Origin of the sequence: Thermogemmatispora aurantia (assembly GCF_008974285.1) — a bacterium.
In the GTDB taxonomy this organism is placed as follows: domain Bacteria; phylum Chloroflexota; class Ktedonobacteria; order Ktedonobacterales; family Ktedonobacteraceae; genus Thermogemmatispora; species Thermogemmatispora aurantia.
In genome coordinates, this window is sequence record NZ_BKZV01000004.1 from 108,752 (window position 1) to 166,422 (window position 57,671).

Genomic DNA, 57,671 nt, shown 5'->3' on the forward strand with positions numbered 1-57,671 from the left:
AGAGGAGGTGTACGGCAAGACAGTCTCTAGGGAGCTGGCATATGGGAGTGCGAGGTGGCCGGAGCGGTACCTGGTGATCGGGGAGACGTTGGGAGATGGGGATCTGATCGTGCTGGAGATGGAGGAGGGAGAGGAGTGGGGGGTGATCGACGGGGACAGTGGCTATGGGCCGGAGGAGTGGAAGCGGATCGCGGAGAGTGTGGGCGAGTGGCTGGCGGGGCTGATCGAGCACGAGGGGAGGAAATACTGGAGGGAAGAGGAGCAGCGCAGGGAGTATCGACGCGGAGCGCGAGGAGAGGCAGGGAGCCCATAGCGGCTGCAGCGTACAGCGGAGCGGCCAGGCGCAGCTGGAAGAGGGAAGCGTGTTCGTGCGCTGCAGGCAGCGGGAGGCGGGTCCACGTCCGGAGGCCGGGCCCCTGCCGGGGGCAGGCTGGGCGGGGAGGTGGCGGTGTGCTCGGTGTGCTGAACAAGAAAAGTGCCAGGAAGCGGTGAGAGGTGCAGAGATGAGCGCGATACAAGAGCGCTTCGATCGCTACGACCTGCTGGTGCATCGGAGTCGAGTGGTGGGGTGGGAGCGGCTGGTGGGGCGGGTGAGGAGGCTGAGGGAGTGTCTGCTGGCGCAGGAGGAGGAGCTGCTGCCGGTGCTGCTGGAGACGCTGGCCGAGCCCCCACGGCGGGGCTCAGCGACGACGGCCCTGGAGCTGCTGCAGGAGATGGCCTTGCCGGCGCAGGTGGCAGCGTTGCCAGCGGTGCTCAACCACGTGGGCGATCGCAATAATTGGGCCTGGCTTGATGCGGCGACCTTTCTGCAGCGCGTGCCGGTGGAGGAGCTGGTGCCGCATGTGATCGCAGCTCTGTTGTGGCCGTGGGAGCCGTATCACGAGCGATATACGACGGGGAAGACGACCTGGGAGGAGGATGTCTATGGGATACAGGATCTGCTGCTGCTGCCCGGGATGGATCGGGGGGTGGTCCGGGGGTGTGTGGAGGTGATCTACTGCCAGCTGCTATGCGATGATCTATGGACGTGCCGGTCGCGGAGCTGGAGGGAGGGGGAGCGGCTGTATTGGCTGGAGATGGAGCTGGAGCAAGTACAGAGGCTGCTGAGGGAGCTGCCGGAGGAGGGAGGAGCGGGCAGGCAGGAAGAGCGGTTGATGAGGCTGCTGGAGCCGAGGTGGGTGGAGCGGGGGGCAGAGGTGGGTGGGCAGGAGGGGGAGCTGGGAGAGATGGTGAGAGAGCTGGGGTCTGTAGGGAAGGAGAGGGGGACGGGACTGGCGTATGTCAGAGTGGTGTGGGAGCTGGAGGAAGAGAGGATGAGAGAGGGAGAGCCGGCAGCGGGGTGGGTGAGGCCAGGGGGTCGGGAGCTGGGGGTGTGGTTGAGGGTGCTGGAGCGAGTGGGAGTGGAGCCGTGGATGGCGCCGGCGCTGGTGGAGGTGGTGAGGAGGTATCCGCAGGCGGAGGAGGGGGAAGTAGCGAGGCGGCTGCTGGGAAGACTGCCGAAGGAGGAGCTGCGGGCGTATCGACTGATCCTGGAGCAGAGTGGGCTGGGGGAGCTGGGGAGCTAAGAGGAGCCAGGGAGAGCAGGGCCGCTGATGGGGTGGGGAGTAGTGAAGAAGCCTCTCCGCTTTTAGGAGAGCGGGCAAGAAGGAATTTCGAGAGAGCCGGGGGAGGCCTGGGCAGCCAGTGGATAGGAGAGCGAGCCGGAAGCGCATCAACAGGAGGAGAGCGATGGAACCAAGTAAGCGGATCGAAGAACATCGCCGAGGGTATGATCCGAGGCAGGTGATACGTGCGCTGCGGGAGAGCCTGGACGGGCGAGGGCGCCTGCGACTCCTGGAAGGGGGTTATCGCTGGGAAGCAGGCTTTCGCTTTGGAGAGCCGGCCAGGGAGGAGGAGCTGGAGGAGCTGGAGGCGAGGCTGCGGCTGGCGTTGCCGGGGGTGAAGGTGCCGCTGCCGTGGAGCTATCGGGAGTGGCTGAAGGAGAGCAATGGGGCGGTGCTGTACCGAGATGAGGAGTATGGGCAGTGGGGGTACCGGCTCTTCAGCACGGGGGAGCTGATCAGCAAGCAGGTGAAGTGGCAGGCGACGCTCTATGATGAGCACTGGCTGCCGAGTGGGCTGGTGGTCGGGGAGCTGATCGGGGGCCGGGATACGATCGTGCTGGAGACAGGGGAGGTGAGTGAGCAGAGTGGGGAGGGGATCGTGCTGTATGGGGATTGCGAAGAGAAGCCTGAGGAGTGGCGAGCGATCGCGCACAGCTTTGGGCAATGGCTCAGCTGGCTGGTGACGGCGCAAGGAGCTGGCTACTGGCAGTGGTTTGCGCCACAGCGGAGGGGTGGGCAGAGCGAAGGAGAAGAGAAAGGAAGGAAGCGGGCGAGATGGAAGCGATGGCCGGTGGTGGTGGACCCGCGTACGGGGGAGCGGGTGGAGGCGCCGGAGCTTGGGGAGAGGAGGAGGCTGGCGGCCTGGGAGCGAGAGCCGTGGGGGTATGCGGAGAGGAGGAGGTATGTGAGGAGGTGGAGGGAGCAGGGGAGGGAGGAGTTGCCAGGGGGCTGGAAGCGCTATGATCTGGTGCAGGTGGTGCCGAGGGAGTATGGAGGGAGCAATGAGGAGGAGAACCTGGTGCCGGTGGATCGGGAGGTGCATGGGTGGTTGATGGTGCCCTGGTGGCGGGAGTGGGAGTGGGAGCGAGGGAGAGAGAGGAGAGGAGGGAGCAGGAAGGAGAGGGAGGAGCGGAGCGAGCGAGGGAGGGAGGCAGCGGAGTGGACGCGGGAGGGACTCAAGAGGCTGAAGGAGCTGAAGGCGCGGGTTGGGCCGAGGGGGAAGGTGCAGGTAAGGGATGAGGAGGGGCAGGAGTGGGAGGCGTGGATGCAGTTTGGGGAGCCAGCGAAGGAGGCAGAGCTGCACTGGTTAGAGACGGAGCTGCAGCAGAGGTGGCCAGAGCTGGGGGGGAGGCTGGCAAGGGGATATCGAGAGCTGTTGCAGGTGAGCAATGGGATGGAGCTGTATGTGGATGGGGAGGCGGGCCAGTGGGGCTATCGGCTCTATCGGGCGGAGGAGGTGTACGGCAAGACAGTCTCTAGGGAGCTGGCATATGGGAGTGCGAGGTGGCCGGAGCGGTACCTGGTGATCGGGGAGACGTTGGGAGATGGGGATCTGATCGTGCTGGAGATGGAGGAGGGAGAGGAGTGGGGGGTGATCGACGGGGACAGTGGCTATGGGCCGGAGGAGTGGAAGCGGATCGCGGAGAGTGTGGGCGAGTGGCTGGCGGGGCTGATCGAGCACGAGGGGAGGAAATACTGGAGGGAAGAGGAGCAGCGCAGGGAGAGAGGGCTAGCGAGTGAGAGGGGGATATAGGGCATGGCTGGCAGGGAACCGTATCGACTGGTCCTGGAGCAGAGTGGACTGGGGGAATTGGGGAGCTAAGAGGAGCAGGGAAGGCAGGGCCGCTGGCGAACGAGCAGGAGAAGGGCGGTTGTCGCTGGAGGAGGGTGCTTCTGGGAGAGCGAAAAACCGGGACCGGCCCACTGCTGACGCTTCAGGGCCGGTTTCATATTTGGAGAGCTGAATGACACCTATCGGACAGTACAGACTGGCAGGAAAACCGCTCTGCAAGCCTTCCGCGAGGTCGTAAAGGGAGGGGAAAAATATATCTATGGCCTGAAGCCAGGAGACAAGCTAAAGTGAAGAGCCGGCGAACCTGGGCAGGGAGGGGCGTCCCTCTGCTGGGAGCTCTTCCCTGCCTGCTGGGCCGAGGCCGGCGAGCGAGGAGGGAAGGATGGAGCACGAGAACGGCTATTGGCTGCTGGAGGCGGTGGCGGAGACAAACATTCCGAAAGACGCCAGGAAGATCGCAGGCTGGTGACCCCCTGCGTACATGTGCCAGTGCATGCCAAAGACGATCTGAGGGATCTGATTCAGGAGACACTCACCAAGAATGCACAAGGCTTTCCTGCCCTCCTTTGAAGCACCACCTTAAACGGGCCGCAGGCCCATGCTCGCTACTCCCTATTCTCCCGTGGCTGGCCCTTGACATCTCCGCTATCCCGGGATATACTCCTTATCAGTTGATAAATAAGCAGACCAATCGGGAAAGAAAGGCGGCCTGGCTCACCAGCATGAAAAAGCCAGCGCGGCGCGGCCCCCGCGAGAGTCAGACGCGCATCGTCAAAGAAGAAGAGAGCGAAGAGACACGGCGCCTCATTCTGCAGGTCGCCCAACAGCTCTTTATGGAATACGGCTATCGAGCCGTCACCACGCGGCAGATTGCTGATGCCTGCGGCCTGACGCAGCCGGCGCTCTATCACTATTTTGCCGACAAAGAAGCCCTCTATCTGGCGATGGCCCGCGAAGAGCTGGCCCGCCTCAAAGCGGTCCTGGAGCGCATCGCGCGCCGCAGCGAGCCCCTAGCCGAACGCCTGCGCCGCCTCGCCAGCTACCTGCTCACGACGACCCGCCATGACCTGGCGCTGATGCTGCACGACATCCGCTACGAGCTATCAGCCGAGGTGCGCGCGCAGCTCCACACGCTTTTCGAAGAGAGCCTGATTGCGCCCATCGCCGCAGTCTTCAGCGACGGTTTAGAGCAGGGCCTGCTGCGCTCGCCCAGCGAAGGCGGCGTCGACGCCAGGATGGCCGCCTATCTCTTTATGAGCCTGATGTCCCGCTTCGTCGTCTGGGGACGCGAAACCCTGCCCGCCGTGGCCGAGAGCCGTCGCGAGACCCTCGCCAGCGAGCAGGCTGCCCTGCTCGTGCACGTCCTCCTCTACGGCCTGGCACGCTGAGCATCCTCTTTTTTTGTCGCAGAAATTTATCACTTGATAAGTAAAAGGAGGTCTCCACAATGGAGTCCGATATGACCCTGGGGGGTCAGCCACAGCCTGAAGAGCGGCAGCAGGTATCGACAGCGCCCGCCGCGCCCGCTGAAGCGGCTCCGGCTGACCCAAACTATCGCTGGAAAGTCCTTTTCTCGGTCGTCTTCGGCACCTTCATGGTGATCCTGGATGCCACCGCCGTCAATGTAGCTCTGCCCACTCTCCAGCATGTCTTCAAGGCGCCCGTTGACCAGGTCGACGGCGTCCTTACGGCCTACGTGCTGGCCCTGGGCATCATCACGCCCCTGGCCGGCTACCTGGCCGAGCGCTTTGGCATCAAGCGCATGTACCTGATCTCGCTCTTTCTCTTCGTGCTGGGTTCGGTGCTCTGCGCCTTTGCTCCCTCGCTCCCCTGGCTGGTAGTCTTTCGGGCCCTGCAGGGATTGGGGGGCGGCATGCTTGGTCCTCTGGGCATCTCGCTACTCTTTGGGGCCTTTCCTGAAAAGCAGCGCGGTCTGGCCTTTGGCCTCTACGGCATCCCGCTGGTCGTCGCCCCGGCCAGCGGCCCCGTGCTCGGTGGCTACTTTGTAGAGTACCTCGACTGGCGCTACATCTTCTTCATCAATATCCCGGTCGGCCTGGCCGGCCTGCTGCTCGGCTTCTTCTGGCTGCGTGAGAGCCGGCGTGGCACCGCTGCCCGTCTCGACCTGCCTGGCATTCTGCTCTCGGTGATCAGCTTTGGCACTCTGCTCTACGCGATCCAGCGCGGCTCAAGCGAAGGCTGGACCTCGGCCCGTATCCTGACCTTGCTCTCCATTGGCCTGCTGACCTTCGCCGTCTTTGTGGTCGTTGAGCTATTCCGGCGTGATCCCCTGCTCGATCTGCGCCTCTTCACGCGCCGCACCTTTACGGTGGCCAGTGTCATCGGCTGGGTGAGCACGATCGCCCTCTTCGGCGCCGAGTTCCTGCTGCCAATCTACCTGCAGAGCCTGCGCGAGCGCACTCCCCTGCAGGCCGGCTTGCTGGTCCTGCCGCTGGCCATCAGCTCGGGGATCGTCACCCCCCTGGCCGGCGCTCTCTATAACCGCATCGGCCCGCGCTGGCTGATCTTTGTCGGCAGCCTGCTGCTGGCTGTCAATACCTGGGGCTTCGCCCATCTGACACTGGATGCCTCCTACACGGAGATCATGGCCCTGGCAGCGATTCGGGGCGTGGCCCTGGGGCTGACACTGCAGACCACGCTGACCGTGGCCCTGACCGGCCTGAAGCCGGCCCAGCTCCCACGCGCCAGCTCGCTGCTCAACGCCACACGCAACGTCTTCCAATCCTTCGGCATCGCCATGCTGGGTACCATCGTGACCCATCAGCTCACGGCTTACCAGGATGCCGCCCGCAACGACCTGCACAATGCTGCCACCGCCCTTGGTCAGCGCTTCCTGCAGCTCGTGCAGGTACTGCAGATGCGTGGCCTGCCAGCCGCTGCCGCCCAGAAGGCCGCCGCGGGGCAACTACTCGGCTCGCTGGTACCGCAGCAGTTCATGCAAAGCATCAATGATGCCTATATCGTGACCTTCTGGCTGGCTCTGGCGGTTGCTGCCCTGGCCTTGACCCTGCCCGGACGGGCGCGCCTGGCGGCGGCGCGCGCCACCGCTGAGGAAGGTGCCGGTCCCGCCTCGGCCCCTGCCGCAGCGCCGGCCAGCGGTGCCCAAGGAAGCTAGCTTCCCTGGAGCACGCTGTAGACAACCAGACGTTCCGTCGTCTGATGCTCGCTGGGAATCCAGGTCCCGGCGCAGGTAATGAGATTCAGATAGTGCCCCGAGCGATCGGCAAAAATGTGAAAGAGCGGCGCCCGCTCGGGTGGGTAGGAGGCGACAGTCGTGACACGGAAATGCCAGCGCTGCCCCCGCTCGTCCACAACGGTGAGCGCCATACCGGGTCGCAGCAGGTGCAGGTTCCAGAAGACCGCCGGGTAGCCTCCGGGCCGGTCGAGATGTCCCGCTATCACTGCGCTTCCTGGCTGCCCTGGCAAAGGCCCAAAGCGATACCAGCCCACATCATCCCAGGGATGCCGTTGGGGCGTGGCCAGCGTCCCATCGACACCCAGGCCGACACGCTCGACGGGAGCCGCTACACCAATGGCTGGAATGAGGAGCTGGGTCGGCGGCGCCGGATTGGGCACTGCTGCAGGTGCTGTCGCCGTCACCGGAGCCGGGGGCTGGCGCTCCACGCCTGCGCCCCCATCCATTACTGGCGGACTGACCGCGCCGCAGCCTGCCACCAGCAGCCCACTGCTGACCAGCAGGATTGGCAGCAGCAAGAGCAGCCAGCGGCGCACGCCGCCACTACCAAAACCTGGCTGGCCGCGGTCGTGACATGTAGGCTTTGCCATTCCTTCCACAGACCAGGCTCCTTCGTAGAGAAGAGGCGGGTGCAGCTCAGGAGGAATGCTCGCTGAGCCGCACCCGCTGTCGGAGGAGGGGAGAGAGTGCCGAAGCATCTTGAGCTTGAACGCGGGAGCTCGTCTTCCCATCCCGCGGCGAGCGCCCGGACGAACCTGCGCTACGCCGAGCGACGCCGCCGGGCCATGATCCCCCATGCGCCGGCCCCCAGCGCGCCCAGGGCCCCCAGCGCGATCAGACCAGACACCCAGGGAAGGACCGTGGTCGTGCTCGCCGATTGTGGCAGGGCATTGGGATCGCTACCCGTATTGGGCATGCCAGGCACACCGCTCACCGCGGCCACCACAAACTTCAATGCCGGGGTGCCCTTGTAAAGGCCCACGGCGAAAACGCTATAGACCATGCCGCTCTGCAAGGTCGCCGAGACCGGCACGGTGGCATTGGCCTGAGTGGCTGTCACATTGAAGGTATAGGAGCCGGGCGGCACACTCAAATAGTCGCTGGCGTTCTTATAGGTCAGCCCACTAATGACCGTCTTGCCGCCAGTAGCGATATCGACCGGGCCGGCATTGGGCGAGAGATGGTAGACCCGTACCTTGGCCATGCCACTGCTGAGCTGGTTGTTATCGACAAAAGCCTGCAGGCCCAGATTCGAAGCACTGTCGCCAATGGCGGCCACCGTGTAGGCCATATCGGCATCAACTGAGACGGTCTCGTTGATCACCGCCGCATCGATGCCTTTGCCTGCCGGAGCCACCTGGATGCGGTGCGGCCCCGCTGCCACGGAGACATAATCGGTGACCGTACCAAAGGCGAAGTTGCTCAAGAGCTTGCCGCCATCGACAAAGACATCGACGTTGCCGGCTGCCGGCGAGGCATGAACGACCCGCACCAGGGCGTTGCCCTGAGCGGCGGCCTGCCTCCCAGGTAGTAGCCAGAGCACAAGCGCCAGCGCCAGCAAAAAGGCGGGGACCGCTTTCATACATGCCGATAGAGCATTGCGACGCATCAAGTATCCTCCTTGTTGAAGATAGGCTGATGGCGACTGGCACGCGCCCGACACAGGTGGCCTGGCGCGCACCAGTCGCGAGAGCCACCGCTCCTGTGTTCACATCATCCCAGTGAGGAGGAAGGATGACGAGACAACAGGACAAAACTGCGATCGTCCCTGATCCAGGAAGGCCGTGAACAGAGAGGTACCCGGAATTCGAAGCTTCAATCCAGGAGACGTCAGGTCTCTCGCAAAATGGTACCAGTATCTAACATCGCCGCCTGATTACCTATTCGCCATCTTCTGCACGTCCTGAGAATGGAACACCTGGATCAGAGAAGCCACCGAAGAGGAAGACAAACATGGGGCCGGGGGGCCGCCATGTGAGGAACGAGAGGTACACATTGTGTCACAGGAACCATCTGGAGTGGAGAGAGACAGCCGGTTGGGGTCGCCTGCTGGAGAGACGGGGGCGGAAGGAATAGAATCGCTGTCGCCAGCGGAGCGTCCGGGTCAAGCGGGTCAGGCGGAAGATGTCCCTGGCTCCTCGTGGGAGAGGGAGCTAGTGGCGCGCTGCCTCGCCGGCGATGAAGAGGCCTTTGCGCGCATCGTTGATACCTATGGGGGGCTGCTCTTGCGCACAGCGTATTTGTTAGTCAAGGATGAGGAAGGAGCAAAGGATCTGGTCCAGGAGACCTTCTTTCTCGCCTGGAAGAACATGGCGACCTTGCGCGACCCGGCGCTTTTGCGCTCCTGGCTGCTCAAGATCCTGGTGAACCAGGCGATTAGCCTCAAGCGCCAGCTTGCGCGTCAAGCGGCGCTGTTGCGTGAGCGTCTCACGGGCGAAGAGCAGGAGCAGCTGCTACAGAAGGCGACACAGCGCGAGGGACGGATCGAGGACTGGCTGGACGTGGTAGAGGCCTTGCAGCGCCTCCCTGTCAAACAACGCGCGGTGCTGGTTCTCTTCTATTACCATCGTCTAACCATGCCGGAGATCGCCGCCATGCTCGGGGTAGCCGAAAACACCCTGCGCAAGCGCCTGCAGCTGGCGCTCAAGAAGATGCGCCGCCTCTTGCAGATCAGATCTCAGGAGCGGCCAGCGGCAGAAGAAGAGGCCGCCGGTGCCGATGAGCCCCCGTCTCAGATCGCTTCAGGGAGGGAGGAACAGCATGAGTGATGCGCCTCACGAGCCGCAGCCGAGCGAGGAGCTGCCGACGGACCAGTCTGCCCAGTCGGCAGAGCGCCGCGGGCGGCAGGGGGCCGAGGAGCGGGAGCGAGTCAATCATCGGACCCCTGGGGATGATGTTCTCCTGGGGGAGGTCATTCGGCGCGCCCTGCAGGAGCAGGCCGCCCATATTCACTTCTCTCCCGAACTGCGTGCGCGCATCCTCAGTGGGCTACCCCCTCGTGCTCCTGAGCGCCGCGACCAGCGCACCCGCCGCCGCTCGCGCCTGGTTCTGGCCCTGGCGGCGACCTTGACACTGCTGCTCTGCCTTGTGCTCGTACTGCTGCTTTTCTTGCCGCAGACGCCACCAGCGCCGCCGCTGGCCAATGGGGTGCGTTACCAGGTAGTGCAGACCCTGGCGGCCCCACCAGCGCTAGCCCAGGGCGGGCGCCTGGTAGCCGTCGATCCCACGGGCCACCATCTGGTGATCCAGGATGGACGCGATCCCGGGGTAATGTATACCGCCAGCCTGAGCGATCCTGTAGGAAGTCAGCTGCTGGCGATGCGCGAGGCCCACGACGCCGCCTGGTCGCCAGATGGCACGGCCCTGGTCACCGTGGTGACGCCGCCCGGGGCTGAGCAGCCGCTGCTGGCGCTTGTGCCCTATGGTCAGTATATGTACCCGCTGGGTGAGGCTGCTCTGGCCGCTACCTGGACCCCTGGCGCGGGCAGTACGACCATCACCTATGTCACTGGGGCGAACGGGCAAACCCAGCTCTGGCAAACGACGCGCGGCGGGCATCCGACGCAGCTCCTGGCCACCATGAACCTGCGCCTGGCCGTCCAGCACCTGGCCTGGTCCCCCGATGGGCGCTATCTGGCCTTGCTCGTCAGCAACGAAGGCTTGAATGGCCCAGGGCGCGCCATCTATCTGATGAACCACGCTAGTGGCCAGGTGACAGCGCTGGTGCCCATCGGCGACTTCACCATCACCAGCTTTGGCTGGTCGCCCGACAGCCAGCGCCTCACCTATGCGCGGCGCGACGCGGCAGGTCACACGCTGCTGACGACCCTGGCGATCCCCGACGGGCGTCCACTGCTCAGTCTCCCGCTGCAGGGAGAGCTGGATGGCTGGAGCTGGTCGCCCGATGGGCGCGCCCTGGTCTACAGCGACGACGGACGCCTCTACGTCCACATCTTCTCTGGTTCGCCTATTGTGCTGCCGCAGCCGGAGGCCGGCGCACGCCAGCTCTTCCCATTCTGGTTACGCGATGGGCGTCTGCTGCTTGTCCACATAGCGGCCAGCGGCCAGCGTACACTGCAGCTGTTAGCGCCGGTGCCGACTGCCCCCAGCTCTCCCGGCGCCTGATGAGGCTGAATCGGGGAAGTTTGCTGGCTCTCTGCCCCCACTCTTCGGGGGAACGCCTTTGCCCAGTCTACTGGCCGGCTCCGGCGTACACCTCGGCTCACTGCGCCAAAGAGCTGTTACTAGAATGGGCCGGGCGGAGCGTCATATGGAAAGGATCAGGAGCGTATGACGCTCGCTATGCCCATGATGCTTGCCCGGCCTGTCGCCGTCGCGCTCTTCCCCAGGCGGATCTTGCCTTTTCCCTCGCCGCTGCCAGTCTGTCCCCTGCCTGACAGACCTGGGAAGAAGCTCTCGGCTGCTCCGCCCCCTGTCGTCGGCTGAGCCAGGCATGGGCTGGTGCCAGTTCTGGCCTGGCCTGGTCTGGCCTGGCCGAACAGGAGAAGGCCGGGCCGGCTGGAGAGGAGCAGATAGCCGCTATGCGCGTGGTTAAACCGAGCTTTCAGAGAGAGGGGGCGTCTTCGGCTTCAGCTGGACCTCCAGAGCCAGAGAAGCTTGCTAGCGCTTCCTCACTCTGTCCTGTACCCGCCGCTGCAGCGAGTGAAGCCCAAGAGGAGGCCCTGCTTGCGCACCACGGGAGAACCTTCCATTTCGCGGCACGCTTCCTGCCCGGGGAGCTACGTCCCTCGTTTGTGACTTTGTATGCCTTTTTCCGCACGCTCGACGATCTGGTCGACGAGCGTGGGCCAGAGGAGGAGCCGCGTGCCATCGCCGAAGAGTTGCGTGCCTGGCGGGCCTGGTTCCTGGCCGACCACCAGGGACCGGCTCCGCGCGAGCCGCTCGGGAGCCGCCTGACGCAGGTGGTAGAGCGCTACGGAGTACCTGGCACGCTCTTCCTGGATTTTCTAGAGGGGCTGCACTGGGATTTGTGGCCGCGCGAATTCGCCAGCTTCTCCCGTTTGCGGGCCTATTGCTATCGTGTGGCCGGGACTGTTGGGCTGGCCCTGGCCCACGTGCTCGGCGCGACTTCCGAGGGAGCACTGGCGGCGGCGGAGGGCCTCGGGATCGCCATGCAGCTGACCAATATCCTGCGCGATGTCGGGGGCGACCTGCGCAAAGGACGCCTCTATCTGCCTCTGGAGGACCTGACCCGCTTCGGTCTCTCCCGCTCTCATTTGAAGCAACTGCTCGATACTGGTCAGGGGCCAGATGCGGCCTTCCGAGATCTCATGCGCTACGAGGTGGCACGAACCCATCTCTGCTATGCCCAGAGCCTGCCCGGGGTCTGGCTCCTGCCGCCCGATCGCCGCCTGCCGATTCTCTTGGCCGGGCGTCTCTACCGGCGCATCTTGCACGCCATTGAGCAGCACAACTACGATGTGCTGCGCGCGCGCGCCCATACAACCCTGACGGAGAAGCTGCGCGAGGCCATGCTTGCTCTGACCCTCGATCGCCTCTGGCGCCGTGGTGAGCAGCTCGGGGCTTTCGGGTTGGAGGTGAGCCTTGAGGATGAGCCGTAAGCTACTATGGATGGGCTGGCTGGGCGCGCTCTCAGCAGGGCAGCTGGTGCTGACCCTGCGCGTGATCCGCCGCTGGTTGCGCAGCACCGGCGGCCAGCGCCCGACGGCTCTCTCTTCGCCTCATGCTGATGCCGCCGCGCAAGCCAGCGTGGCGGTGCTGGTGCCTGTGCTCAACGAGCGCGAACGCCTGGCCCCCTGTCTGGAGGGCCTGCTCACCCAAGGGCCAGAGGTTGGGCTGATCCTGGTCATCGATGGCGGCTCCGAAGATGGGACGGACGAGCTGATCTCTGCCTATGCCCGGCGCGATCGCCGTCTGCGCCTGCTCTCCGCTGCCCCGATTCCTGACGGCTGGAATGGCAAGGTCTGGGGTCTGGAAGCCGGCTGGCACGCACTTCCGCCTACCTTCCCCTGGGTGCTGACCATTGATGCCGACGTGCGACCAGGGCCGGGCCTGGTGAGCGCACTGCTGGCCCGCGCCAGCCGCGACAGGCTGGCGGCCCTCAGCCTGGCCACGGAGCAGGAGCTGCCGCCAGCGCTGCTCTTGGGCCTGCTCCATCCCTCGCTACTGGCCACCCTCGTCTACCGCTACGGCCTGCCGGGCGTGGTGTATGAGGGGCCGGTCGATAGGCTGCGCGTCCAGGCTAATGGCCAATGCTTTCTGGTGCAGCGCGAGGCCCTGGCTGCCTGTGGGGGCTTTGCCCCCTTGCGTTACTCGCTCTGTGAGGACATCACCTTAGCGCGCCTGCTGGTGCAGGGCGGTCGACGCCTGGCCTTCGTCGAAGGGGGGAGCCTGGCTTCCGTCGAGATGTATCGCACGGCGCGCGAAGCCTGGCAGAACTGGACGCGCTCCTTGCCTCTGCATGATCATCTCAGTCCCGCCTGGCATACCTGCCTCGGCTGGCTGGAGGTCTTGCTGGTCCAGGCTCTGCCTCTCCCCCTGCTCTGCCTGCTCGCGGGCGCGCTGATCGCCGGGCGCAGGCGCTGGCGGCAGGCTTCGCTCTGGCTGCTCGTCGCCATGCTGGGCCTGAATACCGGGCTGCTGCTGCTCCGTCTCGGGGCCCTGGTGGGCATGCGTCGTGCTTATCGTCGTCCACCCTGGACTTACTGGCTCTCTCCGCTCTGCGACCTGGTCGTGACGCTGCAGCTGGGCCGCCAGGCCCTGCGGCGTCGTCATCGCTGGCGCGGACGCCTCGTCATCCGTGGAAACGCTCCTGGAGGTATTGCATGAAAGCCGTAAAGGTGCTCTTTATTTGCCATCTGGCGGCGCTCATCTTCGGTCTCGCCGGGCTATTGATCGCCCTGCCCCATCCCGAACTGTGGAGTTTTAGCCCGCTGCTGGTCTCGGTCTTCAGCTTCGGCATCAACTATGCCGGTTCGCTGCACATCCTCTTTGGGGCGGCCACGGTGCTCCTGTTTGGGCTGCGGGTGGTGGGGGTACGCCGCACCCTGATCTTCTTCGCCGCCTCGACGTTGATCTCGCTCAGCATAGAGCTGATCGGAACCTCGACCGGCTTTCCCTTCGGCCCCTACTCCTACAACAGTTTTCTGGGCTTCAAGATCCTTGATCACGTTCCCTATTCGATCCCGCTCTCCTGGTTCTACATGGGCTTCTCCTCCTTTCTGCTGGCCCATCTGCTCCTGACCCGTCGCGCTCAAGGCGTCGGCCAGCGAGGGCGTGGCCTGTGGACTGTGCTGCTGGGTGCCTACCTGCTGACCGTCTGGGACCTGACGCTTGATCCGGCGATGGCCAGCGAGCGGCTGCCTCTGCACTTCTGGCAGTGGGGAGTACGCGGCGCCTACTTCGGCATGCCCGTCCAAAATCTGGTGGGCTGGTCGGTCACTGGCTTGCTCTATATGGGGGTCAGTCGCCTGCTCTGGCGCAGCGATCTCGAAGAAGGCCGTCTGCAGGGCGTGGCCTGGCTGCCCTTTGGCATCTATGCGGCCAATACCCTCTTTGCCATTGTCCTCGATCTGAGCGTGGGTCTCTGGCTGCCGCCGCTGCTGGGCCTCTTGCTGGGCATACTACCGGCGGCCCTGGTGCTACGCCGCGATGGCAGCGAAGGAGGCGAGCGCGGAAGTGGAACCGCTGTACCGACGCTCTTGGAGCAGGCTGGGCTGGCCCCAGATCTGGCCCAGGCCCCGCAAGGGAGCCGTGGCTTTGAAGCGCACAGACGGGCAGAAGGGCCGGCCCTGCTGCGGAGGATTACCCGTCTGGTCATGCGTGCCGGGGCAGCCCTCTTGCTCTGGCGTCGCCGGCTGCGCATCATTGTCGAGGGACGCGAGCACCTGCCGGCCCGCGGTCCGGTCATTGTCGCCGCTCGCCACTATCACCATCTCTACGATGGTTGCCTGCTTTTGCGGGTGATCCCGCGTCCGGTGCACATTCTGGTCGCCCTCGACTGGGCGCGCAGCCGTTGGCAGCGTCAGCTCATGGAGCTGCTTTGTGCTCTGGCCGGCTGGCCAGTCATCTTACGTCCTGAGCGCCTGCGCTCCGAGGAGCAAGGTGCTGCCATCAGTGCCTACCGTATGGGCGAAGTCGCTCCTTATCTACGTCGGGCCTTACGTCAGTCCCAGGCCCTGCTCTCTCGCGGCGACCTGCTGGTCATCTTCCCCGAGGGTTATCCTGTGGTTGATCCTCAGCCCTCACCGCGCTCCCCGGAGCAGGCCCTGCTCCCGTTCCGGCCCGGCCTGGCCCGTCTCGTGGAGCTGGCCGAGCGCGCGAGCGGAAGCAGCATTCCAGTGGTTCCGGCAGGTATCATCTGGAGCGAGACACGCCCGCCATCGCTGACCCTGCGTCTGGGGGCGCCCCTCTTCCGTCGCCTCTACGCCGACACTGCCCAATTCATGAGTGCGCTCGAGAGTTGCGTGCGGGTGCTCTCAGGGCTTGATCACGACCAGGGGCTGGGCCTGAGCCTCTTTCCCGGAAAGGAGATGTTGCACTCATGAGCAGTCGCTCCAGCGTGACATCCGCTGCTAACAGGCTGCCGGCGGGGGGAAGCGGCGCACGCCCGCGAGTGATTGTCATTGGGGCTGGTTTCGGCGGCCTGGCAGCGGCCATTCGTCTGCAGGCCGCCGGGGCCCAGGTCATCTTGATCGAGGCGCGTTCCCAGCCTGGGGGGCGGGCCTACCAGCTCAAGGCCGAGGGTTTCACCTTCGACATGGGGCCAAGTCTGCTGACCGCGCCCTGGCTCCTGCAGGATCTCTGGCAGGCTGCCGGGCGCCATCTGGACGACGACCTGACCCTGGTGCCGTTGCGCCCCTTCTATCGCATCGGCTTTGCCGACGGCAATCACTTCGACTACTGGGGCGACCCCGCTGCAGACGAAGCCGAAATCGCCCGCTTTGAAGCGCGCGACGTGGCCGGCTATCGCGCCTTCCTGACGGCGACGGAACGCATCTACCGGCGGGCCTTTGCCGAGCTGGCCGGCGAGCCGTTCTTGCGCCTGAGCGATTTTCTGCGCGTGGCCCCGGAGCTGGTGCGCCTGGGGGCCCACCGCAGCGTCTACCGCTTTGTCTCGCGCTACTTCCGCCATCCGCAGTTGCGCATGGTCTTCTCGTTCCATCCCCTCTTCATCGGCGGGAACCCTTTCCGGGCCAGCGCTATCTACAGCATTGTTCCCTATCTGGAGCGCCTGGGTGGCGTCCACTTCGTACCCGGGGGAATGTATGCGCTCGTCGAGGCCATGACGCGCCTCTTCACCTCGCTAGGCGGCGAGCTGCGCTGCGGCCAGCCCGTGGAGCGCATCCTGGTGCGCGCCGGGCAGGTCTGGGGCGTGTTACTGGCCGACGGCGCTCTCCTGCAGGCCGAGGCGGTGGTGGCCAATAGCGACGTCGCCACCACCTATCTGCGCCTGCTCCCCGCCGAAGTACGCCCCCGAGGGCTGGTGCGTCGCCTGGAGCAGGCTCGCTACTCGATGAGCTGCTTCTTGCTCTACCTGGGACTGAAGCAGCAGTACCCGCAGTTGCGCCATCACACCATCTTTATGCCCCACGACTATCGGGAGATGATCCAGCAGCTCTTTGACGGCCAGGGTCTGCCGGATGATCTGGCGCTCTATCTGCACACGCCGACCCGCACCGATGCCACGCTGGCCCCGCCTGGTGGCGAGAGCCTCTATGTGCTGGCGCCGGTGCCCCATCTTGGGCACGGTGTCGACTGGCAGCGCGAGACGCTGGCGTTCCGCGAGCGCATCCTGCGCTATCTGGAAGAGCAGGCGGGCCTGCACGGACTGCGTGCCAGCATCGTCTACGAGCAGCGCTTTACGCCCCTCGACTTTGCCACTGAACTGCGCAGTCATCTGGGCGCGGCCTTCTCGCTGGAGCCGACGCTTTTCCAATCGGCCTACTTCCGTCCACATAACCGCGCTGCCCAGGTTGGGGGCCTCTACTTTGTGGGCGCTGGCACCCATCCCGGGGCGGGCATCCCGGGCGTCCTGCTTTCCGCCGCCATTACGGCTCGTCTTGTGCGGGAGGACCTGGCATGCCGTGCTTGAAGGAGAGTTGTGAGCCTGGTCGTCCGCCCGTATGGGGAGGAAAAGGAGCGGCATGAGACTTGGCTATGCCTGTGTGAACCTCTCGCTGGGGGGGAAGATGCGCAGTCTGCGCCTGGCCACCCTGCGCGAGCGCGGCCTTGCCTATCTCCAGGCCCTGGTCGATGAGAACCTGGCGCTCCTCGCGGCCATCCTGCGCTGGAACCTGGCTCAGGGTATCAGCGTCTTTCGCATCTCCTCAGATCTGGTGCCGCTTGGCTCTCATCCCGAGGTGGCGCTAGAGCAGATCCGCTTTGATCCGGCCCGGGTTGCCGAAGTGAGGCAGCTGGCTCGCGCGGGCAGGATGCGCCTGTCGATGCACCCTGGTCAATATACGCTCATCTCTGCCGATGGCCCCGTCTGGCAGAGCAGCTATCGCGACCTCTGCTATCATGCTGAGGTCATGGAGCGACTCGGCCTCGAAGGTGATATCATCCTGCATGGTGGTGGTGTCTACGGCGACCGCGCCGCCACGCTGCGGCGCATCCTGGCTCACATCGATGAGCTACCGGAGCGTGTGCGCCGGCGGCTGCGCCTGGAGAACGATGAGCGCTGCTGGTCGGTGAGGCAGCTCCTGCCGATCTGCGAGGCGAGTGGCCTGCCGTTGGTGGTTGACAACCTGCATCATGCCCTCAACGGTGGCGCGGAGACGCCGCTGGAGCGCCTGCCCTGGGAACGCATCCTGACGACCTGGGGCCGGCGCCGGCCCAAGCTGCACTACGCCGAACAGGACCCTGGCAAGCGTCCGGGTGCCCACAGCAAGTATATCAATGCCGATCGCTTCCGGGCCTTTCTCGCTACCGTTCCCTGGTCTGACTATGATGTCATGCTTGAGTGCAAAGCCAAGGACCTGGCCCTGTTGCGCTTGCGTCAGGAACTGGGCCTGATCGCTGCTGGACCCCTGCCCGGAGCCGGCGAGGGCAGCGATCTGCAAGGCTGAGGTGACTCTTAGCCGGGCGCCTTCACGTGCTTAATTCAGGTGTGGTAAAGCAGCGATCGCGCTGCCTGCTGATGGAGAAAGGAGAGAGGCGTCACCATGATCATCGTTGTCGGTGCCGGTCTGGCCGGCCTGACCTGCGCCCGCCACCTGAGTCGCGCCGGGCTGAGTGTCCTGGTACTGGAGGCCGCCGACCGGCCCGGGGGCCGCGTCAGTACCGATCGCCATCCCGAGGGCTTTCTTCTCGACCGGGGCTTCCAGGTCTTGTTTACTGCCTATCCCGCCGTGCAGCGCGAGCTTGATCTCGCTGCGCTCAGACCGAGACGTTTCCTGCCCGGGGCCTTGCTGGTCAAAGGGGGCCGACGCTATCCGCTGGCTGATCCGCGACGCCAGCCTGGCTGGCTGGCTGCCTCTGCCAGTAACCCCCTCATTCCGCTGACCGACAAGTGGCGCGTCCTGCGCCTGACGCGCACGATCCTGCAGACGGTCTCTGTGGAAAGCCCGGCGGCCTGGCCCGTGGCCACGCTTGACGAGACCAGCGAGCTGTACCTGCGCCATTGGGGCTTTAGCCGCGAGGGCTTCATCGCTCACTTCGCCCGGCCCTTCTTCGGCGGCATCTTTCTCGATCGAGAGCTGCAGACCAGCGCGCGCATGCTCCGCTTTGTCTGGCGCATGCTGGCGAGCGGCGATATAGTCTTACCGGAGGAGGGTATGGAGGCGATCGCGGCCCAGCTGGCCGCCTCTCTGCCAGCGAGCAGCCTGCGTCTGGGCGCGCGTGTTGTGGCCTTACTGCGTGAGGACGGGCGGATCTCGGGCGTGCGTCTGGAGAGCGGCGAGGAGCTGCAGGCCGAGGCCGTCGTGATCGCCACCGCTAGCCCGACGGCAGCCCGTCTTACCGGCCTGTCCTTACCAACCGCAGGCCGCGGCTGCACCTGCCTCTACTTCGCAGGTCCCCAGTCGCTTTACGACGAGCCGGTCCTGCTGCTCAACTGCGAGCCTGGCGGCCTGGTCAACCATGCTGTGCAGCTCACCAATATTGTTCCGCAGTACGCTCCGCCGGGGCAGCACCTGCTCTCGGTCACCATCCTGGATGAAGCGACCCAGGCTGAAGAAGACGATGAGCGCTTGGCCCTGCGCGCTCTACAGGAGCTGGCCACCTGGTTCCCGGAGCATGACTTGCGACACTGGCGCTTGCTGGCCGTCTATCGCCTGCCCTTTGCTCAATTTGCCCAGCCGCCGGGCATCTTCGCCCACCTGCCGGAGGCGCGCGGTGGGGAGCCGGGCCTCTATCTAACCGGCGAATACCTGCATTCGAGCAGCATCCAGGGCGCTCTCAGCAGTGGATCGTATACGGCGCGGCTGGTGCTGGCCGACCAGCGGGGGCGGCTGCGCTCTGCCGGGTGAGGAGAAGGAGCGAGAAACGATGCAAGAGCTTGTTGAACGTCGTCCACCGACCTGGCGTCCTGGGCGGGCGGCGCTGGCCGGCCTCCTGGCCACTGGCGTCTACAGCCTTGTGATGGCCCTGGATCAGCGTCTCAGCGGCAACCATTTCAGCGATGTGCGTTTCATTGAGGGCCTGCTCGGGGGAGGAGCGAAACGGTCTGACGGTCGCCGTTTCCTGGCCTGGGGCCTCCATCTCCTCAATGGGGTCCTGCTGGGCGAAATCTATGCCGCCCTGGTCAGGCCGCGCCTGCCCGGCCCGATCTGGCTCAAGGGACTCCTCTTCGGCGAAGGCTTTCTGGCCTCAGTCTGGTGGCTCACGCCCCTGGCCGACCGCCTGCATCCGCTCATTCGCCGTGGCCAGCTCCCGCGCCTGGCGGCCTGGCGCTCCTTTGGGCAGAACCTCTTGCGCCATCTGGCCTTTGGCCTGACACTGGCCCTCTTCTACGGCGACGAGCGGGAGCTGCCGCCGCGTCCCTGACCTGACCTCGCGCCCTGCGCCCCTCGCTAGCATCGGTAGATGTCGATTCTTTTCTTAGAGAGCCTGCTAGAGTGGAACTGTGAGGAGAGGAGGCGGTGGATTGTGGAGGTAGCCGGAAAATGCGAGCAAGCTCTAGCTCAAGCTTTACAGAAAGGATCAGTCCATCGCCATGCAGACCTCTATCGATCGTAGCTCTCCGCGCAAGGCGCAAGAGCGTCGGCGCTTTCTCCAGCGGGCCACTGTTGGCCTGGGGCTGGCCGCCGGTGGCCTGGCCCTGTTTGAGAGCGGTGCCAGGCCGCTGGCGGTGCGGGCTCAGGGAGCGCTGGCCGAGCGGCTCGTCACCATCGATGATGCTGTCACGCAGATTCTCTCAATCGCCCGCACAGCCGAACAGCTGGCCGTTACCTTCTACAGCAACGGCATCGCCAATGCCAGTGCGCTGGGCCTCAGCGGCGACGATCTGGCCTATCTCAAGGCGGCCCTGGTCGAAGAGCAGATCCACCAGCAGTTTTTCACAGCCAACGGAGGCCAGTCGCTGGCTGACACCTTCAGCTTCCCCAAAGGGGCCCAGACCTTCAGCGACCTCAAAACCTTTATTGAGACCCAACAGCAGCTAGAGGGGGTCTTTGACTCGGCCTTCCTGGCAGCCATCAAAGAGTTTGCCGCGATGGGGCGGCCCGATCTCGCTCAGGTGGCCGGGCAGATCGCCTGTATTGAGGCAGAGCATCGCGCCCTTGGGCGCGTCATCGGCGGCCTAAGCCCTGCTGATAACTGGGCTTTCACGCCTGTGCTCATCGCCACGGTAGCCGACGCCCCCCAGGTGGTCCAGGACGCTGGCTATCTCAGCCCCACCGAAGGGAACAGCTATCGCTATCATGAGGTGAGCACCGAGGACGCCGGCGTCGAACAGCGCGTCCCCTTTGTGGCCAGCAGCGGCGTCGGTCGCGGCTAAGAGAAGATCCAGACAAGCAGAATAGGGAGTGCGGGAAGGCCGGGCAAGCCATCGGAGTCCACTGCTGAGAAACCGAAAAAGACCAGAAGAGCGCAGAGCAGAGCCTCCTTCACTGGGGAACGGCCAATCTCCCTGCTTGTTGAAAAAGAAGAAGCGAAGCAAGCGCAGTAGAGCAAGGCAGGCCCTCGTCTTATTCCCGTATCCACTGCCTGGCCACCGTTGGGAGCTGGCTACCCAGTCGGGCAGCGAGCTGCAGAACGGCGAGGCATGGGATGAGACGAGGGCCTGCCCTCTTGTTAGATAGATGAGGCGTTAAGGCGCCTGGTTGAGCGAGGAGAGCAGAGCAGAGTAGGCTAGAGGCCCTGTGAGACCGTACTCAGGCGAGTCAGCTGCTCCGGCGCGAGCTGGAGCGTCAGAGCGGCAAAGCCGTCCTCCAGATGAGCCGGTTGGCTGGCGCCGATGATCGGCGCGGTCACCGCCGGCTGCGCCAGCAGCCAGGCCAGGGCCACCGCTGCGGGCGTAGCCTGGGTCTCCTCGGCGACAGCCTGGACCGTTTCCAGGGTGCGCCAGGCCTGCTCTTGATCGTAGCGTCCCAGGACAGCGGCAGCGCGCGCACTCTGACGGCCCTCGCCGCGGCGGTAGCTGCCGCCGAGGAAGCCACCAGCCAGGGGACTATAAGGGATCACGCCAAGGCCATACTGCAGGCAGATCGTCTGTAGCTCCTGCTCAAACTCGGCGCGATGCACCAGGTTATAGTGTGGCTCCAGCACCTCATAGCGGGCCGTGCGCTCATAGCGCGCGCACCAGAGCGCCTCGACCAGGCGCCAGGCCGGATAATTGGAAGCGCCGATATAGCGCACCTTGCCGCTGCGCTGCAGATCGTCGAAGGCACGCAATGTCTCCTCGATCGGTGTCTCCGCATCGAAGGCGTGAGCCAGATAGAGATCGAGATAGTCGGTCTGTAAGCGGCGCAGCGAGGCCTCAACGGCCTCTATGATATGCTTGCGCGAGAGTCCGCGCTCGTTTGGTCCCTCGCCCATCGGATGATAGACCTTGGTGGCAATCACCACCTGACTGCGGTTGCCGCGTGCACGCAGCCAGCGCCCAATGATCTCCTCGGACTCGCCGCCGCGCTTGCCTGGAATCCAGCGCGCGTAGAAGTCGGCGGTATCGAAGAAATTGCCCCCGCGCTCAACGAAGGCATCCATGATAGCGAAGGCTGTTGGCTCATCGACCGTCCAGCCCCATTGCATGGTGCCCAGGCAGAGGCGTGAGACCCGTAAGCCAGTTCGTCCAAGTGTGCGGTACTCCATACCTCTTATTTTCGCGCGCCGGCTCCCTCAATGCAAGGGCAGGCTCTGGCGCCTAGCACTCGTGAGTATCCAGGCCAGACTGGCTCTCGCACTGGTCAGGTGGAACGGATGAGGATGGCTCAGTAGACTGATCTGAAGAATGAGCGGAATCGGAGCGATCTGAAGCGGCCTGATCGCCATCAGCCGGTTGGGGGGCTGTATCCCCCCTCGCTTCGCAGCTGAGACGGCGCAGCAGAAAGCGGGTCTGATCGGAGAGAGCGCGCGTGTGAAAAACCAGCTCCTCATAATAGTGAAGCAGCTGCTCCCAGCTCTGCAGAAACGCCTGCAGCAGGCGCTGATGCTGCCGGGCCGGAGCGCGCTTTTGCTCGACGGGAGGAAGCGCTGTGAGCAGATCGAGCAGCTGACGTGCCTGGCTCTCGGCATTCTGCAAAAAGAGCAGAGGCAAATAGCGGAGGGGAACGACCTCGTCGGGGAGGGCCTGCGGCTGCTCCAGCAGGCCGCGGAACGACAGCAACTGCTCTTGATACTGGCCCAGCAAGCGCTGCAGGCGCTGGCGCTGGTCCAGTCGCAGGCGCGCCTGACCCCGGAGGACAATATACTCCGACAAGAGCAGCTCTTGTTGCTGGCCAATGACAGCCAGGTAATGATTCAGGGTCTGGCGGAACTGATCGAGCGAGTGCATGGTAGTCGGAGCAGAAAGCAGCCCCGATGGCCTGCCAGGCGAGTCGTTCAAAGCGGACCTCCCTCCTCTCGCTTCAGATGCGCTGGTCTGGATAGTCGTAGCGACGTGGAACCTGCCCGGCCCATCATGACAAGAGGGCCTTTCTAGAGCGGCGGACCACGTCACTCACATAGTAGACGTATGACCTCTCCCTTTGTCTCAAGCTTCTGTGCCTCATGCTGGCAGATCGCCCGCTCTAGATCACAATCTGCTCACAATCTGCTCACAGTCTGTCTGCTTTATCTGCGGAGAGAAACCTGTAGTCGACAGGATATTACCATAGGGCGTTGTGAAGGACGCATTAAAAAAATTCGAACAAATATTCAAATGTGGGTAGAGGGAATATCGTGAAGGATATCGATGATTTTGGAGATCTCATCGGCAATCTTTTTATATTCGTGGAAGAGGCGATGAAGATGGTTGTGCACATTTTTAGACTGATTCATCGTCTGTAGGGAGATAGCGAGATTGATATGGACCGTAGCCTCGAAAATCGCGTCCGTGATCGCGTCGGTATTCCCGACAGAGCTTTTCAAGATGGGATCGGTATCAAGTCGCTCCAGGAAGCTGCGTAGCTCGCGATCGAAACCTTCCAGGAGGGCAGTCCCAATCTCGCGCAGGTTGACCTTATAGAGGAGGAGAGCGCGCATTTGTTGGAGGCAGTCTTTGACCGTGCGCAAATAGCGACTAACCCATTCCTCTGCATCGTCCTGGCCGGGAGAAAAGAAGAGATTGGAGTCGTTCATCATCATCGTGAGTCTTCTCGCAGAAAAGCAGTCTCCCGGGGCGATCAAGGCCCTGACCAACCCGCGGCCACGGGTCTCATTATAACCCAGGAGAGGTTCCTCCTCAAAGAGGACGCTTGTCTCGTGACTCAGCCAGGCGCTCCAGGCACTCCAGGGCCTTTTGCAGAGCGCGACAGGTTTGCTGGCGGGCCTCCTGATAAGTGCGCTGCTCTTGTCGGGACTCGCCGGGGGGACAGCAGTGGCGCAGATGCTCGACAGCCTGCCAGAGCTCCCTGACGGCCTGAGCGAGGTTATCGAGGCGCAGACGCAGGGCGCGATCAGCAGGAGGGTTCATCAAAACCTGCTGCAACTGCGTAGCCAGTCTCTGGAGCTGCTGGCAGTAGTACCGGCATTGATCCTTATAAATCACGTAGGAAATCAGAAGCATATTCAGGGCCTCACCAAGTAACTCCTTATAGGTAGGAAGCTGCTGTAGGAAGATGAGCAATGGAGCAGCGTTGGATGGAGGAGCTGCCGATGGAGGCTCAAGGCTGGCAATCGGCGTCTCAGGGACTGGCTGATCCCTGGGGGGGAGCCACTGGTCCAGCAGCTCAAAAGCAAAGGCACGGGCATGAGCGATGGCCAGCTGCTGATAGCCCTGAGCGTCGCGCTCTTGCTTATCGTCAAGCTGATCGGAGATTCCTCGCACCACAATGGCCGGGGTTTGGGTCCGATAAGCGGCCTCCATGAAGCCGGCGTCCTCCATGGCCACGGCCACCGCATCGCTGTAGTAGGTGCGAATAAAGTGGTAGAGGTCTGAATCTTTAGAGGTCAGTAAGATGTCGCCAGCGACGAGCGGTTTCGTGTAGCACGCGGGCCTCGGCAGAGGAATGGATGGGAGGCGTTGCAGCCAGCGCTCGCTACGGGCGATGCTGCGAGCAAGATCAAGCAAATGCGCATCAGGACGGTGAGGACGTGGGCGAGGCAGAAAGTGCTCGGCTACCTTGCCCGATTCGTAGTCGTAGATCAACTCGGGTACGACCACGTCTCCGGGGATCGCATCGCGTAGACTGCCGGCGACGCCGATCAGCATGGCCAGCTCTGGCCTGGTTTCCACAATGGCGCGTGCTGTCACGGCTGAACAGGTCTTATTCAGTTGCCCGCTCTCCTTAAGGATCACTTCGCAGTTCCCCCTGGTGCCCCGGAACTGCCCAATTTCATACCGGCTGTCCGGGGCCAGTAAGAGATGACTCAAGGAACTCAGATAGCTCTGCACTTCTCGGGCCTCCAGTGACAGAGCTGTGATGATCAACACACGTTGTTCTTCCTTGCTCTCTCCCATGATGCAATCCTTTCTGCACCATCAGAGATATCTGCTTCTGCTGTCTCCTCATTGGCAGGCAGCAGCTGCCGATCTGACAAGAAGCGCTGAGATCATTATTCTTTCTTGGATGGAGTCGGTAGCACTGAAGGATTTTGCACTCCTTATTGTCGACAAGTTGCTTGATTGGCAGCGCTTTTCTCCAAAATACACGTCGCTTGCTCTCTTGTAAATGGCATTGCCATCAATTCTCACTCTTATTGATCATATGTTGTCATAAACAAGCAAGCAGTATTTAAGGGCTTGCTGATATTCCTAGACAAACAGGCTATCGATTTAAAGTGGGCTATGCTTCGCGTACGATAGTTCTATATAATGATTAGACAGGATGAGATGATCAAAATGTGAGCCAGTACGCTGCAAGAAGCGAGAGCCAGGGTGGCGGATCGGGCCTATGAAGACCCATGAGATCCAGCCCCTTTTGCTGCCTTCCTGCTTTATAGCTATGCTGTACGGTGTCTGTTTCTGGAAGATGGCCTTGCGAAGAAGAAAACGAGGTGATTCGTGGCTGTCAACCTCTTTTATCTCTGCGCCCGTAGCGATGACGATGAGCGTCTGCTTGATCAGCTGAAGAGCTTCCTCAGCCCGCTGCGCCAAGCCGGGCTGATCGACGACTGGGAGCCGCGGCAGCTTCGCGCCGGGCAGCTGGTGCGCGAGGAACTCCGTCGGCACCTGAGCGCCGCAGACATCATCTTGGTGCTCTTAAGCCCCGATCTGCTCAATGATCCGTTCTACCCGGAGCTACGGCAACTTGCCTGGGAGCGTCATCAGCGTGAGCCTGGGCGTGTGCGTCTCTTTCCTGTGAAGCTGCGGGAATGCCCTTACGAGCTAGAGCCGTTTGCCGATCTGGTCATTTTCCCTCCCAATGGGCGAGCGCTGCACGCCCTCCCGCCGGCGCAGCGCGAAAAGGAGCTGAAAAATCTGGCCTTACAAATTCGCATGCTGGCTGCCGGCGAAGGAGGGCAGGAGAGACCTGGGCCGGCGGCGGCGCCTATGGCTACCTCCTTTGGGCCTGTCTCCCAGGCGGGCGGGAGCCAGACGGCGGAGAGTCGCCGCAGCGGCTCGACGCTCTCCGCTCAGCGCTGCGATGTTCTGCTCGTGACGGCCACCGATGTCGAGGTGCAAGCTGTGCGCGAGATTGCCCAGCGTGAGTGGGGCGCGCGTTTCGAGCGCCAGTATGGCCGGATCGAGACCTACTACTTTTTAGGCGAGATCGGGGGAGCTGCCACCTGGCTGCTGCGCACGGAGATGGGAACCCTGGGCGCCGGCGGGGCGACGCTGGCGGTCAGTGAAGCCATTCGCTCTCTGAAGCCGGCAGCGGTGATCATGGTGGGGATCGCCTTCGGCCTGCGACCCGACGAGCAGCAACTTGGCGACATCCTGGTCTCGCGGCAGCTCATGAGCTACGAGCCGCAGCGCCTTGGCTCCGGCGCCCACGGTGAAATGGTTCTGGTGCCGCGTGGAGACCGCGCCACCGCCTCGCCGCGCCTGCTGAGCCGCTTCCGCGATGCAAAGCTAGACTGGAACGGACCTGAGCCGCATTTCGGCTTGCTGCTGAGTGGCGAGAAGCTCGTCGATCATCCTGACCTGCTCAAGCAGTTGCTGGCCCTCGAACCCGAGGCCATCGGGGGCGAGATGGAGGGCGCCGGCCTCTATGCGGCGGCCATGCGCGAGCGCTGCGAGTGGATCGTCGTCAAGGCCATTTGCGATTGGGGTGACGGTCATAAGCGGGAGAACAAGGCCGAGAACCAGCGCCGCGCTGCCGACAATGCGGTCCGCTTCGTGCTCTCTGTGCTTGGCAGTGGAGGTCTGAAGCCCTCCTAGCCTGGTCGGCGCTGATCTTGCTTGCTGGCCTGCTGGCGGCAGGTGGTCTGGTCCGGTGCCCGGTCACCGGGCCGGTCCCGCCGGAAGGAGGAAGGTGAGCCGGCTGGCCTGCTCAGGGTCGCCGCCTCGGCCCCGCGTGAGGCTGCCGCAGTACTGCTGGACCAGGGCGGGCCGGTGGTGAGATCTCTCTGTGGTAGACTAAGGGCGAGCTGCACACATGTTGGATCTGAGAGAGGAGCAATACTGACCAGGGATGGTGCTAGGATAGTTGGTTGCCATCATCCTGGAAGGCCGTCGCGAGAGCTGTGGCACAAGAACGCTATTTCTCTGAAACACTCTTTCCCGAGCTGGAGTCGCTGCCAGTAGAGGTGCGGCCTGAACGCAGCGGCACCTTTGCCGACAATCTGAGCCTGCCTGTGCATCGCTGGTTCCGTTATCCGGCTGGCTTCTCTGCCCTCTGGGTTCGTCAGCTTCTGCAGCGTGAGCGCAACCAGGGTCGAAGGCGCGTGCTAGATCCTTTCTGCGGCACAGGGACGGTGCTGCTCGAAGCCGAATATGCTGGTCTGGAAGCTGTGGGTCTGGAAGCCCATCCCTTCCTCGTACGGGTGGCGGAGGCGAAGCTGCACTGGCGAGAAGAGGTCTCCTTGCTGCGACGAGCTGCCTCCGATCTTGTTGCTCTGGCTCGGACGCTGCCGCCAATTGCCGAGGAGCCGTCTGAGCTGCTACTCAGATGTTATCGGCCTGAGACGCTCCAGCGGCTGAGACAGTTGCTACGGGCCTGGCAGGAGCAGGTGTCTGCCTGGCCGGCGGCACTCTCCGAGCTCCTCTGGCTGGCCCTGGCCGCTATTCTGCGTCCCTGTGCCTCGGTAGGAACGGCTCAGTGGCAATATGTCCTGCCTTCTAAGACAAAAGCCCAGGTTGCTGATCCTTTTGAGGCCTTTCTCTCCCGGGTCGAGCTGATGGCCGATGACATGTCCTGCTGGCAACGGCAGGCGCGAGATGGCAAAGGGCGCATCTTGCGAGGCGATGCACGCACCTGCGAGGGAGTGCCTGCCGGCTGGGCCGAGCTGGTGATTACCTCTCCGCCCTATGCCAACAACTATGACTATGCCGATGCCACCCGTCTGGAACTCTGCTTTTTTGGGGAGATCGAGCGCTGGCGTGATCTGCAGCTGGCCGTCCGTCGCTATCTGATTCGCTCCTGTACCCAGCACGTCAGTGACCTGGTGCAGGCGACCGATCAGTTGCTGGCTGATCCGCTGCTGACCCCGTTGCAGCCAGAGCTGCGGGCCACCTGCGCGCGCTTGGAAGAGGAGCGGCTCTTGCATGGCGGCAGAAAAGCCTACCATACCATGATCGCCGCCTATTTTCTGGATATGGCCCGCAGCTGGCAGGCGCTGCGCCGTGTTACCGCCGCAGGGGGGCTGGTCTGTCTGGTGATAGGGGACTCCGCCCCCTATGGGATTCATGTGCCCGTAGAGCAATGGCTCGGCAAGCTGGCCCTGGCCAGCGGCTTCCGCTCCTGGCGCTTTGAGCCGCTGCGCGCTCGCAATGTCAAATGGCAGAATCGTAAGCATCGTGTCCCCTTGCGTGAGGGGCTGCTCTGGATTGAGGGAGCATTGCTACTGGCTGGCTGAGAAGTCATCTCTTGCCCTGACCCCTGACAGCAAGGCGGCGCGCGATGGCCAGGAAGGGGAACGGCGTGCGCCCGTTCACCGAACCGGGATGGGGCCGTCACTGCTGAGAAACCAGAGCGGCAAAGCATTCCCTGGCCACCCGCCTCCGCCTCGTGAGAAGGATACGCAGAGATTATGCAAACGGATTACCTCATTTGCGCAGAGCAGCAAGCGTCTCAGTTGTCGATGCTCATCGCTATCCCTGCCCCTGCTTGCAACTAAACCTGCTGCAAAGTGTGAACAACAGGGCGCTCTTGCCCGGTCCTTCGCACTTCTCCTGCAACCTTTTTCCGGTGACTGTGCAACGCTGTGCAGCACGATTGGCCGGTCTCTGCGTCAGAGTCTGGCTGGTGAAAAGGGCCACTCGCCTGGGCTATACTAACCCCTGTTGGAAATGGAGGTTGCAACGATGCATTCGACCAAACAAGGCGATGCCCGCGCCGCACTATCGCTAGTCATCACTCTGCTACTATGGGCTTCTGCCTTCGCCGGCATTCGCGCAGGTCTGCAGAGCTACTCGCCCGGTGCCCTCATCCTGCTGCGTTTTCTCGTCGCCTCGCTGGCCCTGGCACTCTATGCCCTGCTCACGCGCATGCGCCTGCCCGCCTGGCGCGACCTGCCCGGTCTGCTTGTGCTCGGCCTGATAGGCATCACCGGTTACCATGCCGGCCTGACCTTCGGTGAGCTGACCGTCAACGCCGGCACAGCCAGCTTCCTGGTGGCCTCGGTCCCCTGCTTCACGGCCTTGCTGGCCCTGCTCGTACTGCGCGAACGCCTGACGCTCTGGGGCTGGCTGGGAATCACCATCAGCGTCGTAGGCGTCACCATTATCTCGCTGGGCGGCAAGGAGGGCCTCCATTTCACTCCCGGCGCTCTGCTGGTGCTGCTCGCCTCGCTCTGCGAAAGCGTCTACTTCATCGTTCAGAAACGCTACATGCAGCGCTACAGCAGCAGCGAGATGACGGCCTACACGATGTGGGCTGGAACGCTCTTTATGCTGCCCTTTGCACCGGCCTTGTTGCACGATTGGCCCCAGGCGACACCGGCGGCGACGCTGGCGGTAGTCTATCTGGGCCTCTTCCCGGCGGCCATCGCTTACGGTACCTGGGCCTTCACTCTGGCTCGCCTGTCAGCCTCGCTGGCCACGAGCTTTCTCAATATTTCCCCGCTCCTGGCCCTGGCGATCTCCTGGCTCTGGCTGCACGAAGCTCCCACACTGCTCGAACTGCTCGGAGGACTGATAGTCATTGTAGGGGTCTTGCTGGTGAATACGCGCGGCAAGTTTCCTACTCGCGGTGAGGAGCAGCGGCTTTCCTCCGCACCTGAGACGGCTACTACGGTGGAAACCAGCACAGCGGAGAGCTGCCACGTCGGCGACTGAGGCTGGCCCAGCCCCAGCCTGCCGACGCGACGCGACGGACGAGCCTACGGCCTGGCAGCCTAATGAGCGTAGAGCGGGCGCCAGACGCCACCGTGATAGGAGCAGGCGCCGCGGATGCCGCCCGATTTGCTGTACATGCCGTCGTTGCATTCAACGACATAGCCCCGGCCATTCCAGAAATTGCCGATGCAGGAGAAGTAAGCGCAGAAGCTGGCTGGGGGCGAGTAGATCAAGGCCCCCGGCTCGAAGTTGTAGCCCCAGGGATTGCAGTTAACGCCAGGGTAGGGAATAGGGGTAGGAGTGGGCGTCGGCCTCGGCCTGGGCGTCGGTCTCGGTGTAGGGCTGGGCGTCGGCGTCGGCGCCCGCGTTGGCATTGCCGTAGGGGTGGCTGCTTGGCGCGTTGCCTGGGGAAGCTGCGTGCCATAGACCACAGCGCTAACGGCTGGCTGATGGGCCAGTGTGGCACCCTTGACAGCGCTGGCCGCCGTGGGCGTCAGGCTGTCGAGCAGGGCCTGACGCTCGCTAAACGCCGCCGCGCTCGTGCAGAAAGAGCAGACAAGGACAAGCGAGATGCAGCCCAACGCTAACGCGCGCTGGCTGCGTTGGGAACGCTGGCGATAGCACTGCCACTCGTCCCGCAGGAACTGACCCAGGCTTTGCTGTTGACGCCGCAGCTGCGACCGCAAGGCCAGGACGAGGTAGATCGGCACAATGCTGGTGCTAAGATACCCCAGCACCAGGAGCACTTTTTGAAAACGGCTCAGCCGCTTCCAGTTGAGCCGCCCCTCCAGGCTAAACAGACGACGACCCTCGCTGATGATGAGCGTGAACAGCACTAGCAGCAGTAAAAGCGTGTCAATGGCCTCCAAAGGCCTCTGACCAGTGGCTGCGGCGGAAGCGCTAACGCCGCTGGTAATCGCACCATCGATGCAGGCGAGCAATAGAACAAAGAAATAGGCAAATAGTAAAGCAAGCAATAATAATACTCTGCGCCGGCCTCCAGGGCTACCAGGAACTACAGGGGTTGCTTCGGCTGATGGTTCCATGCTGCCTTTCTCCTCACTTTACAGCGAATATGCTCCCTTGCTTTCTCGGGGGAGTAATATTCTGTCATATAAATCTATTGAATTTCAATATATAGATCTTAACCTGTTCGAGAAAAACAGAAACTGGGCCTATACTGGCTTTACGGGCAGCCGCTGGCAAGGCTGCCCGGCTAGTGGTCTGCGGGCTGAGGCAGAGCTGGCACTCACTATCTGGAGGAACAGCGGCCTTGTCAGTAGAAAAAGCCGACGGCTAGCGTGGCATAGCCGCCGGCTTCGAGGGCTCGGGAGGAAATCGCTTCGTCTGTCCCTGAGCCTTTAATGGGCGTAGAGCGGGCGCCAGACGCCACCGTGATCGGAGCAGGCGCCGCGGATGCCGCCCGATTTGCTGTACATGCCGTCGCTACACTCGACGACGTAGCCTTTGCCCTCCCAGAAGCTGGAGATGCAGTCGAAGTAGCTGCAAAAATCGGTGGGAGGCGAGTAGATGAGACTGCCGTTGGTGGAATCGAAGTTGTAGCCCCAGGGATTGCAGTTGACGCCAGGGCAGGGGGTGGGCGTGGGCGCCTCGGTAGGCACGGGAGTAGGCGTCGGTGTGGGGGTGGGCGCCTCAGTGGGGGCAGGTGAAGGCCTGGGTGTCGGTGTGGGTGTCGGCGTGGGTGATGGTGTAGGGGTAGGTGATGGTGTAGGTGATGGTGTAGGCGCAGGGGTAGGTGATAGTGTAGGCGTGGGCGCACGAGTCGGAGCAACGGTTGCGCCCGGCTTGCGTGCTGTTGTTGGGGTCGGGGTTGCGCTGCTCGCGGTAACTGTGCTGCCAGCAGTCGGCGAAGCGGCCAGGGAAACAGGGCGGTTCTCCGCCGGGACCGTGGGCGAGGCCGGGGACATGCTTGCCTGAATGATGCTCTGGCCAAGCATACCCGCCAGGCAAGAGCAGAGAGCGCAGAGTAGCAGCAGGATGCTTCCTCCTACCCCGAAGGCCAGACGCTGGCTCGCTCTCTGGCCTCGCCAGATCTGCTGCAGTGCTCTCCCCAGAGTTCCGCCGCGCGCGTCAAGATAGTGGCGTGTGGCCTGACGCAGGTAGACCAGGGGCATGATCACGAGGAGCAAATAGAGCGCTCCCGTCAGGAACTTGCGCCAGCGACCTCGGGCTGTCCACGGCGGCCCTCCACCTGGATTCCAGAAGCGTCGGCCATCGGTGAGTAGTATCAGAATGTTCACCAGCAGGAAAAGGAGCAGGCTCAGGAGGCCACAGAAAACAATGCTGAGGCTGGCCTCGCGGCCCAGGCTAACGCCGACCAGGCTCGCTGCTAGAGCCAGAAAGGCGGCCAGCCCGTAAAGCAAGATGAGGAGCAGGAGCCACTCCCCTCGCTGCGAAAGCTGCTCCTGCCAGAGCACGTGCCCCGTCGCGCCAGATCCCTCCGGCGGATACGCTGCTCCTGCCGTCGGCCACGATTGCATGCTTGTTCTCCTCTCCGCGGAAGTGCTTGCACGACAATTCCTCTACCATTCGCTCTGCCTGGCACAACGGTGACAACCATATATATGTTCGATATATTGGCAATTGTCAATGAATAGAATATAAGTATTTTTATCTAGTTATTGTAGAGATGAAGAATATTTGTAGTAAGAAGTAATAAGCATGAAAAAACTGTCTTGAGAGCCAGAGGCGTCGGAGCATCCGCAGCCCAGCTGGTATGTTGCACTGCCAGAGATCGGCCTGCCTTCTAGGCAGCTTCATTTGTGTGCTGTGTGTAGCACAGAAATGGGCACGATTCTTGCAACTATGTCTTTCCAGCAGGAAACTGCCTCAGTGGGGAGCAGGGAAGGCAAGGGCAGAGGGAAGAACGGCCAGGAGGAGAGAGACGCACCTGGATGGTGCAGCTCCCGCCTCCGCTAGAAGGTGAAAGCTGCTATGATTGCCGAAGAGGTTCAACGCATGCAGCGTCTGATGTATGGAAGGCGCCAGAACGCCAGTTCCGGCTATGATGCCTGGCTGAGGCAGCCAGCACCGACGCGCCTGATCCTCGCGCTACTCTGCTGTGCGCTGTTGCTGGCCCTCCCTGGTGGCTCTGTCAGCGCCCAGGTCCGCCAGCCCTATCGTGTAGCCGCCGATGGACCGGGAGCGCTCTCCTATTTCGACCTGGCGCGCAAGGACTGCGTCGGCACGGCCCGCAATACCACCTCAAAGGTCTGGTTTACCCTGGCCGACGGCGTGCTCAGCGATGTCTATTTCCCCACTATCGATAACACCAATGTCAAGGCTCTGCAGTATATTGTGACCGATGGGCGCACCTTTACCGACCTGCAGGAGCGCGATACCACCTATAGTGTGCAGCTGCTCGATGGGGCGGTTCTCGATTGCCGCGTCATCACGACGGCTCGCAGCGGTCGCTATCGCATTGTCACTGATTATCTGACCGATCCCGAGCGCAACAGCGTCGTGATGCACCTGCGCTTTACGCCCCTGGCTGGCAGCTTGAGCGACTATCATCTCTACCTGTATTTCGATCCGACGATCAACGGTAACGGCGGCGGCGGCTCCGGTAACGGCGGAGCTGACAGTGCCCTAACCGATACCTCGACTGGCCAGCCGCTGCCAGTGGCCTTTGACACCAACACCCATAGTAACGCCGCCAATCGCAGCTATGCTGTGCCGGTCTATGCGGCCCTCGCTGCCTCGCGCCCCTTCTTGCAGGTGAGTAACGGTTTCCTCGGGGCGGCCAGCGATGGCCTGGTACAGCTTGAGCAGGCCCACGCCCTGACGCAGATCTACGACGAGGCCGACGATGGCAACGTGGTGCAGACGGCCCAGCTGGACCTGAGTCACGGCGCCGAGCTAACTGTCGCCTTGGGCTTTGGCACCACGCGCACAGAGGCCCTGCAGGCAGCGCGCGGCTCGCTGACAGTTCCCTTCGCGCGTTTGCGTGCCGACTATGTCGCCGGCTGGCTGCGCTATGACGCTGGGCTACGTCCGGCGCCGCGCCTGCCGGGTGTCGATGACGCCCAATGGCAGACGCTGCGACGTGAATACTATCTGAGCGCCAACGTTATCAAGGCTTCCGAGGACAAGACCTTTCCCGGGGCCATCGTTGCCAGCCTGGCTTCACCCTGGGGACAGGCTGTCTCCGCCGGCGATCCCAACAATCTCTTCTTCGGCTCCTATCGCGAGGTCTTCGCGCGCGACCTCTACGAAGCCTGGACCGGCCTGCTCCTGGATGGCGACCTGCAGACGGCCCGCGATGCAGTCACCTTCCTGTTCTACCATCAGCAGCGTCCCGACGGCTCCATGCCGCGCAATAGTCTGCTCAACGGTCAGCTTGCTCCCGATTCCTTTGGCACTCAGCTCGATGAGACCAGCTATCCGATCCTGATGGCCTATCAGCTCCACATGACCAGCGCCGATCTCTATCAACACCATATCAAGCCAGCGGCCTATTTTGTGATGAGCCACGGCCCGGCCTACGGGGTGGAGCGCTGGGAAGAGCAGAGCGGTTACTCGCCCTCGACGATCGCCGCTGAGATCGCCGGCCTGGTGGCGGCGGCCCAGATCGCCCGTGCCAATGGCGATGAGGCCAATGCGCGGCTCTGGCTGGGGGTGGCTGACGACTGGCAGCGCTCGCTGGAGCGCTGGACCGTGACCACCAATGGGCCACTAGCCAATCATCCCTACTATATCCGCCTGTCGAAAACGGGTGATCCAAACGCGGCCATCAGCTATAACCTGGGCAACGGTGGCCCGACCCTTGATCAGCGCAGCGTCATCGACGCCGGTTTCCTGGAGCTGGTGCGCCTGGGCCTGAAGCCGGCCAACGATCCAGTGATCGCCGAATCGCTGCCGGTCGTTGACGCCACCATCAAGAGTCAGACGAACAGCGGCCCAGGCTGGCATCGCTATAACGGCGACGGCTACGGCGACGCGGCCAGCAATGGGCATCCCTGGGCCCCTTCCGGCGTCGGCACAGGCCATGTCTGGCCAGTGCTCGACGAGGAGCGCGGCGAGTACGCCCTGGCCAATGGCGATGTGAGCACGGCGAGCGAGCTACTGGCCACCATGCAGCGCTTTGCCTCGGGGGTGGGCCTCATCCCTGAACAGGACTGGGAGCTGCCCGATCTGGCCCCCTCGCCCTACGGTACCGATCCGACCGTGGCCTCCATCGGTTTCCAGAATGGCCATCCTGCAGGCTCGGCCTCGCCGCTGACCTGGGCTGAAGGGGCCTTTGTGCGCCTCTTCCTCGACCTGGGCGCCCGCACGCTGCTGGAGCGGCCCGCCGCAACCTACGCTCGCTATGTGCTCCAGCACCCGGGCCAGACCGCGCTGAGCATCGCTGCCCCCGGCGACCTGACGGCAGTCGATGGCTCACCGGTAACGGTGCGCGGTAGCTCGGCCCCGGGCAATAGGATCTACGTAGCCGGCACCAATACCGATAACAACAGTCAGACAACGCTCGTGAGCACGGTCGCCGCGGCGGATGGTACCTTCAGCGTCCAGTTGCCCATCAGCGGCGGCACCACCGTCATCACCGTGGTCGCTGTCAGCCCGCAGGGGGCCACAGCCCACGCCACGCGCACTATTGTCTGGGACTACACCCCTGGCACTGTGCTGCTCGACGTCAGCGATCCCGCCGGAGATGACAATGGGCCTGGCAACTACGCCTATCCGACCGCTGCCGATTTCCACGCTGGCGCCTTTGACATCCTGGAATTTCGCGTTATCGACAGCGGCGACACGATTGTCTTCAAACTCAAGGTCGGTGATCTGACGCCGACCTTTGGCAGTCCGCTGGGGGCCCAGCTCATCGATGTCTACGTGCACGATCCGAACGCTGCTCCCGCTGACACCTCGACGGCACCGTCGTTCCCGCAGCGCAACTATACCATTGCCGCTACGGCGGCCTGGAGCCGGCTCATCGAGGTGCAAGGCTTTGGGCAGCGCTATATCGATGCCCACGGCACAACCCTGGGCAGCGTCAGCATCAGCGCAAACAGCATCTCACACTTTATCACCTTCAGCGTCCCGAAGGCCAGCCTTGGCCAGCCCGGACCCGGCTGGGGCTTCACGGTCACGTTGACCGGCCAGGATGGTTTTCAGCCAGATCAGGCGCGCGCCTTCACCAGCACGCCTGGCCCCTATACCTTTGGTGTCTGCGCCACAGCCAGCAGTGACCCGCACTGCACTGTTGATCCAGGTACGGTACCGAAGGTTATGGATACTTTGACGCCTCCCGGGGTGCAGCAGGCCGACGAGCTGGACTATACGCGCCATCAGCCGGTGGTCTTGCAAGATATCGTCATCCCTTAGCTGTGCTTCTTCCTTCGGGTCGTCCTTTTCTACGGGGGTCATAGAGGCGCTCCTCGGCTCGGAACCCCGGTTCGAGGGCTGGGGGGCGCCTGCTCCGCTCCCCCACTTGCCAGCAGGATCTCACCCTATCCTGTACAGGTACAGAGAGCGCGGAGCCGTCCCATCCACGCGAGATGAGACGGCTCCGCTGCGTTACGTAAGGAAGCAATCCCCCTGTGCAAGACAGGAAAGGAGCACAGCGTGGAGAGATGAGGCAATCTGCGATGGTGCCTGTGCGGCGCATCTCTCCTGCTGGCTGGGCTGGCGGACAGCTCCTGGCCGGTCAGGGCGAAGTGAGCCGCGCAGCCTGATCCCAGAGACTAACTCAGACAGCGATCAAGTCCACTGCTGTCACCAAAACAGTGGCCATCGCGCGTCAGAATGACGACCCTCCGAATGCTAGAGAACTGCGTCAGGGTTGCCGTGATCTCAGCCCGCACGCGCGCATCTGTGCCAATACCAGGCGAGTTGAGCTGGCGGCAGAAGCGCACAGTGGCCGTGCCAGGCTCGCTGCGGCTGCCGCGCTGGTTCAGGGTGAGCGTGAAATCGGGACCACCGACCGGCAGCGGGGCCGTGCAGTTCGAAGAGCCGCTGAGCAGCGTATTCAGCTCGCTAAAGAGACCGGCGCTGCGCTCGCTGGGGGTCGGTCCGGCGATCAGCATTTGCAAAGCAAAGGTGCCCACAGAAAGCGTCGGCGAAGTGCGCTGCACTGGATAGACAGCGGTTGGATCGCTGGTGACGGAAACAGGGTAGCGCGAGAAGAAGACCTTGATCGGGTAACCTCCTGGTTGAGAGGTGCTGACCGGCTGACCCTGCGCCATCGGGGCCGCATTGGCCTGGCTTTGGAAATGAGCAGCTCCACTGGTTGGTAGCAGCCAGGCCGCCAGCGCCAGGCTGAGGGCGCTGAGAGCAAGCAACAACAGACGTGGCGAGGCAGGACGTCTTTTTGCTATCTGTGCAATCACTTAGTATTTATCCTTAATTTTTCTTTGAGAAGATGCTTTAAAAGACAGTATACAGAGGGAAACAAGAAATGGGCGTGAGAGATTGCTCCTGCCTCGACCAGGCGAATGGAGCAGGCCACAACGGGTCTGGCGCTGTACGACCCTGGCCTGATAAGTGCTTGCTTCCTTCAGGAAGTATGCCTGTTGGTGCCAGGAGCCAGCAATGGAGCAGCTCACAGCCAGGCTGTGAACTGGATCACACTACTGGCTCCTCTCCTGTCCTGGCCGGCTAGAAGCCATCTAGGTCTGGCTGGCCGGCGGGTGTGGGAAGCGGCTCGTCGACGGCGAACAGCTCGCGCAGATAGGGGTTCAAAAAGATGCCCTGAGGGTCGAGCTGGGCGCGCAGGCGGCGAAAATCGTGCCAGCGGGGATAGAGGGCCGCCAGCTCCTCGGGGCGGCGCGTGTGGATCTTGCCCCAATGTGGACGCCCTTCGTAGCGTCGGAAAATGGCCTCCACGTGGCGGAAATAGGGCTTATATTCCATCCCCTTGTACATGTGCACGGCCACATAAGCCGAGTCACGCCCATAAGCCGGGCTGAGCCAGATATCGTCTCCCTTCACAAAGCGGCACTCGACTGGAAAATGCACCTTAAAGCGCTGCTCCTCGATGCAGGCACGAATCTCCTCAAGAACGGGTCGCAGCTGGTCCGCAGGAAGGCTGTACTCCATCTCGACGAAGCGCACCAGGCGTGGCGTGGCGAAAATGCGATGGGGATAGTCAATTTCGTCGACGCTAGCCACGCCCAGGGCTGAAATGCGGCTGACCGTCGCCGACAGGGTTGGTACCAGGCGATTAGCCTCCGATAGCAGCCAGAAGACGCCGTTCTCCAGCACGAGCTGGTTCAGGTTGCTCCACAGCCGGCCCCAGCGACTGCTCTGGCGGACAGCTTCCTCCGTGGTGTTGATCCACTTCGCTTGTACCCAGGGCGTGTACGGGAACCAGAAAAATTCGAAGTGCTCGTTTTCCTGGCGGTAGCGCTCCAGATTGTTCAGGCAATCCTCCAGCGAGGTGCGGCGCCCGATGTAATGTAGGGGACGGGCTGGCACAACGCGCAGGGTTACCTTGGCGATGACGCCCAGGGCGCCGAGCGAGACCTGGGCGGCCTTGAAGAGGTCGCGGTTCTCCTCTTCGGAGCACTCGATGAGATCGCCGCTGGCGGTGACCAGGGTCAGGGCTACAACCTGGGTGGAGAGCGAGCCAAAGCGGAGGCCCGTGCCGTGGGTGCCGGTGCTGATGGCCCCAGCGATGCTCTGTACATCGATGTCGCCCAGGTTCTCCTGGGCCAGGCCGTGAGCGAGCAGCAGCTCACCCAGGCGCCCAAGGCGTGTACCGGCCAGCACGACTGCCGTACCACGCTCGCGGTCAACTTTCTCCAGGCCCTGCAGGTGATCCAGGGAGAGCAGCACGTCGTCGCTCTCGACGAGGGGGGTGAACGAATGACCGGCACCGGCGACACGCAGGCGGCGCCCGGCGCGCGCACACTCGGCGACGGTTCTGGCTAGCTCTTCCAGGCTCGCTGGCTGGATGATCTCCGGTCGACAGGCAACAGTACCTGACCAGTTCTGCCAGCTCTCTTTCTCTCCGGCAATCATAGCCTGCTCCTTCCTTCTTGTTTCTCTGCTCTCTCGCTTTCTGGCCGTCTTCCCGGCTGCTCTTCTCCTGATCACTACCTGAGCGTGGAGATTTCCTATAGTTTAGAAAGGCCGGGGCTGGCAAAGGCAAGGGCCGGGGGCGGCCTCACAGGCCAGTGGCTGCCGGCCTTCGTGGGCGATGCCTGCTAGCTGATGCTCAGAGAAAGCACTGGCCATCGCCGCGGTAGGTGGTGACCTCGTCAACGATGGCGCCCTTGCTCACCAGCAGCAGGTGAGTGAAGCGTTCGCATAGCTCGCCGGCCTTAGCGTGACGCAGAAAGATTGGATCGCCCAGGGAGAGCATCACGGGGCCGCTGTAGCGGATGGGAGTCTGGACCTCGCCGGCGCCCTCGGTAGCGATGAGCTGCGCACCCTGGGGCAGATAAGGCTGCGGCAGCTTGTCGGAACCCGCGGCGCCGGAGGCGACGTAGCCCCCGCCGAGGCAGGTATAGATCTGCGGATGCGGGCGGCGCACGATCTCAATGGCGAAGCCTGCCGCTGGCTGATAGCGGAAGTCGCGGTAGTGATCGAAGAGGGCCGGGCCATAGAAGGCCGAGCCGACGGTGATCTCGCTGACGCTGGCTTCCAGGCGCGTTGTATGCACGCTGCCGGTGCCACCGCCGTTGACGAAGCGCACCTGGGGGGCGTACTCCTTGATCAGGGCCACCAGCGCGGCGCGGCGAGCGGCGATCTCGCCCAACGAGCGGCGCTTGAGCCAGGTCACCAGAGCGTTCTTGAGGGCCTGGCCCGGATAGCGATCGCCAACCCCAGCGATCTGGGCCTCGTAGCCCATGATGCCATCGAGCCAGACATGGGGTGAGGACATGATCCGCTCGATGACCGGGCGCACCTGTTCCGCCGTGCGCAGCGGCGAGCGCCAGACGCCGAAATGCAGCCCGGGGAAGTCGACGGCCATGTCAATATCGAGACAGAGCGGCAGGCGCACGCCGTAGCGGCGGGCCACGCCCTCGATCTGTTCCACGTGAGCCAGGCTGTCGACCATCAAGGTGATGTGGGCCCCTTCCGCGCTAGCGCGTGCCACCGCTGCGATATCCTCCTCGTGCCAGGTCGGGTAGCCGATCAGCAGGTCGTCCAGGCCCTGGCTGGCCAGATAGACGGCCTCGCGAGCTGTGAAGGCCATAATACCCTGAAAGGTCGGCTCGGCGGCCAGAAGGCGCTTGATAATGGCGACACTGCGCAGCGACTTGGAGGCAATGCGCACCCGCGTGCCGCCGGCGCGCTCGCGTGTCAGACGAATGTTCTCCTCCAGCAGGTCCAGGTCCACGTAAGCCAAAGGCAGGGGACGTCCGCGGAAGATCTCGCGGTAATACTGGTAGTCGCGGAGCATGGTTTGCGCCCTCTCCTGGCCGCGCTCAGGCGCGCTGGCCGGGGAGGCAGCGCCATTGCTGGGTAGGACGGGAGATCGCTCCGCGCCGGCGGCTGGCAGGTATGACGGCTGGATCTGAGGAGTCTGTGGAGACTGAGGCTCTGTCATAGGCGGTTCCTCCTTGTGCCGGCGAGGCGAGACGAGGCGAGCCGCGAGAAGGCGATAGAATAGGCTGCGCTCTCCTCTTCTGAAGCCCTGTTCAATCGTAGCATTGTCGCCTCTGAGAAATCAAGCGTATGGCTGCTGGCTGGCAGCCGCACTGAGCGGAAGAAAGGCGGCAAAGCTGTCACAGAACAGAGGTCTGACTCGTCTCCTCTAATAGGACGAAGAAAAAAATAGAGAACGCTGTCTTCGGGGCAGGGTGAGGGATGTGGGCCAGCGCTCAGGAGCTGACTGAGCCGATGGCCTCTCCCAATTCCCGATCGGCGGTATAGCCCGTACGCCCCCACGCTCGCTGTCGCATGGCAGCGCGAGGGCATGACCTGGGGAAGTTCCAGGGCCGACGGTATAGTCCGATAGGAGAAGACTGACGATTGGAAGAGTTCGATCGTTATTATCCTCTACTCTTCGCTACTGCGCGTAGCCTGCTGGGCAGCTGCGATGAGATCGAGGATGTTGTCCAGGAAAGCTATATCCGCTATGCTACGGCAGCGGCGCAGCAGATAGGTTCGCTACGCGCCTATCTCCTGACCATTGTGACGCGCCTCTGCCTGGATCGCCTCAAATCAGCCCGCGTGCAGCGCGAGCAGCCCCTTGGCCTCTGGCCGCCGGCTCCGGGGGGAGGGCCGACGGTGGCACCAGAGCCAGAGCCGGAAGAGCTGGTTGTCGAGAGCCTTGAACAGCGGGAGGCCCTGGCGCATGCGCTCTGGCTGCTTCAGGAGCGGCTCAGCCCCGCCGAGCGGGCTGTCTTTCTTCTCCACGAAGCCTTTGCCTGTCCCTACGAAGAGATCGCTCGCCTGCTCAACAGGAGCGCCAGCGCCTGTCGCCAGCTCCTGCATCGAGCCCGCACCCGGCTGCGTGTCGCCCAGGCCCGTGCGCGCTTTAGCGTAAAGCCCGAAGAGCATCGTGCTCTCCTAAATAGCTTCCTACTGGCGGCCCGGGGTGGCCCAGTGCAGCCCCTGGTGGAGACGCTGCTGCCCGCTGCAGAGGTCCCTGGGACCGATGTGAAGGCTGCGCTGATACAAGAGGCGGCGCCGGTTCCCGCTGCCAGCGAGGAGGAGCCGCTGGCGCTGCCTGCTCTGGAGGAGTGCCATGTCCATGCCTGAAGAGTCAACTATCGTGCTGAGTGAACAGGAGCGGGAGATGATGCAGCGGGCGCTGGCGCTGGCGCGGTCTGTTGAGGGACGCACCAGTCCGCGCCCACCAGTGGGGGCTGTGCTCGTGCGTGACGGGCAGATGGTAGGTCAGGGGGCGACGGCCCCGCCCTATGGGCCACATGCCGAGGTGGAGGCGCTGCGCGAAGCCGGTCCCCATGCTCAGGGGGCCGATCTCTATGTGACGCTGGAACCGTGTTGCATTGCCCTGCACACGCCGCCCTGTACCGAGGCCCTCATTGCTGCGGGAGTCCGGCGCGTCGTCGTGGCCGCTCGCGATCCCAACCCGCGGGTCGATGGGCGCGGACTGCAGCGGCTGCGGCAGGCTGGGATAGAGGTTGCGCTCTTGGACGAAGATGATCCCCTGGCCCGTCAGGCACGCGAGCTGCTACGTCCCTTTACCACCCTTGTGCGTGGCAACCGGCCCTATGTCACCGCCAAGTGGGCGATGACCCTGGATGGCAAGATCGCCGCGCACACGGGAGACGCCTTCTGGATCAGCGGACCGCCGGCTCGGGCCTGGGCTCACGAGTTGCGCGATCGCGTCGATGGTATTCTGGTCGGGGCTGGCACGGCGCGCCGCGACGATCCCTGGCTTACCGTACGCCTGGCCGCCAGCAGCGAGCGCAGACCACGTCTCCAGCCGCCGCGACGGCTGGTCATAACCAGCAGTGGCCAGCTCCCGCCACAGCTACGACTGCTCAACACGCCCGAGGCTGGCGAGACCTGGCTGCTGATCGGCGAGCAGGTTCCCGCCGAGCGACGCGCAGCCCTGGCCCGTCCAGGGGTGCGTCTCATCGAGATGCCTTGCGAGCCGACGGGGCGCGTTGATCTCCGGCAGGCCCTGCAGCGCCTGGCTGCCGAGGGCCTGATGCATATCCTCCTTGAAGGCGGGGCTGCCCTCACGGGCAGCGCCTTCGACTGTTGCTGCATTGACCATGTCGCCGTCATCGTCGCGCCCCGGCTGATCGGGGGAGCCAGCGCTCCGGTTCCGCTCGCCGGCCAGGGCCTGCCCCGCTTGAGCCTGGCGGCTACCTTGGACGATCAGCGCACGCAGACTCTTGGCGACGACCTGCTGATCGAAGGCGAGGTCTGCTATCACCCTTCTTCATCCGTCGCTGGCGAAGCGGCGGAGGGAGCGAAGAACCTGACCAGAAAGTGAGAAAGCAGGTGATGTCAATCAACCAGCTGTTAGAGACAGACGACCTATGGCTCTCAGTGCCTGCCGCCGTACGCCGACTGCAGGCCGGCCAGATGGTCTTGCTCTGCGACGATGAGACGCGCGAGCACGAGGCCGACCTCTGCCTGGCGGCCCAGTTCGCTACTCCTGAACGCATCAACTTTATGCTGCAGCAGGCGCGCGGCCTGCTCTGTGTGGCCCTGGCCGGTGAGCGTCTTGATGCCCTGGCCATTCCCCTGGCCGAGCACGCTAACGCTCCCCTGCAGGACACCGCCTTTACGGCCTCCGTCGACGCCCGTCGTGGCACTACTACTGGGGTCTCCGCACGCGACCGCGCCCTAACCGCTCGTCTGCTTGTCGACCCAACCGCACAGCCGGAAGACTTCGCGCGCCCGGGCCACCTCTTTCCGCTGCGGGCCCATCCTGCCGGTACCCTGGGCCGCCGCGGCCACACCGAGGGAGCGGTCGACCTGATGCGTCTGGCTGGCCTTGAGCCAGGGGCAGTCATCTGCGAAGTGCTCGATGAAGAAGGCGAGCCGGCGCGTGGTGTCACTCTGCTGCGCTTTGCTCAGCGTCACGGCCTGGGCCTCATTACTGTGGACGCCATTGCCCGCTTCCGCCGCCAACAACGTGTCATCCTGGTCAACGAGACGCGCCTGCCGCTACCTGAAGGCGACTTCCGCCTTCGCCACTATCGCGACACACGCCAGGGGCGTGACTACCTGGCTCTCATTTTGGGGGAGCTTGATCGGGGCGACCTGCCGCCGCTGGTGCGTCTCCATTCGGCCTGCACCACCGGCGAGGTCTTTGGCTCACAGCGCTGCGACTGCCAGGCCCAGCTCAGGCAGGCCCTGGCTCTCATTGGCCGCGAAGGGCGTGGCCTGCTGCTCTATCTTCCCCAAGAAGGGCGCGGCATCGGCCTGGCTGGTAAACTGCAGGCCTATCGCCTCCAGGACAACGGCTACGATACGGTCGAGGCCAACGAGCATCTTGGCTACCCCGCCGATGCGCGCTCCTACGACGAGGCCGTCGCCATTCTGGCAGAGCTGGGCCTGCGTCGCCTGCGCCTGCTCACTAACAATCCGGCCAAGCTCCAGGCTCTGCAAAACGCCGACCTCCAGGTCGAGCGTGTAGCGCTGGAGGTCGCTGCCAGTCCAGAGAACCGTGCCTATCTCGACACTCGTCGTCGGCGCCTGGGCCATCTTCTCACAGCCTCGACGGAACCAGGCCCAGGCGCGATTGAAGAAGCCATCAGGGCCGTCAGCCAGGCGGCAAGCCACAATGGAAGGCGAACAGAGGAGGAGGAGCATCATGTCAGAAGCTATCAGCGCTGAAGAGCGGCCTGACGGCAGAGGGCTGCGTATCGCCCTGGCCGTAGCCCGTTACCATCCGCAGATCACTGGGGCCATGCAAGAGACGGCGCGGCGCAGCCTGATCGCCCACGGCGTGGCCGAGGAAGACATCGACATCTGGCAGGCTCCCGGCTCCTTTGAGCTTCCTCTCCTGGCCCAGGCCCTGGCCGCCAGCCAGCGCTACGACGCCATCATCTGCCTGGGCTGCGTCATGAAAGGCGAGACGCGTCACGACGTTCTTGTCGGCGACGCTGCTGCCCAGGGTATCCAGCGCGTCGCCCTCGACAGCGGCCTGCCAGTGATCTTCGGGGTCATTTGTGCCGCCAATCGTCTCCAGGCCCTGGCGCGCATTCCTCGCGCCGCCGAGTGTGCCCTGGCAGCCATTGACCTGGCCTCTACACTGCGACGCGTCCGTCATCCAGACGCGATGCACGTCTGCCGGCCCGCTCAACAAGATATGGTGAGCACGGGCGAAAGGAGCGGCTAAGCCTTTATGTTTACCGGCATCGTCGAAGAGGTGGGTACCGTTCTGGCGACCGACGCCACCACCCTGGAGATTGCCATCCCAGCCGCCTGGCCCGACGTCAAAGAGGGCGATAGCATTGCCGTTGACGGGGCCTGCCTCACTGTCGTCGCACGAGGCGAGCATTGGCTGCGGGTGGAAGTTATGCCCGAGACCCTGCGCCGGACGCGCTTCGCCTCCCTCATTGCGGGTGAAAGGAGCGGGCAAGATGATGAGCGCGCCGTCAATCTAGAGCGTTCGCTCCCGGTAGGAGGGCGTTTCGGGGGGCATATCGTCCAGGGACACGTCGAAGCGGTCGCCACAGTCCTGAGCACGCGTGAAGAGGGCAACTCGCTTGTCTGTGAGATGACCCTGCCCGTTGCCCTGCGTCCCTATATTGTTCCCAAAGGCTTTGTGGCCCTCAACGGCGTTAGCCTCACCGTGGTCTCCTGTCAAGACGATCGCTTTTCCGTGGCTCTCATCCCCTATACGCGAACCCACACCAACCTTGGCCGACTACGTCCGGGCAGCCTCCTCAACCTGGAAAGCGACATTCTCGGGCGCTACCTGGTGCAGCTCGTGGGCCACTATGCTGTCCCGTCGCAGCTTCCGGGAGCGAAAGCTGCGAGCGACCCCCTGGATTGGGCCTTCCCAGAGAGGAACAGCATGGGCGAGGACGGGGGAGCAAAACGCCAGGAAGGGTAACGAGGTGAGCAGCCTCCTTGCTGGCTCCTCCCCGCTACCCTTCCAGCCGGGGTGAACGACGCTCGCTATGAGGTGGGTCTGCTAAGTGAACTGCCAGCCTCAGGGCAGGCACTATTGCAAAGCGACGGCGAAGATATGCATCCTGCCGCCGCTCACCGCTGCCGGCAAGGTCACACTTTTCACAGTCTTTCCCTGTGGCAGGGCAATGCTCACATAGAACAGGTAGCACTTCATCTGAACCGGACCGTTGGGACTATTAAAGTAGGGCATGCTCACGGCCTGGGGACTGCCCGGCAGGGGGCGTGAGCCGCCGCCGTCCAGTGTCCAATCGCTGAAGGCGATAGGCACCGCCTGAGTTGTCCCATCGGTAAAAGTGATCAAAAGCTGGCCGCGTGCCACGCCATGATCGGCGGCCCCGAGTAGACCGAGCAACTTCGCGCGTGGCTGGTGCTCCACTGGCAGCGTCTGACCCGCCGCCACATAGTTATCCGGCTCGCCTGAAAGCACATTGGGCCAGACGAAGACGAAGCCACCTGCAAAGACATGGTCACCGGGGTTGACGCCAGCCCGCTGAAGGGCCTGGGCCGAGTAGCTATTGCCTCCCTGATCAAAGTTGGCCGTCGTCGGACGCTCGTCGTTGCTGACCCCTACGTTATTGTATGCAGGGGTCGTGCGCGGACCGGACTGAGCCGGACCGGAAGCTGGCGAACCGCTGCGCGCACCCTCGCTGGGCGCCTGCTCAGGCTGGCCCACGCTGGGAGCCGGCGACGGGGGAGCAGCTGCAGTCGGCCCTGGTATCGCGGCGGCAGTCCCCGAGCCACTGGCTGGTAGCACGCTCAGCGAACGCGGACCTACTCTTAGATCGCTGGCCGGGCGCTGATCCGGTCCCGGCTCCGATTGCGGACCGGGCTGGTTTTGAGGACCGGGCTGTCTCTGCGGTCCAGGATGAGGCAGGCGCAGCGGCTGGACTGGATGCGGCTCCGGCTGCTGGGGGCTCCCCTGCGTCTGACCTGGGAACGGCGAGAGACGCACTGTCGGGAGCAGGCCATAGATTACCAATGCCTTCCCGCTCGGCACAAAGACCCGCCCGTCAGCCACCGTCGGCACACTGAATTTCACATATCCCGGGAGGGCGTCGCGCTCGGGACTCTGATCGCTGCTGTACAGTTCACGCGCCAGGTTGCTGGCATCATAGGCTCGCAGTACCCCGCGAGGATCTACCAGCCAGAGAATGCCCGTGCCGGCGCGGTTGCTACTGGAGGTCACCACCACGTTGGCGCCTGGGAAAGGCAGCTCCTCGGGCGTAGCCGAGACCGGCTGAGACGAGAGGCGGCCATTAATGAGGCGGTAGGCCACCACTGGACGGTTCACACTGGCGAAATAGACATACTCGCCATCGGGTCCGTTCCAGTAGGCGGGTGTACTGAAGAGGCCGCCGATCGTCGTCGGCGGAAACTCCTGCACGATCTGATCCACATCGTTACGTGCCTGGTGGTTGCAGGCGTCAGGAATGGTGTGGTAGCGGCCCAGATGATTGCGGGCCAGGACATAGATCCGTCCCTCTTTGCCCGAGGCGATCAGCTCTCCGACCGTCGGCAGCAACAAAGGAGCGGCGGAGCCGAGGTCGGCATCGGCATCGTCCAGACAACGCTCATTGAAGGGCGTGAAATAGTCGACCAGGCGCAGATCGGGCGAGAGCTTCCCCACCGAATCGCCGGCGTTACGACCGTTCAGATGGAGATTAAAGGAGCCATTGCCGCTCGTAAAATAGAGAAAGCCTTGCTCATCGGCGGTCAGGGCGCCGCCAGAACCCCAGATACCGGCTCGCGCGCCATCGGGCGTATCGTTAAAGACCGCCATCTGGCGGAAGGCGCTGCCGTTATACTGGTAGCTCATGATCCAGCCGTGGTACGGCATATTATCGCAGAACGAGCCCCAGGAGATATAGATCTGCCCATTGGCCAACACCAGAGCAGCGCGCTGGCGCTGGAAGCGGGGATCAAAGGTGAGCAGGCCGCGGCGACTGCCAGCGCCTGTGCCGCGCACACTGGCCTGGATCGTCACCGGACTGCCCTTGCGCTCCTGGCCGGTGGTGATATCCAGCGCATGGAGGCGATAGAGCAGGCGACCGCCCTCTTTAGTGAAAGCCACCACGTAGAGCGTACGAGTGGCGGCATCGATAACCGGCGTACCGGTGATGCCGATCTCGGGCACCAGGTCATTGCAGGCCACATCGTGGTTTGTCGGGACCTGCACACCGCGTCCCAGGAAACTTGTCCGCCAGAGCAAGGCCCGCTCCGGCCTGGTGGCATCGGCGTCGAAGGCATAGACGCTGTCGTGCTCGGTTGCCACGAAGACCACATTGCGCGCCCGACCCTGAATCGGCAGACTGGGCACATAGAGCGGCTGGGCGTAGACCTGGCCATCGACCGCCAGCGTCAGACGCTTCCCGAAGGTACTGACATTGACATTGCTTGTTGTCAGCAGCACCTCCGCGGGGTTGTGACCGCTGTGCCGGTTATTGTACTTGAAGGTCAGCACGGCGGTACCGCTCGCGGGGGCAGCGTAGGCGGCAGGTTGTAACCTGCGGCCCGCGGCCTGCTGGCCGGAAGAGGGCTTCCAGGCCAGCGCTCTGCCGGTTCCGCCAGGTAGCCAGGAGGAAAAGAGCAGGCCCCCGAGTAGCAGCAGGGGCAGTGCTGCCGCTACTCGGGGCAACAAGCGAGAGAGGTTGATCATCACGTCTCCTTCACCACTGCAGTGATAAGCAAGCAGGGGCATGGCGTCTACTGCCCGTCGGCGATCAGGAACGGAGTAGCAGCTCTTCCTCTCCTCGTGCTTGCTTCCTTCTTCCTTGCTTCAACTTGCGTCGCGTCAACCCCTTGCTGGAGGCGATTTCGGGCCTCTACAATCTGTGGTTACTTGCTGCATCACGGCCCGTACACCGGCTTACTTCCCTCAGAAACTCAAAGCAGCTTACGCGCTGCTTCCATTACTTATGATACTCAAGACACAAAATGAAAATCAGTATCTCAATCATGATCAATAGATTGACAGGGACGGGAGGGTGATCGAGATGAAGGACATATGAGATCGTCTGGCAGGTCTCAGGGAGCATTAGCCAAACGTCCTGGAGACTGGCCTGTTAGAGAGGATTCATGCTATCATAACAGAGCCAATCGTCTGGAGAAAGAGGCCTTTCCCAGTCGGCTCGCATTCGTTGCACGGGGCCTCGTTTTGATCCCCTTGAGAGTCCTGGATTATGAACAAAATTGGCAAGTGGCTCCATCTGACACTGCGGCGCTGGAGGGTGGCCTGTGGGAAGGAACTCTATCCCCCCCCTGAACCGCTACCCCGGGGACGTGCTTTCTGGCTGGCCCTGGGCCTGGTCGTGTTGGCGATGCTCGCCTACAGCGTCTACTTCGTCATCTTTGTGACCAGCAAGCAGGATGCTTTTGCCACCAACGGCGAAGACCTGGGCATCATGGACCAGGCGATCTGGAATACGCTGCACGGCGCCCTTCTGCATCAGACGATCTGTAATGTGCTGACCGATACGAATTGCTATGGGCTGGAGGGCATCAATCGCTTCGCCATTCACTATGAGCCGATTCTTTTTTTAATTGTGCCCCTTTATATTTTTTGGGCTGATCCGAAAACGTTGCTGATTCTTCAGGTCCTGGTAGTAGCCACGGGGGCGCTGCCAGCCTTCTGGCTAGCCCGTCTGCGCCTGCGTAGCGATCTGGCCGCTGTTCCCTTCGCCCTGCTCTATCTGCTCTATCCTGCGCAGCAGTATGCTGTCGACTATGATTTCCACGCTGTGACGCTGACGCTGGCCTTGCTCCTCTTTACTCTGTACTTTATGTATACGCAGCGCAATGGCTGGTTTCTGGCCTTTGCGATTCTCTCGCTGGCCTGCAAAGAGGAGATTGCCGGCGTCATTGCCCTGCTGGGTCTGTGGATGGTGATCTTCCAGCGACGCTGGCGCATCGGCCTGATTGTCTTCGGGCTGGCGGTCGGCTGGACCGCCATCGGCCTGCTGATCGTCCACTACGCCAGTCCGATTGGTCACTCGCTGCTAGCCTCCCGCTGGTCAGAATATGGGGACTCGCCCGTGGAGGTGGCGCTAAACATCCTGCTGCACCCGCTGCAGGTGATCCGCCAGCATGTGCTGGAGCCGCAACATCGGCTCTATCTGCAGAAACTGCTCGCTCCAGCGGGCTACCTGCCGCTACTGGCCCCCTGGGTCCTGGTCCTGGCCTCGCCGACGCTGGCCCTCAACCTGCTTAGTTCCTCGCCCAACATGTACAGTGGCCGCTATCAGTACAATGCGGAGATCGTGCCGATCCTGATCTTTGCCACCATCGAGGCGGTGGTGCTGCTGCTCTGGCTGCTGCGCCGCTGCCTGCAACTGGGCCAGGCCCGGCTTGCTCAGATGAGAGGTCCCGCCCTCAGCGCCTTGCCTGTTGCTGCCGGGGACCAGGGGAAGGAGCGTCCCGCCTGGTCCCTGTTGTCGTCGTCGGCAGGACGCTGGTTTGGAACACAGCCTGCCCCGTTGGCTGGCGGACGACTCTGGCCCATCCTGCGGGCCCTCTTCCTGCTGCTCCTGCTGAGCTATGTGATGGGGCAGGTGGTCAGGGCCACTGCACGCTACGATGTCTATAGTGCCATGCCCTATGCAGCCGGCTTTATCTGGCCCTCTCAGGATGCTCATGACCGCCTCGCCTATCATTTTCTGCAAGAGATCCCGCCTACAGCCTCGGTCTCGACGCAGACAATGCTGGTCCCCCATCTCAGTGAACGGCGTAGCATCTATCTCTTTCCCTATGGGGCGGGCTATGCCGACTATATCCTGCTGAATGCCCCAGGCTACTATTATCCCTTCCAGTCCTATGCTGACTACGAGCATACGGTCGACGCCGTGCTCAGCAGCGGCGAGTATGGCGTGATCGATATGCAGGACGGCTATATCCTGCTCAAAAAGGGCGCTGCTTCCACTGCCAATCAGCAGGCGGTGCGCATGGTGGCTCAGTATCGCCACACCGATTGATTCGCTTTTACACCAAGGGCGTCAGGCTCTGCTCGCTCTCTTCCCTTCATCTCTGCCTTGACGCCCTTTTTCTCCCTGACCTATACTAATCAATAATCGATTGTGCCTCTTTGTAGGTGAGGAGCAGCGTCCCGGAATACGGGGCCAATTTCTGCAGGATTTTCGACACCGATGAATATACGTACACCCATTCTTGGCCGACGCGTTCTGCGCGAGGATATCAAAGAATTTCTTATCGATGCCATAGTCAAGGGCCACTATCGGCCAGGGGAGCGCATCGTGGAGAGCCGTGTGGCGCAGGAGCTGGGGGTGAGCCAGGGGCCGGTGCGCGAGGCGCTGCGCGACCTGGAGCTGCTCGGCTTCGTCGTCAGCTCGCCCTATCGTGGCACGCAGGTGCGCAAGGTCTCACGGCGCGACCTACTGGAACTCTATCCCATTCGGGCCGCTCTGGAAGGCGTGGCGGCTCGCGCGGCAGCGGTGCGCATCGACGAGGCGACGCTGCTGCAGCTAGAGGAGCTGCTCGCCGAGATGCGCGATGCGGCTGCACGCAATGAGCTGCATGCCCAGACGGCGGCCAATATTGCTTTCCACCGCCTGATTGTGCAGGCGGCGGGCAATCGCCTGCTGCTGCAGTACTGGGACAGCATGCAGCTCTACACGACGACCTTTGTGACGGTGGCGATGGCGCAACGTACGCCCCAGGAGCTGGCCGAGCGCCATCAGGTCATCATCGAGGCCCTGCGGGAGCATAATCCGCAGCGGGCCGAGCAGGTGATGCGGCGCCATATCGAGGAAGCCGGCGAGTGGCTGCAGATGGCGCCGCCCTCCGAGGAAGAGCAAGAGCAGGAGTGAGGCCCCCGGCCAGTCAGAGCGCTGCCAAAGCTCCGGCCTGGCTCAGCCCTGCTCGGTTCAGTTCAGTTCTGCTCAGCGGACAGGTTCACCCTCCTCTGGGGTGGGGAGGCACTACGGAGGAGGTTGGCCTATCCGCTGATTCTGTCGTGCTTCGTCAGAGCTGGTGCTGGGCTGCGGTCTCTTCCCGTACCTCTGCGGCGATCTGGCTAGCACGCTGCTCAGTTGGCTGGCTCTGGCTTTCAGGTGCAAGTGTTCTCAGACGGCGCATTTCGGGCCAGATGAGGGCTACACAGAACACCACCAGGATGGTGCCGAGGCCACCGCCGACGACTGCCGGCACGGGACCGAAGAGCTGGGCCGCCAGGCCCGACTCGAAGCCACCGAGCTTGTTGGAGGTGGCGATGAAAATAGTGTTGACCGCCGCCACGCGCCCGCGCATGTGGTCTGGGGTGCGTGTCATTAGCAGGGTGCCGCGAATAACCACGCTGATGTTGTCAAGTCCGCCCAGAATGAAGAGCATGAGCAGCGAGAGCCAGAAAGAGCGCGAGAGGCCAAAGACGATGGTGGCCAGGCCGAAGCCGGCCACTGCCAGCAGCAGAGTACGCCCGGCTCGCTTGAAGGGCGGCAGGTGAGCCAGCAAGAAGGCCACGCAGACGGCCCCAATAGAGGGGGCGGCCTGCAGCCAGCCCAGGCCGGTGGGGCCAACCTTGAGGATGTCGCGCGCGTAGATCGGCAGCAGGGTGGTGGCGCCGCCGAAGAGGACGGCGAAGAGGTCGAGTGTAATGGCCGCCAGGATGACCTGGGTGTGCCGCAAGAAGCGCAGGCCCTCAGCCAGCGAGCGCAGGGTTCCCTCCTGACCCTGATCAGGGCCTGGGGAAGGGACCACGCTGGCCGGATGCAGGCGCAGGAGGGCCAGCAGCACCAGATAGAGAACAATGGCCAGGGCATTCAGGCCATAGACAGGCGTGGCCCCGCGGAAGAGGGCCACCAGGAAACCACCCAGGGCCGGCCCGACGACTGACGCCAGCTGCCAGGCACTGCTCTCCCAGGTGGCGGCGTTGGCGTAGAGGGCCGCTGGCAGGGTCTGGGGCAGGAGCGCGGCGCTGGCCGGCTCGTTGAAGGCGGTGGCTGTGCCTGTGAGCAGCAGGCAGCCGTAGATGAGCCAGAGCGGCCCGCGCTGCCAGGAGAGAAGCATGAGCCCCAGGGAGCAAAGGGCAAGAATGGTCTGAGCCAGCATAACCATGCGGCGCCGATTCAGGCGGTCCGCCAGGTGACCGGCCAGCAGCGAAAAGCAGAGCACCGGCAGCACCTGTACCAGGCCGACCAGCCCCAGGGCCAGCGCCGAGTGGGTGCGGTCGTATAGCTCCCAGCCGATGGCCACTGTGACCATCTGCTCGCCGATTGATGAGAGAAAGATGCCAATAAAGAGCAGGCGAAAGTTGCGGTAGCGCAGGGCTCGATAGGGGTCGTGGCGAGCCTGCGCGTCGCTAGAGGCATCAGATACGCCTCGTTCTGGGTTGAGATCCCTCACAGACATTCCTCGTATCTTGCCGACAGTAACAGTAGAGTCACTTGCTGCCGCTTTTATTGATGACGCTGATCTTCGCTGTTCCTCCTGGTAGGAAGGGCATTGTGCCTTTCTTTCTACTGTGGCGAGCGGGCGGCAAGGCTCTGGATTTTACTATAGCACAGGGAGAGAGACACTTTGCATAGCCAATCCAGCCCTATGCTTTCGAGAAATGAACCAGAGAGAGTAATATTGTCGTGTACCTAGATAGCCTCTGTCCTTCGTGAAGTACGAGGGGCAGGGCACGATTAACTACCGTGACTGACGGTCGTTTGTCGTGTACATAAGCTTTAGACGGAAAGGATTGTAAGTTATGGCAGACATGGCGTATTGTGTCAAGTGCAAAGAGAAGCGGGAAATCAAGGACGCGCATCAGGTGACGATGAAGAACGGTCGGGCGGCGCTGCAGGGTACTTGTCCCGTCTGTGGCACGCGCTTGAACCGCATTCTACCTGGTGCGAGCAAGAAATAGCGCCACCTGGTCCGCGCCGGCAACCCGTCCTGTTGCGGAAAACCAGGGGGAGTGGTCCGACCGGTGGCGTCGCCGCCGCGTAGGAGGTTCGCGCGTCTGGCAGCCTTGTCTGAGCGGGCGGGGCTGGCCGGGAGCGAGCAGCCGCCGACGCCGCGGCGGCGTTTGGTTGGGCTGCTCCCTACAGGGCAGGGGAGCGGGCGGCCTGCCTCCCCTCCTTTCCTCGCTATCTGGATCTGGCCGGCTGGCTGTGGGCTGGCATTGTCCGGTGCGGTCCGGCTAAAAGTCGCCGCGGCGGATGCGCTCGAAGAGGGCGCGATTCTCTTCGTCGAGGGCGACCAGCTCAAGATAGGTGCCGCTGCTGGCCAGTGTATCGAGGAAGGCGAAGCGGGTGCCCTGGCCAGCGATCCCGCTCTCAATAATAGTCGCGTTCTCTCTCTCCTCGGGGGCCAAGGCTCCCTGAATGGCCCCCAGCACCTGCTCAAGGTCATCAACCTCCAGTCCCAGATGATGCACGCCTGGACCGCGCTGGCGCAGGAAAGTGAGCAGGCTGTTCTCTCCTTCTAGCGGTTGCATCAGCTCGATCTGCAGAGGGCCAGCGTAGCCAAAGGCCACGTTCTGGCGGCAGAACGCCGGCTGCCCGCGATAGGTGTAAGCCCGAAACTGGATGTCTTCGATGACGAAGAAGCGGGGCACGCCGAGCGTCGCTTGAAAGAAGCGCTGGGCCTCGGCGAGATCGTTGACAGCGTAGGCCACCTGGAACCAGCGTGCGCCGGCTGCTGTCAGGGCGGCGAGGGAAGACGGTAGTTGCTGTCTGGACATAAGCGTTGAGCCTCTCTTCTTTGTGATCATGATGATGGTGATGGTGGTACTCGTATGCTTCTTTGTCCTGGCGGAAAGGAAAGCCTGGTCGGCTGCCGGGCCAGGCCAGGCCAGAGGCCGACCAGGCTTCCGGCGGCCTTCTCAGGCTCCCCTGTGCGCTATGCCGGTGGTCTGGCTTCGTGCCAGTGGATCATTGGCAGCCCGGGAACCGGGCTGCGGAAATAGGGGATGGTGGTTCCGCGCAGGCTGCCAAGATAGACGGTGCGCAGGTCCGGCCCGCCGAAGGTCAGGCTGGCCAGCCAGGGGGCGATAGTGCCGTGGGTGGCCGCCAGGATCTCGGGGGTCAGCGTGTGGCTCTCGTAGTGGGCGAAGAGGCGCGCCTGCGTCTCGGGATGGCTATCGTCGAGCAGGGTCAGGACCTCGCCCTCTGGGGTGATGGCGATGAGTTGGTCGGTAAAGATCAGCGTCACCCAGAGATTGCCGTAGGCATCGAAGGCGAAACCGTCCGGGAAGCCGGGCAGGCGCGAGGGGCCGTAAATCTCGCGATCGGTCAGGGAGCCGTCGGGTTGGAGGCGCAGGCGACTGATGCGCCAGGCCGTGCTTTCGACAACGTAGAGCCACTCCTCGCGCGCGTCAAGGCGGATTTCATTGGTCCCGCAGAAGCCCTCGGCGACAATGCGGATGCCGCGCTCGTCGATGAGGGCGATGTAGCCATCGGCGGTGCGGGTGTTGAGCTGGTTGGTCCACGGATGCTCGCGGGTGTTGACGCTGAGCCAGATGCGGTTTTTGCTGTCGCGTAGGACGAAGTTGGCCTTACCCAGCGGCTGGCCGTCGATCTCGCGGTAGAGGGTGCGCAGGCGCCCGTCGCGCGTCATGATCTCGACGGCGTCGGTCCCCCAGTTAGCGATGATGATATCACCGTTCTCGGCGAAGGCCAGGCCGTTGGGCAGTGATCCCTGGGCCTGGACATAGCGCTCTTCGAAGCTGGCGCCGCTCTCTGGGGTCGGCTCTGTGTCTGGCTCGCGCTCGACCACGGGCAAGATGAGCTGCTGGCTGCCGTCAGGGTTGATGCGCATGACGCCGCCGCGGGCGTCGGCGGCCCAGAGGGTGCCATCTCGCTCGGCCAGGATGCACTCCGGGCGCTGCAGATCGTGGCCAATGCTGCGGATGCTGCGGCGATCGACCTGCCAGTCTTTGAGTGGGTTGGCTGAGGACACCATGCTGCTGCTCTCCTTTGCCTGGGTCTGGTCCTGCAGCTAAAGGCTGCTGCTCTCCTCCTCGGCGATGCAGCGGTTGCGCTGGGTGCCGAGGCCGCTGATACTGCCTTCTAGCACGTCGCCGGGCTGGAGGAAGCGCCGGTAGTGCATGCCGTTGCCGCGCGGCGAGCCGGTGCAGATCAGGTCACCGGGCCAGAGCTGCACGTAGTGAGAGATGTATTCGATCAGGCGGGCGACGCCGAAGATCATATCATCGGTCCCTTCGTCCTGCATGACCTGGTCGTTAAGCTTGAGGGTCAGATGGAGCTGCTGGGGATCGGGCACGAAGCTGGCTGGCACGAGAAATGGCCCAGTCGGAAGGAAGCCCGGCGGGCATTTGCTGCGCAGCCAGTCGCTGCCGATGGCCTGCAGATCGGGACGGTAGACGCGATCTCGACAGGTCAGGTCGTTGACGATGGTGTAGCCGGCAACGTAGGCCAGCGCCTCCTCGCGCTTGACGCGGCGTGCGGGCCGTCCGATCACAACGCCCAGCTCTAGCTCCCAGTCCGGTTGCATGCTGTCGGAGGGCAGTGGGATTGGATCGTAGGGGCCAGTGATGGCCGATGGGATTTTGGTGAAGACGTAGGGGATACCGTTGGCGATGCGGGCATCCATGATGCGCTCGGCCAGGGCGCGGCGCTCGGCCTCGTCTTGGGTGTCGTGGGCGCCGTGACCCTGGGCGGTGGCCAGCTCGATGACGTGCTGACGGTAGTTGGCGCCGGCGCAGAAGATCTGACGTGGGTAGAGGATCGGCGCGTGCACATGAACGGCTGCCAGCGGGAGCCAGTGCTGCTCGGAGATGATTGCGGCGGCGACTGGCTCGGCCAGGGCATCGACGGCTCGCTGCAGGGCGGCCAGGTTGCGCTCCCACTGCTGCAGCAGACCCAGCACGCTCCCGTCGTCGCTCAAGGGCTGGCCGAGGCGCTCGCAGAGCGGCTGCAGAGCATGAACGGCGATCACGCGCTCATCCAGCACCAGGCCCGCAAAGGGCGGACAGCCGGCGATAGAAAAGGAACCGAGGGCAAAAAATCGGGTGCTCATCTGCTACTCGCCTGCTCTCTGCTTACCAGGGACTGGGGACTGACCAACGACCAGCGTATAGAGGTCGCGCTCGCGTTTCTCGAGCAGCGGCAGAATGGTCCCTTCGACAAGCTGACGGTAGTGCTCCGTTTCGCGATGCTGCTGCAGGGCGGCCTCGTCAACATACTGCTCATAGAGCAGGAACTGGTCGGGGTGCTCCTGCGAGCGGCAGGCGTGATAGAGCAAGCAGCCAGGTTCACTGGCGGCGACGCGGGGCGCCATCTGCTTGAGGGCGGCCTCGATGGCGTCGCCCTGACCCGGCTTGCCGTAGTAACGTGCCACAAGCACAATCATCAGCTCTTCTCTTCCTTTCTCGGCTGCATACTATTTGGAGTGAAGAGGCTCCCAGCGTTCCCGCCTGGCGTGGTTGGGGCTGCTGGAGGGCTTGAGTGGCCTCTTAGTGGCCGGTGCTGCCTTCCTGCAGTGCGTGCTCGTTCAGCTCGCCGCCTGCGACCCGTTCGCGGAAAAGGGCTAGCGTGGCGGCGATGCCCTCGCGCAGCGGCGTCTGCGGTGGCTCGCCGATGACGCGGCTCAGGGCCTCGGCGGAATAGGCCTCGGGCGAAGGAAAGGCCGGCTCGGCGAAGGTGATCAGGCCGCGGCTCTCGGGGACCAGCTCCTCGATGAGGGCGACGATCTCGCTCATGTGGGCAACGGTCCCGTGCAGATTGAAGACCTCGGCCCCTTCGAAGGGCGCGCGCGCGCAGGCAAGGAAGGTTTTGGCCACGTCATCGGCGTATTGAAACTCGCCCCGTCCCCCAAAGGGGATGTGGAAAGGTCGCCCCAGCACGGCGGCCAGCATGGCCCGTGTAGGGGCCGAGGTCAGGCCCTGGTCGCGGCCCGGGCCGTAGACGGTCGCCGGGCGCAGGCCGATACTGGTGAGGCCATGCTCCTGCCAGTAGATGCGCGCCGTGCCCTCGTTGGCTTGTTTGAAGATGCCGTAGAGCGAGTTAGGGCGCAGTGGCGTATCGTGCTGGACGAGGCCGCTCGGGCCGCCAGCCTTGGGATCGTAGACGGCCACGGAGGAGGCGTAGACGATGCGCCGGACCTGGTCCGTCCGGCGGCGGCAAGCCTCGAAGATGTTGACGGTGCCGACGACGTTGACGCGCGCCCCCAGCGGGGGATTGGCCCGCACTGCGGGCATCTGGAGCGCGGCCAGATGGATGACGTGGGTGATCCCATATTGATCAATGACCTGCTCCACAGCTGCCAGCTCGCTGAGGTCGCCTTGAACGAAGGTGACCTGGGCCAGCTCCTCGGGTGCCATAATCAGCTTGAGTCGCCGCGTGTCCTGGCCCAGGTCAAAAGCGATCACGGGGGTGCCTTCGCGCACAAGGTTGCGCGCAGTCCAGGCCCCGATACAGCCCAGGGCCCCGGTGACAAGAAAGCGTTCTTGGGCCATGCTCGCTCTATGCCTCCTCTGCTGCCTACCGCTTCGCTTCGCTTTGCTAACGTGGTTGACAGTCTCTGCCTGTTCGCGTCGACGGTGCTCTGTGCTGTGCCCAGTCGCCGAGGGGGCGCCGCTCGCAACGCAGGCGCCTGGCGCGCTGGAGAATGGGGGAGAGGTGC

At 63.4% G+C, this 57,671-nt stretch carries 45 protein-coding genes and 1 riboswitch; of the genes, 27 read left to right on the forward strand and 18 right to left on the reverse strand.

Annotation, left to right across the window (positions count from 1 at the left end; all coding sequences use genetic code 11):
- From KTAU_RS13060 to KTAU_RS13080, 5 genes are all read left to right on the forward strand, one after another.
- Positions 1-313 (forward strand): SMI1/KNR4 family protein (locus tag KTAU_RS13060; RefSeq protein ID WP_170293275.1); only part of this gene is annotated, 313 nt, incomplete at its 5' end.
- A 190-nt stretch (positions 314-503) separates the two neighbouring features.
- Positions 504-1,565 (forward strand): hypothetical protein, encoded by a 1,062-nt coding sequence (locus tag KTAU_RS13065; protein WP_151728810.1) that lies wholly within the window; start codon positions 504-506, stop codon positions 1,563-1,565.
- Between the two features lie 163 nt (positions 1,566-1,728).
- Positions 1,729-3,357: an SMI1/KNR4 family protein gene (locus KTAU_RS13070; RefSeq protein WP_151728811.1), complete on the forward strand. Its 1,629-nt coding sequence runs from the start codon at positions 1,729-1,731 to the stop codon at positions 3,355-3,357.
- Positions 3,358-4,118: 761 nt separating this feature from the next.
- Positions 4,119-4,784 (forward strand): TetR/AcrR family transcriptional regulator, encoded by a 666-nt coding sequence (locus KTAU_RS13075; RefSeq protein WP_151728812.1) that lies wholly within the window; start codon positions 4,119-4,121, stop codon positions 4,782-4,784.
- A 59-nt stretch (positions 4,785-4,843) separates the two neighbouring features.
- Complete coding sequence (locus tag KTAU_RS13080; RefSeq protein ID WP_151728813.1) at positions 4,844-6,532, forward strand: DHA2 family efflux MFS transporter permease subunit; 1,689 nt, start codon at positions 4,844-4,846, stop codon at positions 6,530-6,532.
- Here the strand turns inward: KTAU_RS13080 and KTAU_RS13085 are convergent.
- Together KTAU_RS13085 and KTAU_RS13090 are read right to left on the reverse strand one after the other, a co-directional pair.
- Positions 6,529-7,203 (reverse strand): class F sortase, encoded by a 675-nt coding sequence (locus KTAU_RS13085; RefSeq protein ID WP_228026479.1) that lies wholly within the window; start codon positions 7,201-7,203, stop codon positions 6,529-6,531. The two genes, KTAU_RS13080 and KTAU_RS13085, sit on opposite strands and share 4 nt — an antisense overlap.
- A 170-nt stretch (positions 7,204-7,373) precedes the next feature.
- A complete protein-coding gene (locus KTAU_RS13090; protein WP_151728815.1) occupies positions 7,374-8,222 on the reverse strand; it encodes a DUF4397 domain-containing protein in 849 nt (282 codons plus the stop codon).
- 409 nt (positions 8,223-8,631) lie between these two features.
- On the opposite strand from KTAU_RS13090, the gene KTAU_RS13095 reads away from it, so the two are divergent.
- From KTAU_RS13095 to KTAU_RS13140, 10 genes are all read left to right on the forward strand, one after another.
- On the forward strand, positions 8,632-9,381 hold the full coding sequence (locus tag KTAU_RS13095) for an RNA polymerase sigma factor (RefSeq protein WP_170293277.1): 750 nt from the start codon (positions 8,632-8,634) through the stop codon (positions 9,379-9,381).
- Complete coding sequence (locus KTAU_RS13100; RefSeq protein WP_170293278.1) at positions 9,374-10,738, forward strand: TolB-like translocation protein; 1,365 nt, start codon at positions 9,374-9,376, stop codon at positions 10,736-10,738. The genes KTAU_RS13095 and KTAU_RS13100 overlap by 8 nt, the downstream gene beginning before the upstream one ends.
- A 416-nt stretch (positions 10,739-11,154) precedes the next feature.
- The gene (locus tag KTAU_RS13105) at positions 11,155-12,195 is read left to right on the forward strand and encodes a phytoene/squalene synthase family protein (protein ID WP_151728817.1); all 1,041 of its coding nucleotides are present in this window, start codon (positions 11,155-11,157) and stop codon (positions 12,193-12,195) included.
- A complete protein-coding gene (locus tag KTAU_RS13110) occupies positions 12,185-13,423 on the forward strand; it encodes a glycosyltransferase family 2 protein (RefSeq protein ID WP_151728818.1) in 1,239 nt (412 codons plus the stop codon). The genes KTAU_RS13105 and KTAU_RS13110 overlap by 11 nt, the downstream gene beginning before the upstream one ends.
- Positions 13,420-15,141 carry a carotenoid biosynthesis protein gene (locus tag KTAU_RS13115; RefSeq protein WP_151728819.1) on the forward strand — a complete coding sequence of 574 codons (1,722 nt, stop codon included), beginning with the start codon at positions 13,420-13,422 and terminating at the stop codon, positions 15,139-15,141. Before KTAU_RS13110 ends, KTAU_RS13115 begins: the two co-directional genes overlap by 4 nt.
- Entirely contained in the window at positions 15,138-16,688 is a 1,551-nt protein-coding gene (crtI, locus tag KTAU_RS13120) for a phytoene desaturase family protein (RefSeq protein ID WP_151728820.1), read from the forward strand. The genes KTAU_RS13115 and crtI overlap by 4 nt, the downstream gene beginning before the upstream one ends.
- A gap of 52 nt (positions 16,689-16,740) precedes the next feature.
- Positions 16,741-17,664, forward strand: coding sequence for a UV DNA damage repair endonuclease UvsE (gene uvsE / locus KTAU_RS13125; protein ID WP_170293279.1), 924 nt, complete (start codon positions 16,741-16,743; stop codon positions 17,662-17,664).
- A gap of 96 nt (positions 17,665-17,760) precedes the next feature.
- A complete protein-coding gene (locus tag KTAU_RS13130) occupies positions 17,761-19,065 on the forward strand; it encodes an NAD(P)/FAD-dependent oxidoreductase (protein WP_151728822.1) in 1,305 nt (434 codons plus the stop codon).
- A 19-nt stretch (positions 19,066-19,084) separates the two neighbouring features.
- The gene (locus tag KTAU_RS13135) at positions 19,085-19,582 is read left to right on the forward strand and encodes a hypothetical protein (protein ID WP_151728823.1); all 498 of its coding nucleotides are present in this window, start codon (positions 19,085-19,087) and stop codon (positions 19,580-19,582) included.
- A gap of 169 nt (positions 19,583-19,751) precedes the next feature.
- Positions 19,752-20,534 carry a ferritin-like domain-containing protein gene (locus KTAU_RS13140; RefSeq protein ID WP_151728824.1) on the forward strand — a complete coding sequence of 261 codons (783 nt, stop codon included), beginning with the start codon at positions 19,752-19,754 and terminating at the stop codon, positions 20,532-20,534.
- Positions 20,535-20,887: 353 nt separating this feature from the next.
- Here the strand turns inward: KTAU_RS13140 and KTAU_RS13145 are convergent, their stop codons facing one another.
- The 4 genes from KTAU_RS13145 to KTAU_RS13160 form a co-directional block, all read right to left on the reverse strand.
- Positions 20,888-21,847, reverse strand: a complete 960-nt coding sequence (locus KTAU_RS13145) for an aldo/keto reductase (RefSeq protein WP_151728825.1) — start codon at positions 21,845-21,847, stop codon at positions 20,888-20,890.
- A gap of 52 nt (positions 21,848-21,899) precedes the next feature.
- Positions 21,900-22,580 (reverse strand): hypothetical protein, encoded by a 681-nt coding sequence (locus KTAU_RS13150; protein WP_151728826.1) that lies wholly within the window; start codon positions 22,578-22,580, stop codon positions 21,900-21,902.
- A 311-nt stretch (positions 22,581-22,891) separates the two neighbouring features.
- Positions 22,892-23,320 carry a hypothetical protein gene (locus KTAU_RS13155; RefSeq protein ID WP_151728827.1) on the reverse strand — a complete coding sequence of 143 codons (429 nt, stop codon included), beginning with the start codon at positions 23,318-23,320 and terminating at the stop codon, positions 22,892-22,894.
- A 97-nt stretch (positions 23,321-23,417) separates the two neighbouring features.
- Positions 23,418-24,635 (reverse strand): 5'-methylthioadenosine/S-adenosylhomocysteine nucleosidase family protein, encoded by a 1,218-nt coding sequence (locus KTAU_RS13160; RefSeq protein WP_151728828.1) that lies wholly within the window; start codon positions 24,633-24,635, stop codon positions 23,418-23,420.
- A gap of 543 nt (positions 24,636-25,178) precedes the next feature.
- On the opposite strand from KTAU_RS13160, the gene KTAU_RS13165 reads away from it, so the two are divergent.
- From KTAU_RS13165 to KTAU_RS13175, 3 genes are all read left to right on the forward strand, one after another.
- Entirely contained in the window at positions 25,179-26,498 is a 1,320-nt protein-coding gene (locus tag KTAU_RS13165; RefSeq protein ID WP_151728829.1) for a phosphorylase family protein, read from the forward strand.
- Positions 26,499-26,803: 305 nt separating this feature from the next.
- The gene (locus tag KTAU_RS13170) at positions 26,804-28,135 is read left to right on the forward strand and encodes a TRM11 family methyltransferase (RefSeq protein ID WP_170293280.1); all 1,332 of its coding nucleotides are present in this window, start codon (positions 26,804-26,806) and stop codon (positions 28,133-28,135) included.
- Positions 28,136-28,583: 448 nt separating this feature from the next.
- Positions 28,584-29,555: a DMT family transporter gene (locus KTAU_RS13175; RefSeq protein WP_151728831.1), complete on the forward strand. Its 972-nt coding sequence runs from the start codon at positions 28,584-28,586 to the stop codon at positions 29,553-29,555.
- 59 nt (positions 29,556-29,614) lie between these two features.
- On the opposite strand, the gene KTAU_RS21965 is transcribed toward KTAU_RS13175, so the two are convergent.
- Positions 29,615-30,601: a DUF3761 domain-containing protein gene (locus KTAU_RS21965; RefSeq protein WP_228026452.1), complete on the reverse strand. Its 987-nt coding sequence runs from the start codon at positions 30,599-30,601 to the stop codon at positions 29,615-29,617.
- 315 nt (positions 30,602-30,916) lie between these two features.
- Positions 30,917-32,056: a DUF3761 domain-containing protein gene (locus KTAU_RS21970; protein ID WP_228026453.1), complete on the reverse strand. Its 1,140-nt coding sequence runs from the start codon at positions 32,054-32,056 to the stop codon at positions 30,917-30,919.
- 454 nt (positions 32,057-32,510) lie between these two features.
- Between KTAU_RS21970 and KTAU_RS13190 the strand changes: the two genes are divergently transcribed.
- Positions 32,511-35,897 (forward strand): glucodextranase DOMON-like domain-containing protein, encoded by a 3,387-nt coding sequence (locus tag KTAU_RS13190; protein WP_228026454.1) that lies wholly within the window; start codon positions 32,511-32,513, stop codon positions 35,895-35,897.
- A gap of 359 nt (positions 35,898-36,256) precedes the next feature.
- Here the strand turns inward: KTAU_RS13190 and KTAU_RS13195 are convergent, their stop codons facing one another.
- From KTAU_RS13195 to KTAU_RS13205, 3 genes are all read right to left on the reverse strand, one after another.
- Complete coding sequence (locus tag KTAU_RS13195) at positions 36,257-36,901, reverse strand: GerMN domain-containing protein (protein WP_151728832.1); 645 nt, start codon at positions 36,899-36,901, stop codon at positions 36,257-36,259.
- 268 nt (positions 36,902-37,169) lie between these two features.
- Positions 37,170-38,534, reverse strand: a complete 1,365-nt coding sequence (locus KTAU_RS13200) for a D-arabinono-1,4-lactone oxidase (protein WP_151728833.1) — start codon at positions 38,532-38,534, stop codon at positions 37,170-37,172.
- Positions 38,535-38,730: 196 nt separating this feature from the next.
- The gene (locus KTAU_RS13205; protein WP_151729146.1) at positions 38,731-39,921 is read right to left on the reverse strand and encodes an amino acid deaminase/aldolase; all 1,191 of its coding nucleotides are present in this window, start codon (positions 39,919-39,921) and stop codon (positions 38,731-38,733) included.
- Between the two features lie 382 nt (positions 39,922-40,303).
- Positions 40,304-40,491, forward strand: a riboswitch (FMN riboswitch).
- Positions 40,492-40,493: 2 nt separating this feature from the next.
- On the opposite strand from KTAU_RS13205, the gene KTAU_RS13210 reads away from it, so the two are divergent.
- Genes KTAU_RS13210 through KTAU_RS13230 form a run of 5 tightly spaced genes read left to right on the forward strand, consistent with a single transcriptional unit; the run spans position 40,494 to position 45,012 of the window.
- The gene (locus tag KTAU_RS13210; RefSeq protein ID WP_151728834.1) at positions 40,494-41,225 is read left to right on the forward strand and encodes a sigma-70 family RNA polymerase sigma factor; all 732 of its coding nucleotides are present in this window, start codon (positions 40,494-40,496) and stop codon (positions 41,223-41,225) included.
- Positions 41,218-42,435 (forward strand): bifunctional diaminohydroxyphosphoribosylaminopyrimidine deaminase/5-amino-6-(5-phosphoribosylamino)uracil reductase RibD, encoded by a 1,218-nt coding sequence (gene ribD, locus KTAU_RS13215; protein ID WP_151728835.1) that lies wholly within the window; start codon positions 41,218-41,220, stop codon positions 42,433-42,435. Before KTAU_RS13210 ends, ribD begins: the two co-directional genes overlap by 8 nt.
- Before the next feature lie 11 nt (positions 42,436-42,446).
- The gene (gene ribA / locus KTAU_RS13220; RefSeq protein WP_151728836.1) at positions 42,447-43,787 is read left to right on the forward strand and encodes a GTP cyclohydrolase II; all 1,341 of its coding nucleotides are present in this window, start codon (positions 42,447-42,449) and stop codon (positions 43,785-43,787) included.
- Positions 43,765-44,292 (forward strand): 6,7-dimethyl-8-ribityllumazine synthase, encoded by a 528-nt coding sequence (ribH, locus tag KTAU_RS13225; protein WP_151728837.1) that lies wholly within the window; start codon positions 43,765-43,767, stop codon positions 44,290-44,292. Before ribA ends, ribH begins: the two co-directional genes overlap by 23 nt.
- Positions 44,293-44,298: 6 nt before the next feature.
- A complete protein-coding gene (locus KTAU_RS13230; protein WP_151728838.1) occupies positions 44,299-45,012 on the forward strand; it encodes a riboflavin synthase in 714 nt (237 codons plus the stop codon).
- Between the two features lie 111 nt (positions 45,013-45,123).
- Here KTAU_RS13230 and KTAU_RS13235 read toward each other — a convergent pair whose 3' ends face one another.
- A complete protein-coding gene (locus KTAU_RS13235; protein WP_151728839.1) occupies positions 45,124-47,748 on the reverse strand; it encodes a beta-sandwich domain-containing protein in 2,625 nt (874 codons plus the stop codon).
- Between the two features lie 523 nt (positions 47,749-48,271).
- Here KTAU_RS13235 and KTAU_RS13240 point away from each other — a divergent pair.
- Positions 48,272-50,059 (forward strand): DUF2079 domain-containing protein, encoded by a 1,788-nt coding sequence (locus KTAU_RS13240; RefSeq protein ID WP_151728840.1) that lies wholly within the window; start codon positions 48,272-48,274, stop codon positions 50,057-50,059.
- 171 nt (positions 50,060-50,230) lie between these two features.
- Positions 50,231-50,911: a GntR family transcriptional regulator gene (locus KTAU_RS13245; RefSeq protein WP_151728841.1), complete on the forward strand. Its 681-nt coding sequence runs from the start codon at positions 50,231-50,233 to the stop codon at positions 50,909-50,911.
- A 154-nt stretch (positions 50,912-51,065) separates the two neighbouring features.
- Here the strand turns inward: KTAU_RS13245 and KTAU_RS13250 are convergent, their stop codons facing one another.
- On the reverse strand, positions 51,066-52,448 hold the full coding sequence (locus tag KTAU_RS13250) for an MFS transporter (protein WP_151728842.1): 1,383 nt from the start codon (positions 52,446-52,448) through the stop codon (positions 51,066-51,068).
- Positions 52,449-52,800: 352 nt separating this feature from the next.
- On the opposite strand from KTAU_RS13250, the gene KTAU_RS22390 reads away from it, so the two are divergent.
- The gene (locus KTAU_RS22390; protein WP_228026480.1) at positions 52,801-52,950 is read left to right on the forward strand and encodes a DUF5679 domain-containing protein; all 150 of its coding nucleotides are present in this window, start codon (positions 52,801-52,803) and stop codon (positions 52,948-52,950) included.
- A gap of 276 nt (positions 52,951-53,226) precedes the next feature.
- Here KTAU_RS22390 and KTAU_RS13255 read toward each other — a convergent pair whose 3' ends face one another.
- The 5 genes from KTAU_RS13255 to KTAU_RS13275 all read right to left on the reverse strand — a co-directional run bounded on the left by KTAU_RS13255 (position 53,227) and on the right by KTAU_RS13275 (position 57,504).
- Positions 53,227-53,769: a VOC family protein gene (locus KTAU_RS13255; RefSeq protein ID WP_170293281.1), complete on the reverse strand. Its 543-nt coding sequence runs from the start codon at positions 53,767-53,769 to the stop codon at positions 53,227-53,229.
- Between the two features lie 158 nt (positions 53,770-53,927).
- Entirely contained in the window at positions 53,928-54,989 is a 1,062-nt protein-coding gene (locus KTAU_RS13260) for an SMP-30/gluconolactonase/LRE family protein (RefSeq protein ID WP_151728844.1), read from the reverse strand.
- 36 nt (positions 54,990-55,025) lie between these two features.
- Complete coding sequence (locus KTAU_RS13265) at positions 55,026-56,066, reverse strand: fumarylacetoacetate hydrolase family protein (protein WP_151728845.1); 1,041 nt, start codon at positions 56,064-56,066, stop codon at positions 55,026-55,028.
- Positions 56,067-56,069: 3 nt separating this feature from the next.
- Positions 56,070-56,399: a putative quinol monooxygenase gene (locus KTAU_RS13270; protein ID WP_151728846.1), complete on the reverse strand. Its 330-nt coding sequence runs from the start codon at positions 56,397-56,399 to the stop codon at positions 56,070-56,072.
- A gap of 103 nt (positions 56,400-56,502) precedes the next feature.
- Complete coding sequence (locus tag KTAU_RS13275) at positions 56,503-57,504, reverse strand: NAD-dependent epimerase/dehydratase family protein (protein ID WP_151728847.1); 1,002 nt, start codon at positions 57,502-57,504, stop codon at positions 56,503-56,505.
- Between the last annotated feature and the right edge of the window lie 167 nt (positions 57,505-57,671).

Excerpts from the sequence above, each read along its gene's own strand:
- KTAU_RS13070 (WP_151728811.1), top strand. The coding sequence starts at position 1,729 with ATGGAACCAAGTAAGCGGATCGAAGAACATCGCCGAGGGTATGATCCG.
- ribA (WP_151728836.1), top strand. The coding sequence starts at position 42,447 with ATGTCAATCAACCAGCTGTTAGAGACAGACGACCTATGGCTCTCAGTG.
- KTAU_RS13105 (WP_151728817.1), top strand. The coding sequence starts at position 11,155 with ATGCGCGTGGTTAAACCGAGCTTTCAGAGAGAGGGGGCGTCTTCGGCT.
- KTAU_RS13270 (WP_151728846.1), bottom strand. The coding sequence starts at position 56,399 with ATGATTGTGCTTGTGGCACGTTACTACGGCAAGCCGGGTCAGGGCGAC.
- KTAU_RS13235 (WP_151728839.1), bottom strand. The coding sequence starts at position 47,748 with ATGATCAACCTCTCTCGCTTGTTGCCCCGAGTAGCGGCAGCACTGCCC.
- uvsE (WP_170293279.1), top strand. The coding sequence starts at position 16,741 with ATGAGACTTGGCTATGCCTGTGTGAACCTCTCGCTGGGGGGGAAGATG.
- KTAU_RS13245 (WP_151728841.1), top strand. The coding sequence starts at position 50,231 with ATGAATATACGTACACCCATTCTTGGCCGACGCGTTCTGCGCGAGGAT.
- KTAU_RS13135 (WP_151728823.1), top strand. The coding sequence starts at position 19,085 with ATGCAAGAGCTTGTTGAACGTCGTCCACCGACCTGGCGTCCTGGGCGG.
- KTAU_RS13230 (WP_151728838.1), top strand. The coding sequence starts at position 44,299 with ATGTTTACCGGCATCGTCGAAGAGGTGGGTACCGTTCTGGCGACCGAC.
- KTAU_RS13145 (WP_151728825.1), bottom strand. The coding sequence starts at position 21,847 with ATGGAGTACCGCACACTTGGACGAACTGGCTTACGGGTCTCACGCCTC.
- KTAU_RS21970 (WP_228026453.1), bottom strand. The coding sequence starts at position 32,056 with ATGCAATCGTGGCCGACGGCAGGAGCAGCGTATCCGCCGGAGGGATCT.
- KTAU_RS13275 (WP_151728847.1), bottom strand. The coding sequence starts at position 57,504 with ATGGCCCAAGAACGCTTTCTTGTCACCGGGGCCCTGGGCTGTATCGGG.
- KTAU_RS13115 (WP_151728819.1), top strand. The coding sequence starts at position 13,420 with ATGAAAGCCGTAAAGGTGCTCTTTATTTGCCATCTGGCGGCGCTCATC.
- KTAU_RS13255 (WP_170293281.1), bottom strand. The coding sequence starts at position 53,769 with ATGTCCAGACAGCAACTACCGTCTTCCCTCGCCGCCCTGACAGCAGCC.
- KTAU_RS13075 (WP_151728812.1), top strand. The coding sequence starts at position 4,119 with ATGAAAAAGCCAGCGCGGCGCGGCCCCCGCGAGAGTCAGACGCGCATC.
- KTAU_RS13155 (WP_151728827.1), bottom strand. The coding sequence starts at position 23,320 with ATGATGATGAACGACTCCAATCTCTTCTTTTCTCCCGGCCAGGACGAT.
- KTAU_RS13200 (WP_151728833.1), bottom strand. The coding sequence starts at position 38,534 with ATGATTGCCGGAGAGAAAGAGAGCTGGCAGAACTGGTCAGGTACTGTT.
- KTAU_RS13240 (WP_151728840.1), top strand. The coding sequence starts at position 48,272 with ATGAACAAAATTGGCAAGTGGCTCCATCTGACACTGCGGCGCTGGAGG.
- crtI (WP_151728820.1), top strand. The coding sequence starts at position 15,138 with ATGAGCAGTCGCTCCAGCGTGACATCCGCTGCTAACAGGCTGCCGGCG.
- KTAU_RS13110 (WP_151728818.1), top strand. The coding sequence starts at position 12,185 with ATGAGCCGTAAGCTACTATGGATGGGCTGGCTGGGCGCGCTCTCAGCA.
- KTAU_RS13260 (WP_151728844.1), bottom strand. The coding sequence starts at position 54,989 with ATGGTGTCCTCAGCCAACCCACTCAAAGACTGGCAGGTCGATCGCCGC.
- KTAU_RS13130 (WP_151728822.1), top strand. The coding sequence starts at position 17,761 with ATGATCATCGTTGTCGGTGCCGGTCTGGCCGGCCTGACCTGCGCCCGC.
- KTAU_RS13090 (WP_151728815.1), bottom strand. The coding sequence starts at position 8,222 with ATGCGTCGCAATGCTCTATCGGCATGTATGAAAGCGGTCCCCGCCTTT.
- ribH (WP_151728837.1), top strand. The coding sequence starts at position 43,765 with ATGTCAGAAGCTATCAGCGCTGAAGAGCGGCCTGACGGCAGAGGGCTG.
- KTAU_RS21965 (WP_228026452.1), bottom strand. The coding sequence starts at position 30,601 with ATGGAACCATCAGCCGAAGCAACCCCTGTAGTTCCTGGTAGCCCTGGA.
- KTAU_RS13175 (WP_151728831.1), top strand. The coding sequence starts at position 28,584 with ATGCATTCGACCAAACAAGGCGATGCCCGCGCCGCACTATCGCTAGTC.
- KTAU_RS13140 (WP_151728824.1), top strand. The coding sequence starts at position 19,752 with ATGCAGACCTCTATCGATCGTAGCTCTCCGCGCAAGGCGCAAGAGCGT.
- KTAU_RS13085 (WP_228026479.1), bottom strand. The coding sequence starts at position 7,203 with ATGGCAAAGCCTACATGTCACGACCGCGGCCAGCCAGGTTTTGGTAGT.
- KTAU_RS13250 (WP_151728842.1), bottom strand. The coding sequence starts at position 52,448 with ATGTCTGTGAGGGATCTCAACCCAGAACGAGGCGTATCTGATGCCTCT.
- KTAU_RS13205 (WP_151729146.1), bottom strand. The coding sequence starts at position 39,921 with ATGCTCCGCGACTACCAGTATTACCGCGAGATCTTCCGCGGACGTCCC.
- ribD (WP_151728835.1), top strand. The coding sequence starts at position 41,218 with ATGCCTGAAGAGTCAACTATCGTGCTGAGTGAACAGGAGCGGGAGATG.
- KTAU_RS13160 (WP_151728828.1), bottom strand. The coding sequence starts at position 24,635 with ATGGGAGAGAGCAAGGAAGAACAACGTGTGTTGATCATCACAGCTCTG.
- KTAU_RS13265 (WP_151728845.1), bottom strand. The coding sequence starts at position 56,066 with ATGAGCACCCGATTTTTTGCCCTCGGTTCCTTTTCTATCGCCGGCTGT.
- KTAU_RS22390 (WP_228026480.1), top strand. The coding sequence starts at position 52,801 with ATGGCGTATTGTGTCAAGTGCAAAGAGAAGCGGGAAATCAAGGACGCG.
- KTAU_RS13065 (WP_151728810.1), top strand. The coding sequence starts at position 504 with ATGAGCGCGATACAAGAGCGCTTCGATCGCTACGACCTGCTGGTGCAT.
- KTAU_RS13100 (WP_170293278.1), top strand. The coding sequence starts at position 9,374 with ATGAGTGATGCGCCTCACGAGCCGCAGCCGAGCGAGGAGCTGCCGACG.
- KTAU_RS13080 (WP_151728813.1), top strand. The coding sequence starts at position 4,844 with ATGGAGTCCGATATGACCCTGGGGGGTCAGCCACAGCCTGAAGAGCGG.
- KTAU_RS13190 (WP_228026454.1), top strand. The coding sequence starts at position 32,511 with ATGATTGCCGAAGAGGTTCAACGCATGCAGCGTCTGATGTATGGAAGG.